This is a genomic window from Geofilum rubicundum JCM 15548 (assembly GCF_000974365.1).
GTDB lineage: Bacteria > Bacteroidota > Bacteroidia > Bacteroidales > Marinilabiliaceae > Geofilum > Geofilum rubicundum.
This window is the reverse complement of the sequence record NZ_BAZW01000030.1, coordinates 1-47,778: the sequence shown is the minus strand read 5'-3', so window position 1 is coordinate 47,778 and position 47,778 is coordinate 1. Positions and strand designations below refer to the sequence as shown.

Sequence of the window (47,778 nt, the reverse complement as noted above, 5' to 3'; positions counted from 1 at the left end):
TGCCATATTTATAGCAAATTTCGCCCACTGAAGAACATTCTTAACGGCCAGAAAGTATATTCCAAGAAGATTAGCCACGCACCATATCGCTGGACGTTGCCAACAATACAAGGACAAATTTGCAAGTGATTCAATTTTGGTGTAATTTTACATCAAAAGAAAAATTATGGCTAGACAAAGTATATCTTTTACGAAACCAAATGATGAGTGGTTAAAAGCACAAGTTAGTAGCGAGGAATATTCTAGCAAGAGCGAACTTGTGAATGATTTGATTAGACAGGCTCGCAAACATCAAGTACAAACTGATTGGATTAGAGAGAAATTAAATAAATCTGAAGCCAACGGATTTACTGATGAAACGAAAGAACAAATTTTAAAACAATCAAAGTCTTTGCTTGATGGCTAATTATAAGTTAAGTAATGAAGCAAAGAACGACTTGATAAGAATTCATCATTACGGAGTTGAAACGTTTGGAATGACCCAAGCGGATAAATACTATGATGCTTTTTTTGAGTATTTTGAGGTTATTGCTAAACGTCCATTTTCTTTTGAATCGGTTGATCATATTAAAAAAGGATATAGACGATGTGTTTGTGGGGTAGACAGTATTTATTTCAAAATTGAGAATGGCACAGTTGAAATAATGGCAATAATTGGAAGACAAGACCTAAATAGTATTCTTTAGTAGTTTCAACGAATGAAAAATCCCAATGAGAGAGAAATGACTCCGTAACAGAAGTCAATAAATCTCAAAGCTTGAGAGTGTTGTTTTTTTGGATTTATAGCTGACCGCAGTTCAACCGGAATGCCTTAAAAGTTAACTCTTGAGGAACGGGATGAAATAATTTTAGCGATTAAAATTGGGAAATGGATATGCCTATGCACCATTCTGGTGGATTTAAATGACTCTAAAAAACTGATTTAGATTTTCGAACTTGCTTATCTTGAATATTCACAATAACGAGATTGAAAAATTCGGACTAACATAAGTACTGTTGGCAATCGAGTAGACCGCCCCGCCAGTAAGCACTGACGGGGAGGGCCTCTCACACAACCCGACGTACGGGTCTCGTACCGGGCGGTTCCCTAAAACATGGGAAACTGGGGATTATTTGCAAGGGGAGCGGTTTTCTTTGCATACACTGCTTGAAGAGAAATATAGCCTCTTTGTTTGAAGCGATTTACGGTAATGGTGGTGTCTAATATTGGGCTTTGGGCTATTGCCCATCCACCCATGTTGCTCCTACTCCATGCATAGGCTTGACCAGCTTCAACTCCAAGACGTATAAGGTTTTTCCTTTTTCGTTCGGGCTTCTTTATTCACATGTATTGGTCTTTTAAGTGTTCATGATTTCCGCTACGCTCCAATTCAATGGTGCCAGATGCAATACCGTAACCGATTTCGCAACCACCTCCCGAAAACAAGATCGGGACAGGCTGTCCAGCTCGTTAAGTTTTGCTTTGATATTGGCATATTTTCGGCTTTCAATCCAGCCGTTTATGTAAGCGTTGAGCTCACATATGCGTTGGTCAAAGCTCTTTGGCTTGGTTTTTCGGGTAATCTCATTTAGTTTTGCTTTGAAAACTTTCCATTTATTTGCGGTAATAACCAACTGATACTTTCCTTTTACTCCTTTCTTGTAAACAGGTACAAAACCGAAGCCCAGAATTTGAAATTGGACCGGTCGACGTATGCCGCTCTTAGCCTTGTTGATGGGTAATTTGAGTTTATCCCTCAGAAAAATATAAATGTCGTTTCCCGCTTTTCGTGCTTCTGCTTTTGTTTTGCAGTAAATACTGAAATCATCGGCATACCGCACAAAGCGCAGGTTACGTTTCTCCATTTCTGCATCCAACTCGTGAAGTACGATATTGGCCAGTAGTGGACTTATAGGGCTCCCCTGTGGTATTCCGAGTCTCTGCGCTTGATGAGCTTTCCATCTTTCTCAAGTGGAGCCTTCAACCAGCGGCGAATCAGACACATATTAGCCTTGCATTTAATTTTCCTGTACAACAATTGCAAAAGCAGCTTGTGATCAACTTTGTCAAAGAATTGTTTCAGGTCTATCTCCACGATATGTTGATAGCCTGAATTTATGTAATTGAGCGATTTACTAGTTGCTTGTATTGTATTTCGCTTAGGCCGAAACCCATAACTATAGTTGGAGAAAGCCATTTCGTATTCTAGGGAGATAACTCGCAATACCGCTTGCTGCAACATCCTTTCAACAACCGTAGGGATTCCTAACAAGCGCAATTTTCCATTCCCTTTGGGAATTTCTTTGCCCCTTATAGGTTGTGCATGGTATCGGCAATTACGAATTTGTTGGCTGAGTCTTTGGCGGTGTTGGTCGAGGTACTTTTTAAGTTCATCTACCTGCATGCCATCAACTCCCCCTGCTCCCTTGTTACTTATGACTTCCTGACAAGCCATCGTTAGGTTAGCATTTCGCAAGATCTGCTCAATTAATTCTTCTTTCATTCTTCTGAATAAGAAATTCAAGTCTTTGTTTCCTGCTACCCTTTTCGTAATGGCTTGTATTAAACCCGAAGACTAATAGACCTCCATTATAAATCGGTAGCGTTAAAGGGTTCAGTCCTTCAGTGTCTACTTCTTGTGGTGGGAAACCCAGCTTGACACTTGCTAATGCTTCAAGGCGTTACCCTCGCGCATAAGGGACTTGCACCCTCTGGATAATAATGAACACTCGGTAAATTTCTTTTAACCGGTAAAATTTGTATTTTTCCGATTTGAAAAGAAACGTACACAATTGTGCACTGCTGCTCATGCAGGGCACACACAATGTATATACATAATAGCCGAGACAGTAGGAAATTCAAGGGTTGTAGCTCGCTTCAACTTTCTTGTAACTTGACAGGAAAGTGCCACGCACTCGGCTACTATTCTTATTCTTAACGTTACCTGCAAGAAAACAAAAGACCGGATTAATCGAAAAAACATAGATAATGGTAAAAATATTTTGCGTGTAGAAAAAAAACATCTATATTTTCAGAATGAACGTTCGGTCTAATAAAAAGCATAGAGTTTTTGAAACAACACTAAAGTTAATTGCTGAACATGGACTTCACAATACTCCCATGTCTTTAGTAAGCAAACGATCTGGAATATCTACCGGAGCAATTTATCATCATTTTGAGAGCAAAGAAGTTTTAATAAATGAGTTGTACTTGTTCGTTAAGCAGGAGATAATGAACAATATTTTTGATGATGTAACCGCAGAGCTTAATTATAAGGAAAGTTTCCACAAGATTTGGAGCAACTACTTTCACTATTTGATTAAAAATCAGGACATACTAAGCTTTGTTGAACAATGTTCCATTTCCCCTATTATCAAAGAGCAAACAAGAATGGAGGCCCAAAAATTGGCTATTCCGCTTATCGACTTTATTACAGAGGGTACTCAAAAAAACTTTTTAATAAATAATGAAATTGAATTGATATTAGCAATAATCAATGGAAATGTAATAACGGTCGCCAAATTACATATATCGAAACTATTACCGATAAACAAAGAGATTGAAAATAAGGCAATTCAAACCTCATGGAAGGGTTTGTCTCAATAATTTTTTTTCATATGTATAGAACGAACGTTCTATCTACATATGAATAGTTGATAAACAGTTAAAATTCAAGAAATGAAAATAAACAGAAGAGTATTAATCACTGGAGCAAGTAGCGGTACCGGTAGGGCTCTTGCCCACAAATTCGCAAGTGAAGGGTTCAATATTATAGCAGTTGCCCGTAGAAAAGAGAAGCTAGAAAGTCTTAAAGCGGAACTTAGCGCAGCTTACGGTACTGATTTTATTTGCATGCCCACCGATTTAGAAAAAATAGAAACAGTTTATGAACTATATGACCAAGCCAAAGAAATTGGCGTTGACATACTAATAAATAATGCAGGTCTGGGGGAATGGAACTTTGCATGGGATACCAGTTTAGAAAAGCTTAACACAATGATTGACTTAAATATAAGGGCACTCGCTGTTCTATCGACTTCCTTTGTCCGCGACAACCTAATCAAAGACGCTTGTTTGATAAATATTGCTTCCTTAGCAGGGTATTCTTTATTTAGTACGGCAATACCTTATAGTGCTACTAAGTATTTTGTCACATCGTTTACTGAAGGTTTAATACATGATACAAGCGCAGCAAAAAGCCCGTTCAGAATTAAATTAATGGCGCCGGGACCAATTGATACAGAATTTACGAAGATATCTCTGGAACAATCCAAACTTGGAGATTTAGACACGAGTCAGGTTCAATTTCACACACCTGAGCAAATCGCTGAATTTACCTACATACTATATGAAAGTGATAAACTGTTGGAATGGTAGATATGGCAAGCATGGAGTTTTTCCTAAGCGACACCATTCACAATTCGGCAAGCATATAAAAACCTATTTAAAATATAAAACTAAAATTTAATCAATGTGAACAAAGTTGAACAAAACAAACAAATCGTTAATAACGCTTTTGACCAGGCTGCAAAAGGCAATTTAGAAGGATTTATCAACGCTTTGTCAAAAGATTTTAAATGGACTACCATCGGATCGACCGCCGTTTCGGGAACTTACGACATAAAAGGTCTTTTAGAGGTTTATTTTCCAAAAATTGCAGTTTCATTTGAAAGTATGCCCATTATAGTACCCGACCATATAATTGCAGACGAAAACTATGTTATCAGATTAGGTCATGGCGAAGGAGGTGTTGCTAAAAACGGTTTGGAATATAACAATATCTATTGCTTAGTCATATGGGTAGAAGATGGCAAAATAAAAGGGATTACCGAGTATTACGATACTGACTTGGTTCAAAAAGTAAAATTAGGGCAATGTTGAAGCAGTTAAAGCAAGTATGAAATTCAAAACACAATATAATAACTTAAAGAAGAAACAAAATGGAATATTTACCCCTTGGAGATACCGGATTGTATGTTTCACGCTTATGTCTTGGAACAATGACTTTTGGAAAAAACACCACCTATAAAGCTATTGGTAGTCTGGAAATGAATGAGGTACAGGAAATTGTTGACCGTGCATTTGACGTCGGGATAAACTTCTTCGACACAGCTAACCTTTACGCAATGGGAGAGTCGGAAACGTTGCTTGGAAAAGCGATTGGTAAGCGACGTGAGGAAGCCGTAATTGCGACCAAACTATATAATCCATTCACAAATGATATGAATTCACTTGGAACCAGTCGAAAGGCGATCATGCGTGAAGTAGAGTCAAGTCTTAAAAGACTAGGGACTGATTATATCGATCTTTACCAAGTACATTCCTGGGATTCCACAACACCGCTCGAGGAAACCCTTTCAGCACTGGATGATCTGGTCAAATCCGGAAAGGTCAGATACATTGGCCTGTCAAATTTTTCAGGATGGCAGATAGCCAAAGCACATGGTATATCCGAAGCTAAGGGTTTCCATAAGTTTGTTTCATCCCAGTCATATTATTCACTCGTAGGCAGGGAAATTGAATATGAGGTTCTTCCTGCAGTTCGTAATCTTAATATGGGGGTAATGGTCTGGAGTCCTCTTGCAAGTGGGTTTCTTTCCGGGAAATATACAGGCGAAAATGTGGAACAGGGAAGACGAAGCCATTTTTCATTTCCACCCGTTGATCTTGAACAGGGCGACAAAATTGTGGAAGTACTCAAAGACATAGCATCTACCCATAAAGCAACACCTGCTCAGATTGCAATTGCCTGGCTTTTACATCAAAAAGGAATTACAAGTATAATTACTGGCGTAAGACGAATGGACCAGTTTGAAGACAACATTGCTTCAATAAAAATCAAGCTATCCCGTGAAGAATTGACACAATTGAATACAGTTAGTCAGCCCGGAACACCCTTTATGTATATGGATTTTGGACTACAGCGCGGACAAACACTACAGGATCGAGTTACCCAGTTAAAAAGCACATAGCAAGTTTTATCAAGACTGCTTAATTCAACTATCAAAAAAATTAGTACCTAAATGATGAAAGCCCGTTTCTGGGAAAAACACTTTGGGATTTTCTTATACAAAAACAATCAATTAACAATCAAACAATCTTAGCCCTTGAAGCTTTTTTTAAAAACTATAAAAAAATTAATGGTACTATCCTTAATACTTATAGCCACACTTTTGGTGATAACTGTGGTTTATCTTCAGCACCCTATGTTTGGGAAACTTCCTATAGGAGATAGGTTGGAAAAAATAAAATCCTCACCAAACTATAAAGATGGCGCCTTTAAAAATGTGAGCAACACCCCTGAATTACCGGAAGGTGTAAGCATGTGGGATGCATTGAGTAAATACTTATTTGGAAAAAAAAATGACTCTAAACCACAAAGAGAAGTCCCATCTATAAAAACAGATTTACTTAGTCTAGATCCTAATCAAAATATATTAATTTGGTTTGGGCACTCATCCTATTTTGTGCAGATTGATGGAATGACCATCTTGGTTGACCCTGTATTTAGTGGTTCTGCTTCACCTTTGCCCTTTGGAACAAAATCATTTAAAGGAACTGACATATACACTGCGGAAGAATTACCCGATATTGACCTGCTTTTTATATCGCACGACCATTACGACCACCTAGATTATGAAACAATAAAAAAACTTGAACCTAAGGTTGGCAAAGTTATTTGTGGACTAGGGGTTGGAGCACATTTTGAACATTGGGGATATGATAATAACAATATAATTGAAGGAGATTGGTATGAAAAAGTAGGACTCTCAAATAATTTTAATGTACACTTTACACCAGCTAGACATTTTTCTGGAAGAGGCTTTACTAGGAACAAGTCTCTATGGGTTTCTTTTGTATTGCAAACACCTACAAAACAAATTTATATTGGAGGTGATAGTGGTTATGACTCTCACTTTAAAGAAATTGGTGAAAAGTTTGGAGATTTTGATTTAGTAATATTGGAAAATGGACAGTACGATGAATATTGGCCGAACATACACTTGTTGCCAAATGAGATTCTGCAAACTGCCAAAGATTTGAATGCCAAACGTATTTTACCCGTACATTCATCAAAATTTGTATTGGGAAATCATCCTTGGTATGAGCCTTTGGAACTAATTACACAAAACAATGAGAAAGAAAACTTGAACATCATCACACCTCTCATTGGCGAATTAGTAGATTTGAATAATGCAAATCAAGCCTTTTCAACATGGTGGCGTAAATAGTTAGATCGATATTAAAGTAATTACTGCAGGTAATATATAGGAGTCTCGTTCAGAACAGCCTGTCCCGATCATCGCGAACCCAACGATTCCCCCAGGTTCAACTACATCCCGTTAGGACTGCAACCTTCTTTTTGGACTTGTGGTCGTTTTTTGATGTTTTTGGCAAGGCCACCTATGTAACCGTCCTGGCGTTTTTAAGCATTTGAACTTAAGGAATGGCTGGTCGTAGTGGCTCAGAAGTTGAAAATTTGTTCCTTTTTGGCTGAAAGCCTGCCGTTAAGGAATACAATGCCTAAGCTCATGTGAATGAAACTTTTTAAGGGGATATTTTTCAGGTATATTAGCTCGTAATTTAACCGAGCAGTAAAATAAACAATTGATCAAGACAAAAACATGAAAACCATACAGACCTTTGTTTATCCACTTGAGGCACATGTGGTTAAAACCTATTTAAAATCAGAAGGAATTAATTCTGAAATTCGGGATGAAATGACCGTCCAGGTCAATAACTTCTACTCTCATGCCATTGGTGGCGTTAAATTACTGGTAAAAGAAGAAGAACGGGGCCGTGGGATTGAAGTGCTAAAAAAAGGAGGGTTCATTAAAGAATCAAAAACGAATACCCAACCTATTGATTTGGTATACACAAATAAAGGATTTAATAAAGAAATTTGCCCATTTTGCCAGTCAGACAATATAAGTATCAAAAAGGTGCCGTCCATCTGGACCGTCTTAGTGATTTTTGTTTTTGTACTCAATGCGGTTTTTCCGGTGTTTTTTAAGAAAACATATAAGTGCTATAGTTGTGATAAAGAATGGCGATTAAGAAAAGCATGACAGGTTCTATTATGAAATATTTCAGGTTGATAAACCCTCTTTTCCCGCTCAATCTCTTGGTATAATTAACTTCTCAGAAGTTAATTTTACCCTTCTATCACACCATAAGCGATCAACGTTTACCGCACATCAGTCATCTTTACCCAATAAGAACCATCCAGCAATTCGAACAGGATTTGGATTATTTATGCCAGCATTACCAACCTGTTTCTATTCACGAGCTATTTGAAATTGTCCACAACAATCAAACCACTACCAAGCCCCTGTTTCATTTAACTTTTAACGATGGGTTAAAAGAATTAGACACCATTGTAGCCCCCATCCTGGAGAGAAGAAGAATACCTGCTTCCATATTCATCAACACCGAATTTGTAGACAATAAGGCACTTTTTTACAGATACAAAGTCAGTTTACTCATCGAAAAATTGATTACACAAAATGCCTCAAGGAAGGAGCTTTCCATGCACTTAGGCATGGATGAGAATGACGTTAAAGGTATGAAGGCCCGGTTACTTTCTTTGAATCACAGCGACCTGGCGGAGATTGATGCAATGGCTCGACTAATAAAATACGATTTTGAAGAATTTCTGGAGCCCCATCAACCTTATCTAACCAAAAATCAAATTAAAAACCTGATGAACAGGGGATTCAGCATTGGGTCCCACTCCTTGAATCATCCCTATTTCAAAGATATTGATCTCAGGAAAAAAAGCGACAGATATCAGAGAGCTTTCATTATCTCGAAAAGGAATTAAGAATAAAGGATTTCTATTTTTCCTATCCCTTTTCAGATGACGCTTTAGAAAGAGACTTCTTTAATTGGCTGCTGAATGTAGCCAATTGCAAGCTTTCATTTGGTATTTCCGGATAAAAACGCGATTTACAAAATACCACCTTCACAGAATTCCTTTAGAACAAGGTTCAACCAGTGATCAAGACATGGTAAAGGGTGAATATCTTTATTACATCGTTAAGGCTTTGTTTAACAAAAACAGAATTAATCGGCCATGATCAAAAAAATGATTAAAAGACTGCTTTCTGAGAAAAAACGAAAGATAGTGAGAGAGCAAGTACAAAGACTAACATCCCCCTTGTTCTATGGCCATCATTTTTATTGTAATTGCTGCGACAAGTCATTCAGGAAGTTCCTGACAAAGGGCTATGTCGCAAGGGTCAATGCCCATTGTCCATTTTGCGCATCCCTTGAACGGACGAGGGTTTTAGAGCTTTATATTCAAAAGGAGTTGAATTTATACGAGTCCGAAAATACTAAAATACGGCATTTTGCCGCTGAATACGGATTGTTCCGAAAACTTTCCAAAAATAAGAACATAACCTATATCGAGGCTGACCTTAATCCGGCCTATGCCCGAAATGTAATCGATATCACCAACATTCCCTTTCCCGGGCAATACTTTGATTACATCATTTGCTCCCACGTTCTAAGGCATGTACCGGATGAGACCCTGGCAGAGAAAGAACTGCACAGAGTATTAAAATCTGATGGTACAGCTCTCATATTAACCCTGCTAAGCGATAAGGACAAAACATTTGAGGACAACAGCATTCAATCTGTTGAGTCCAAAATAAAAAGCTACGGGGATCACGATTTATGTCGCCTGCATGGCAAAGACTTCGCCCAAAGATTGGAAAGCAACGGCTTCAAGGTGGAAGAAATCGATTATCGATTACAATTTTCAGAGGCTTTTCAAAAAAAGCATGCACTTGGAAACGGAGAAAGGGAAAAAATTTTCAAGTGCACCAAATAGATCCCTCTCCCCCATCTGCTTGACCTGTTTAGGAAGTATCACCACTTCTGACTTGATGCCTTTTGCGATTTTGCCTATATTTATAGCAACTACAGGCTAAATATAAAAAACCACTACCAAATATGGCATCCAATCAGGAAAATCAAAATAAGCAAAAATGGCACACCATGTCGGCCGAAGAAGTACTTGAATCCCTCAGTAGCGATATAGAAAAGGGCCTATCGGACAACGAAGTTCAGAAACGTACCGAAAAATACGGTCCCAACGAAATTCCAAAAGGGAAAAAACGCAGCTGGCTTTCACGGTTGTTGATGCAGTTTCACAATGTATTGATATATGTTTTGATGGGAGCTGCTGTAATTACGGCACTCATGGAGCACTGGATTGATACCTGGGTCATTGTAGCCGTGGTCATCATTAACGCGCTGATAGGATTTATTCAGGAAGGAAAGGCAGAGAAAGCGCTCGAGAGCATTCGAAAAATGCTCTCGCTGGAGACGGTAGTCATACGTGGTGGTGAAAAACAAACCATTGATGCAGACAAACTGGTGCCTGGCGATATCGTATTTCTGAAATCAGGCGATAAAGTCCCGGCAGATGTCAGACTGGTAAAATCCAAAGACTTTAGAGTAGAAGAGTCAGCACTCACCGGAGAATCCACTGCGGTGGAAAAAAACACCGATCCCGCTGATGAATCCGCCGTTCTGGGCGACCAGTTATCCATGGCCTTTTCGGGTACTGTGGTGGTTTATGGCAAGTCCACTGCTGTAGTTGTGAGGACAGGCGCTGAAACAGAGATTGGTCGCATCAACCAAATGATCTCCTCGGTTGAGGATAAAACGACGCCCCTTTTACGACAAATTGAAAAGTTTGGTAAGAAACTTTCCGTCGCTATTATGCTGCTTGCAGGGGCCTTTTTTGCCTTTGGGTATTTCGTCCGCGACTACGCACTATCAGAATTATTCCTGGCAGCCATAGGGATTATTGTGGCCTCCATACCGGAGGGACTTCCAGCCATCATGACCATTACCCTGGCAATTGGCGTACAACGTATGGCCCAAAGAAATGCCATCATTCGCAGATTACCTTCGGTGGAGACACTGGGTGCAGTCAATGTAATCTGTTCCGATAAAACGGGTACGCTTTCCCGCAACGAGATGACGGCTAAAACCATCATTACGGCAGACAAAACCTACAAAATAAGTGGCACAGGATACAATCCCGAGGGGAAATTTACCCAGGACGATTCAGACGTTAAACCGGAGGAGGATAAGGTACTTTTACAATTGCTCCGCGCTGCCAGAGTGTGTAACAATTCTGAAATCGGGAAGGACGAAAACGGGAATTGGAAACTAACCGGTGCGCCCACAGAGGGCGCCTTGCTTACCATGAGCTACAAGGCAGGATTGAAAGATTTTAAACCTGAAAGAATGGACACCATTCCTTTTGAGTCAGAACACAAGTACATGGCCTCGCTCAATAGAGTGGACGACGAAACAACCGTGTTCTTGTCAGGAGCCCCGGAAAAAATTCTGGAGTTGTGTGATAAACAATACACCGAAGCGGGTGATGAGCCTTTAGACGAAGGTTATTGGGAGGAGAAAATGCAGGAAGCGGCGGCGGACGGGCAACGCATGTTGGCTCTGGCTTTCAACATCACCGATAAAAACCGATCTGAAATAGAAAAGGAAGACCTGAAAAAGAAAAAAACGTTTCTTGGTCTGGTAGGAATCATTGACCCCCCAAGGAAGAAGCCATCAGGGCCATCGAAGAATGCCAGAGCGCCGGTGTTCAGGTAAAAATGATAACGGGCGATCATGCGGCTACCGCCAGAGCGATTGGTAAGCAAATAGGGATTGGTGATGGTGAAAAGTCCCTCGTCGGAAAAGATTTGGAGCAGATGAGCGACGAAGAACTTCGTCGACAGGTGCAGGAATACGATATATATGCCCGAACGAGTCCGGAACATAAATTAAGGCTCGTTAAAGCGCTTCAGGACAACGGATCCCTCTGTGCCATGACCGGCGATGGAGTCAATGATGCCCCGGCCTTGAAAAAGGCCGATATCGGCATCGCCATGGGGATTAAGGGAACTGAAGTATCCAAGGATGCCTCAGAAATGGTGTTGGCCGATGACAATTTTGCCACCATTGTTAAGGCCATTGAGGAAGGCCGAACCGTTTATGACAACATAAGAAAGGCGCTCTTCTTTATCATACCCACCAACGGAGCCGAAGCCCTCGTACTTATGTCGGCCATCTTATTGGGCATAGTAATGCCCATCACGCCAGCCCAAATCCTTTGGATAAACATGGTAACAGCAGTAACACTAGCTTTGGCGCTATCTTTTGAGCCCATGGAAAGCAATGTGATGGACCGTCCACCAAGGGATGCCGGTGAATCCATTCTTGGCCGGCTGTTTGTCTGGCGCATCACTTTCGTATCCTTTATTATTGGTGGCTTAACACTGGGTGTATTTAGTATGTTAAGAAGTAACGGACTGGCAGATGAAGCGGCGCGTACGGTGGCAGTTAACACCCTGGTTGCCGGACAACTCTTCTACCTGTTTAATTGTCGGAAAATAAAGCATCCTGCCATAGGCAAAGGTTTTTTCAATAATCCGTACGCTTTTATAGCGGTAGGGGCTTTGATTGTTTTGCAAATGGGCTTTGTTTATCTGCCCTTTATGAATACTTTTTTTGACACCCAGGCCATGGCTGTGGAATACTGGCTTTATCCTTTGGCAGCTGGTGCCATTGTTTTCTTGTTGGTAGAACTGGAGAAGTTCATCCTGAGAAAAATTAAGTCGGGATCCTAAATCATTCAAATGAATGAACAATGGAAGCGAAAAACCCTGACCAGAAACCATTGAGATAAATCCTGGTTTGGATAGAACACGGGTAACATATAGGTCAAGTAAAACAAAACCGTATATTTGCAAGAAAAAATGGTTGCTCTAATTTCCTATTTATTTCTGGCCCTATTTGTTTCCTTCATTTGTTCCATAATGGAGTCAGTTCTTCTTTCTACCCCACAATCTTATTTGATGGTAAAGCATGAAAGCGGCAATAGCTGGGCAAAACCGTTCATTAACCTGAAGACAAATATTGACAAGCCCTTATCAGCCATACTATCATTAAACACTGTGGCACACACAATTGGGGCTGCCGGAGTTGGCGCTCAAGCCGTTAAGGTTTTTGGTGAAGCCTATTTCGGCCTGGTATCGGCCATCCTTACCATTCTAATTCTGGTAATAACGGAAATAATTCCAAAAACGATGGGTGCCAGATACTGGAGAAAACTGACGGCCTTTTCCTATTACACCATTAAAATAATGATTGCCCTTACCTACCCGCTTGTGTTTTTGTCGGCCATAGTAACAAAAATGTTTTCAAAAAACGAAACAGAACAATCGACCAGCAGAGAGGAAATTGCTGCTTTGGCCAGCATTGGTGCAGAAGAGGGATTATTTACCGATAAAGAAAACAAAATCATCCAAAACATACTCAAGCTCAAAAATGTAAAGGTTACAGATATCATGACACCAAGAGTGGTGGTAGCTGTGGCCGATGAGAATGTATTCTTAAGAGATTTTTTAAACGACAAGGAATACCTTAAATTTTCAAGAATCCCTGTTTATTCAGGCAATGATGAGAACATAACCGGTTACGTTTTTAGACAAACCGTCTTCGAGAATTTGGCCGAAGAAAAACACCGATTGCGATTAAAAGATATCAAGCGTGAAATGTTGGTGGTTCCCGACTCTGTCACTTTATTTTTATTGTGGGAAAAGCTTCTGGATAAAAAAGAGCATATTGCCCTTATTGTAGATGAATATGGAGGTGTAGACGGAATTGTCACCATGGAAGACGTCATCGAAACACTTTTAGGTTTGGAGATTGTAGATGAAAAAGACACCATCACCGACATGCAAAAATTCGCCCGTGAGCGCTGGAAAACCAGACAGGCCAAATACAATCTGATTGATAAATTAAGTGAGAAAAACGATCAGGAGACCATCTAAAAGCTCCTTAAATTCTACTTTTCACCAAAAAAAAGACCTTTTCGGAGTATCCGAAAAGGTCTTTTTTTTTCTAAGCCCTCAAACTATAGAGAATTGATTTCTTTCACCAATTCCTCACGTGTTTTACCGGTCTTTTCCTGAAGTCTTCCAAGAAGTTCATCTGACTGGCCCTCGGCAAACATTAAATCATCGTCGGTCAAATCAGCATACTTTTGCTTGAGTTGACCCTTAATCTGATTCCAGTTTCCTTTTATTTCTAACTTATCCATAATACTTCCTTTTAAATTAATTAATTAATAAATTAAGTTTATACAAATGATGCCGTTCAGCATAATCACGCTATTTATAGGCCAATAATTATACCGAAAAAATGTCGGGATTTTTATTATTGAACATTTTGACACGCTGATTAAAACTCACACCTTTGACTATCAATACAAAACACAATTTTCAACATCAAATGAACAAAAACAGGAAAAGCGATGGATAGAGTAAACACTACGCAACTGCCTCAAAAAGTCGTCACATGTAGAAAGTTTTCCACATCTACTGTAGCTTAAAATTCAACCTTTGCGTCTCCCAACCAACAAGAAGGACAAAAAAACAGTCCCACCTGAATTCCATTGTCAAATATTCTTTTTTGATAAGAGCTTAATGAATTGGATGACCACCACTGGAAGCAGGCTGGTTACAGCGATAAGTCCCCATGCACGCAGCTCCAGTTTTTCAAATGACAACACCTCTGCAATATCCGGGATAGAATAGGCCGCAAACAGTGTAACGAAACAAAGAGCCAGGGCCATCCAGACATATTTGTTTCTGGTAACCTGATTCATAAAAACCTTCTCTGTGGCATCCCGCATATTAAACACATGTAACAATTGAGCAATGGCCAGACTAAAAAAGGCAATATTGTTGGTTACTTCGTCGGATTCTCCCCAGACGAAATGCGCATAGTAGTACCCTCCCGCTATGCTGATCATTAAAATAACTGCGTACAATCCTATTTGAATCCAACTCTTTTTATTCAGAATGGGTTCATCCGGATTTTTGGGCGGTTTGAGCATAATCTCCTTATCGCCCACTCCGATACCCAGAGCCAGTGCTGGAAATACATCAGACAGCAAATTGAGAAACAGCAGCTGTAAGGGCAACAACGGTAGCGTAAAAAGAGTAAAAGCTATCAGGGCAATGATCAATATTTCACTTAAATGGTAAGATAACTGATAGATAATAAATTTTCGGATGTTTCCAAAAATAATTCGTCCGTGTTCAATGGCCCCGACAATTGAGCCGAACGCATCATCTTTAAGCACCATATCGGATACCTCCTGGGCAATTTGCGTTCCTCTTTTACCCATGGCAATGCCAATGTTCGCTTTCTTAAGCGCAGGTGAATCATTGACGCCATCACCGGTCATGGCTGCAATTTCGCCCTTTCTCTGAAAATGCTCAATCAAACTCAATTTCTGGGACGGACTTACCCTGGAAAAAATAGAGGTATGAATGAGTTTCTCATCATCGTCACTATCCAGTGCTTGCTGCAATTCATCGCCAGAAAGTGTCGTGTTTTGATGGGCTTCCGAACCATCAAACAATTCAATCTCCTCCCCTACATTCCTGGCAGTTCCGGGATGGTCACCAGTCACCATGACCACTTTAATCCCGGCTTTTTTACAGATGGCAATGGCATCGGATACTTCCTTTCGCGGCGGATCAATAAATCCAACCAATCCCACAAAAATTAAGTCCTGCAAAAACTCCTCCTCCTCATTGTCAGCTGGCAACTCCTCTCTTTCCTTATAACCACATGCCAATACACGCAGGCCTTCTCCGGCCATATCATCGTTCTTCTTCATCCACGTCTCTTTCTCTTCATCGTCAAAATCCTTGACTTCTCCATCGATAAGAATTTTAGAAGATCGTTTCAATATGGCTTGCGCAGCACCTTTACCAGCAACATAGAATCCCTGATCAATGGCATATACCGCTCCCATAACCATGTCATCCGAATCAAAAGGGTCGTGGCGCTTTCTTTCCAATTGTTGAAATTCCTGATACCAATCACTGTTCACGTTTTTGACGTATTGGAGCAAGGCTATTTCCAGAGGATCGCCATCGTCCTTATCTTGTACCTCCCCCTTCTCTTTCTTCCCCTTGTCTTCCTCACCTTCATTTTCACTTTCGCCTAAGGTGGCATCATTGGCCAAAACAAAAATTTTCATAAAGTGCCGAAAATTACTCCCGTCGGAATAATCTGCATCATCATCCTCAGAAGTGGCTGAATCCTTCTTGTTGATTTCAACCTCTATTCTTTGATCGTTGGGAAACAAAAGAGATTTAACACTCAGCTTATTTCGGGTAAGCGTGCCTGTTTTATCGGTAAAAATCACCGTTGTTTCACCCAAGGTTTCTACCGCTTCCAACTTTTTTACAACAACATTTTTTCTGGCCAGCTTTATCATTCCTCTGGCAAGCGCGATACTGGCAACAATGGGAAGACCTTCCGGAATGGCGGCAATCGTCCAGGCAATAGAGGTTTGAATCAGTTGGTAGATATCTCTTCCGGCCAGAAGTCCAAAAAGCGTAAAGGCAACAGCCAGACCGAGCGTGACCCATATCAGATTATTTACAAGCCGGTTGAGTTTCCTGTTTAAGGGAATTTGGTCCTTCTCCTCTCCCCCTACCAAATCCGAGATACTTCCAAGTTCCGTATCCATTCCTGTTCCATATACAATGGCTTTTCCAAAGCCATTGGTGATAGCCGTTCCCTTGTACAAGATATTGGTCCGGTCACCTAAACTTTTTTCCTCATCCAGCGCATCCGTTGTTTTGTTAACAGGAATAGACTCGCCGGTAAGCGGCGATTCATCCACAGCCAATTCGGTCGAATGAAAAACTCTGGCGTCGGCAGGAATTAAATCACCGGAATCCAAAATAAGGATATCACCCGGGACTATTTCCTCTGCATCTACATCCTTCTCTTCCCCATTGCGCAACAACCGGCTCCTCACCTTATCCATTTGTTTAAGAGCATCCATCGACTTTTCAGCCTTGTATTCCATCCAAAACCCTATAAGGGTATTGATTAAAAGTACAATAACAATGGCAATCCCCTCGGCAATGTTGTCGAAAACAAAGGCGAGTACCGAAGCACCAGCCAACAAATAAATAACCGGATTTAAAATCTGAGATAGGAGAATTTGCCAAACTCCTCTTTTGTTATGCTCTTTAAGTTTGTTTCGGCCGAACTTATCGAGGCGGTCTTTGGCCTCCTCCTCCGAAAGACCTTGTTCCCTATTCGTTGCTAAACGCTCTGATAATTCCTCAAAAGAAATCAGGTAGGCATTCTTTATGATATCCGAGTCGGGGGCGGAAGTATTCATGGAGTTGTCGCTTCTTTCCATCTATTTATGGTTTTTGAATCATTATTGTTTTCAAGCCAACTTTCATGCGCTGGTACTACATTTTAAACCCTGCACCATACCTCAAACGGATTTCTTTGAGTTTCCAAATAAATATCCAACAGGTCTTAGCTCAGCTGTATGATTAGAAATAATACCAATCATGGCAAAAATGGGGACAAAAAGAATCATACCGGCCAGTCCCCAAATCGCACTCCCCAATACAATCGCAATGATGACTATAAGGGGATTCATTTTTACTTCGTGACCTATGATTAGCGGCTCCAATACATAGCTTTCAATCAATTGCTCAATTACAATGATGACGGAAAACAATAGGGCCATTTGCACATTATCCAAATAAATGAAAGAGAAAAGAATGGGAATCACACCACTGATAAATGGTCCCAAGTAAGGAATAATGGTCACCAGCGCACCAAAAATAGTCAGCATGAGTGCATAGGGAATATCAAAAATTAAAAACGTAATATAGTACATGACCGCCAAAATGCTCATAACCTTGATCCTTCCCCACAAGTAGTGGTAAACAACATGACTGATTCCCTTCAGCACCTCTTTAGCCTCCTCTTTGTTTTTCTTCTTTACATACATCAATATGGATTCAAAAATTTTATTTCTGTAATACAAGAGCAGGAAAACATAGACCAGAACCAGAAAGAAACCGGCCGTAGTATTAAGCGTGTTCTCCAGGAAACTGGTCAGCCCCGATTCCAGAGAACTTACAAAACCCTCCGACCTGCTGTGCCAGATATTCATTTGTTCCTCAAGAGAGAGACTGGTGGTCTCCGTGATTTTATTCTGCAGACTTTTAATCAAGGTCTGAACCTCATCATTAATGGCGGAAAGATCTGAAACAAAAAGTCGGATCTGGTGCACAAAAACAAACAGCAACGCCCCCACCACTACCAAAACCACCAAGGTTCCCAAAAAAGAAGAAATCACCCGTTTGTCCCATAACCTTTCTATCAAATTTGAAAGAGGGGTCAACAGCGTAGCGAAGAAAATACCAAAGACAAATGGAATCAAAAAATTGGACCCAAAATACAGAAGGGCCGCAACAATGACTATAAAGAAAAGAATCTGGTTTATATTTTTAAGGTTTTTCATACCTGAATGGGGCCAATTCTTGTGCCATGCAATCACTCTTAGTATCCGGGATGAGGCCACCAACACTTCAAATCACTTACAATGCATAGCTGCCTGCAAGCCATCTTAACTTTCCAATTCCTTAATTCAGGAACTGTCCCGTCTCCTTTTTGTGGAATAAATTACACAACCCGTTTTTTTCCTGTGGAGAAATGCAATCGGCCAAACTGTTGAAAAAAATCGCACCCCGTCCGGGTATCCTGGGGAATTAGCTGCCCACCATCCCCTCCTTAGGGGGTATTTCCCCGTCTATCCGCGATTGGCATGAATTTAGAATATAATGCCAGACAGGTAAGAATATATCTAACAAATAAAAAAATAAAGTTATGAGCAAACATCATGCACACGCCAAGTGGCAAGGAAACCTACCAGAAGGCAAAGGAGAATACTTACTAAAGACCAGCGGATTAAAAGGAAAACTTTCATTTTCTTCGCGCTTTGAAGACAACAAAGAGGCATCCAGTCCTGAAGAGCTCATAGCAGCCGCCCACGCCAGTTGTTTCTCCATGGCTCTGTCCCATGGTTTATCACAAGAAGGATTTGAACCTGATAAAATTGAAACAGACGCTGAAGTTACTCTGGTAAAAGCAGGAGATTCCTTTGAAATATCAGAAATCACCTTAAAAACCACCGGCAAGGTGCCTGGCGTTAAGGCAGAAAAATTTCAGGAGATAGCCAATGATGCCAAGGAAAATTGCCCTGTTTCAAAAGCCTTAAAGGCGGTAAAAATTAAGCTGGAAGCCAAACTGTTATAGTTACCAGGCGGGTGATTATTGGGGGACTGTAGCTGTTTTTGACGATCAGTCGCAAATAGTTACGGTCCTTGATTTTTTTAATTTATAAAGCATCCGAAAATTGCTTCGACAATTTAGGATGGTTGCAGATAAGCCCCCGACAAGCCTTTCACTCACAACTAGAAAATGGATAAACCACTCATCCTATGGATAAGAAGAAATTTTACGAAATTGAGAACCTGGAATGGCTCGATTCACTCGAATACATTATTCAAAATGAGGACAGTGAACGTGTCCGGGAGTTGTTGTCACTACTCCAGGCCAAAGCGCAGGAGCATGGCATCCATTCTGCTATTGCAGGTCACACCCCCGACATCAATTCCATACCAGTAGCAGACGAGATCCCCTTTGCCGGTAACATGGAAATAGAACAAAGGCTCAAAAGTCTGGTCCGCTGGAATGCCATGGCCATGGTCGTCCGGGCCAACTTGGAATCGGAAGGCATTGGGGGACACATTTCAACTTATGCCTCAGCAACCACGCTGTTTGAGGTGGGCTTCAATCACTTTTTTAAAGGAGAAAGCAATGGACAGGAAGCCGATATTATCTATTTCCAAGGTCATGCCGCACCCGGTATCTATGCCCGCTCCTTTCTTGAAGGTCGCATCACCGAAGAGGCCCTTAAAAACTTCAGACAGGAATTACGGGAAGGAGGCGGATTATCTTCCTATCCCCATCCAAGGTTGATGCCGGGATACTGGCAATTTCCAACGGTATCCATGGGACTGGCACCCATGCTGGCCATTTACCAGGCCCGCTTTAACAAGTACATGGAAGACCGCGGCTTAAAAAAGGAAAGCCATCAGAAAATATGGGCCTTTTTGGGTGACGGAGAAATGGATGAGCCCGAATCGATGGGAGCGCTGACAGTAGCGAGTCGGGAAGAACTCGACAACCTCATTTTTGTAGTCAACTGTAACCTCCAACGATTGGATGGTCCGGTAAGGGGCAACGGAAAAATTATTCAGGAATTGGAATCGGCCTTTCGTGGCGCAGGATGGAATGTCATCAAAGTCATTTGGGGAAAAGAATGGGACCCGCTGCTCAAAAAAGACCAATCGGGAGAACTGGTCAAGGCCATGAATGAAACGCCCGACGGGCAGTTTCAGAAATATGTGGTATCATCGGGCGATTACATCCGCAAAGATTTCTTTGGCAAAAGTAAAAAACTGCTCAAGCTTGTTCAGAACTATTCCGACGAGCAATTGCAAAACCTCAAAAGAGGCGGCCACGATCCCGTCAAGGTTTTCAATGCCTATAAAGCGGCTCTGGAAAGCAAAGGAAAACCAACCGTCATACTGGCGCAGACCATCAAAGGGTACGGACTGGGAGAAGCCGGTGAAGGCAGAAACATCACCCACCAACAAAAAAAACTCAACGAGGAAGAACTCCTGGATTTCAGAAACCGGTTTCACATTCCCCTGTCCGATAAAAAAGCCAAATCAGCGCCCTTTTATAAACCATCTGAGGACAGTGAAGAAATCAGGTACCTTAAAAAGCGGCGCGACGAACTAGGTGGCTTTTTGCCCATGCGCAACGAAGATGCCGAAGCATTGAAAGCGCCCGACAATAAAATTTACAAGGAATTACTCGAAGGGTCGGGCGACCGGGAATATGCCACCACCATGGCCATGGTGCAATTGATGAGCAAGTTGCTGGCCGACAAAAACATAGGCAAACACATTGTGCCCATTGTGCCGGATGAGTCACGAACCTTTGGGATGGATGCCCTTTTCCGGCAGGTGGGCATATACGCGCATACCGGTCAAAATTACGAGCCGGTCGACAGAGATAGTCTGCTCTATTACAAAGAAGCCAAAGACGGGGCCATTCTGGAAGAAGGCATTTCAGAAGCAGGTTGTATGTCGTCCTTTATTGCCGCAGGAACAGCCTATTCGGTGCTTAAAACCAACATGGTGCCCATCTACATCTTCTATTCCATGTTTGGCTTTCAGCGGGTGGGCGATTTCATATGGGCCGCAGCCGATGCCCGTGCACGCGGTTCCTGATCGGCGGAACTGCCGGCAGAACCACCCTTGCGGGTGAAGGCTTACAACACCAGGATGGCCATAGCCATCTGGCCGCCTTATCCATCCCAAGTCTGAGAGCTTATGATCCTGCCTTTGCCTATGAGTTGGCGGTCATCATGAAGGAAGGCATCCGCCGGATGTTTATTGAGCAGGAAGACCTGATGTACTACTTGACCGTATTGAATGAAAAATACACCATGCCCCAAATGCCCGAGAACGCTGAAGAAGGCATTCTCAAAGGCCTATATAAATTCCGCAAAACACGTAAACGTAAAGGCCCTAAAGTCCATTTACTAGGCAGCGGAGCCATCCTGAACGAAGCCTTGCATGCCGCTGACATCCTCGAAAAAAAATACGGTGTGCGGGCAGATGTCTGGAGCGTTACCAGCTACAAAGCCTTGTATGACGATGCCCGGGAAATTGAAAGGTGGAACCGCTTGAATGCGGAAGAAAAACCCAGACAAACATACATCCAGGAATGTTTTGAAGGCGATGAGGAATTGTGCATTGCCGCGCACGACTACGTCAAAGCCATTCCCATGACGGTGTGTCGCTGGTTTCCGGGAATACTGACGGTATTGGGAACGGATGGATTTGGTCGGAGCGATAACCGCAGGGCCTTACGCGATTATTTTGAGGTGGACGACCGGCACATCGCCTATGCCGCATTACACAGCTTATTTATTCATAAAAAGCTGAAAAAGGAAGTCCTTGCTCAGGCTGCCAGGCAATTAAAAATAAACAGCGAAAAGAGCAACCCAAGTAACCATTAAAAGCACTTGCGACATGATAAAGGAAATAAAATTACCCGAAATAGCAGACAACGTTGACTCTGCAGTTGTTTTAAACATCCACGTTTCTAAGGGAGATAAAATAAAAAAGGAGGATACCATTGCTGAGATGGAAAGCGACAAGGCCGCTTTTGATCTGCCTTCTGATGTGGCCGGTGAAGTTATGGAAATTAAAGTGAGCGAGGGAGACGAAGTCAAGGTGGGTCAGGTGGTGATCACTGTTGAAACAGAAGGAGGGGAAGACGAGGAAAGTCAGGACGAAAAGGATCAGGATCAGGAAAAAGATAAACCAAAAGCCAAAAAGAAAAGCGACCAGCAGGAGGAAGAAGAGCAGGAGGAGGAAGTCGCTGATGAAAAGGAGGAGGAGGAAGATCAAGAGAAAGAGAAAAAAGGTGAAGAGGTAGTTGGTGATGAGCAGGAAGAGGATGAACAAGACGATGCGCCCAAAAAGAAAAGTGCTGAAAAGAATAAGAAAAAGACCAGTAATAAGAAGGCCAGTGAAGAGGAAGGACAAACATTAACTGAGGAAGAGGAAGCGGAAGGTAAAGAGGCAGAAGAGGAGGAAGAAGTAGAGGCGGAAGATGATTCAGGTTCAACAGATCTGGATGATGATAAGGAGGTCACCAAAAGTGAGAATGTCGATGATGATGAATCGGATGCCAGAAAAGAAGCACAGGAACCAAAGCATGCTGAAGATACACCACAGAAAAAGGAAGTGGCCGCTGCCCCTTCCATCAGGCGCTTGGCACGTGAGCTCGGCATCGATATTTACAAAGTAGAAGGAACCGGTCCACACGATCGCATATCGGCCGAAGATGTCAAGTCCTATTCCAAAATGATTGCCCAAAAATCCAAAGATCCCTTATCCGCTCAGGCGGATGAGGCATTGCCCAACTTCAGCCAATATGGTAGTATTGAGCGCCAACCGCTTAACAGTATCCGCAAGCGGATAGCGAAGAATGTGCAGGCTTCCTGGCAAACCATTCCCCACGTATTTCAGTTTGATAAGGCAGATATCAGCCAGCTTGAAACCTTTCTCGATAAGTATGGCAAGGAGGGGGAAAAGGAAGGCGTCAAGCTGACCATCACCGCCATCCTGCTCAAAATTCTGGCGCAGGCACTCAAACGTTTTCCGAATTTTAACGCCAGTCTGGACATGAAAAATGAGGAGATCATCCTTAAAAAGTACTTTAATATTGGAGTAGCAGTGGATACCGACAGGGGGCTACTGGTGCCGGTGATAAAAGACGTGGATAAAAAATCCATACTGGAGTTATCCCAGGAATTGGGAGAAATGGCAGAACGAACCAGGAACAAAAAAATTAAACCCGATGAGCTGCAGGGAGGTAACATAGCCCTCTCCAATTTGGGAGGAATCGGCGGCACCAATTTTACCCCCATCGTATACAGTCCCAATGTTGCCATTCTGGGTGTTTCACAAGCACGTACCGAACCGGTATACATAGATGGAGCATTCCAACCCAGACAAATTTTGCCCTTATCCCTGTCCTACGACCACCGCGCCATTGATGGGGCTGAAGGTGCCCGTTTCTTAAGGTGGTTTTGTGAGGCTCTGGAGAACCCCTTACTGACATTATTATAAGGAGACCAACTATGACAGATAAAAAGAAAAAAACGCAATTAGCCATTATTGGTGCCGGCCCCGGAGGCTATGCAGCCGCATTTCATGCAGCCGATCTTGGCTTAAAAGTCACCTTAATAGACCCCAGAGAAAACCCGGGTGGGATTTGTTTATACGAAGGGTGTATCCCTACCAAAGCCTTGCTGCATTTTGCCGATGTTAAGGAAGAGTCCGAGAAGGCCAAAGAATTTGGGCTTCACTTTGACAATGCTTCTGTGGATATCAACCAACTCTCCAAATGGAAGGATCAAGTGGTGGGGAAACTGACCAAAGGACTGGGACAGTTGACAAAGGCACGCAAAATAAACTATGTGAGAGCCGTTGCCACCATTACCGACAGCCATACACTGGAACTCACCGATGCTGATAAAAACAAATCCAGTCTGACTTTCGACAAGGCCATCATTGCCACCGGGTCGCATGCCAATGAATTGCCTGAGGCCAAATTCGATCACAAAAAAATACTCGATGCCGGATCCGCCTTACAACTCAAAGAGGCCCCAAAACAGATGCTGGTAGTTGGTGCAGGATACATTGGTTTGGAAATGAGTGTTATTTATCAGGCTCTGGGCACCAAAATCACCATTGTAGAAGCCTCATCCGGCATATTACCCGGCATGTCCCGCGACCTGGCCAAAGTATTTCAAAAAGAAAGACAGACCTTATTGAAAAACGCCCATTTCAACACAAAAGTGGTTGAAGTCGGCAAGAAAGGCAAACGCCTCAAGGCCACCTATAAAAACAAAGAAGGCCAAAAAACCAGTAAAAACTTTGATAAAATACTGGTAGCAGTTGGCCAAACTCCCAACACGCAAAATCTGGGACTGGAAGCTGCAGGTATTGAATTGGGGCAGAAAGGCTTCATTCAGGTCAATGAATTCCGCCAAACCAACAGGGATCACATTTATGCTGTGGGCGACGTCACCGGTGCACCCTTGTTGGCCCATAAAGCCACCCATGAAGGCAGGGTCGCCGCGGAGCATGTGGCCGGACTAAAGACGGCCTATGAGCCCAAGGCCATTCCGGCTGTGGTGTATACGGGACTGGCATGGGTCGGACTGACAGAGGCCAAGGCCAAAGAGGAGAAACGCGAAGTTAAAATAGTGACTTTTCCCTGGAATGCTTCGGGCCGGGCCGCCACCCAAGGCATCAAACAGGGCCTGACCAAACTCATCATTGACCCGGAAAACGACCGCCTGCTCGGTGCTGAATTTGCCGGCAAAAGAGCGGGCACCCTGGTGGCCGAAGCCACCCTGGCCATAGAAATGGGGGCTACTGCCAAAGACCTGGAACTGACCATTCACCCCCACCCTACTTTTTCTGAAACGATTATGGAAGCCGCTGAACTGTATTACGGACCTGCCACCCACAGTATGAAGTCAGGGGCATAAAAACGCTTCAAGCGTGTGTTTTTTAATACCGTTAACCAAAATCAAGCCATTGCTTAATAATGGCGGCTCTTTTGCCATTGCGAAAGGTCATTTGATTTGTTCATTCCAAAAACATTCATCGATGAAAGCGCATCACAAAAAAGACAAAGCTGAGGACAACAGGCATCATGACGCAGATGCGCACAAAAAGGACCAAGAGAAGGCGCACAGTCAGGAACACGACCATGACCACGACCATGAAAATCATCACAGCCACATGGTGCAGGATTTCAAGCAGCGGTTTTTTATATCCCTGTTCATCACCCTACCTGTTTTGTTGCTCAGCAGTACCATACAAGGTTGGTTTGGGTATGAGTTGGATTTCACTGGTCGAAACTATGTGGTATTGGCACTGGCAACTGGCCTGTTTTTCTACGGTGGATGGCCCTTTTTAAAAGGTTTCACCAAAGAGATCGGGAAAAAGCAACCCGGGATGATGACCCTCATTGCGATGGCCATCACCGTAACCTTTCTCTATAGTTCAGCCATCGTATTTGGTTTATCCGGCCAACCGTTTTTCTGGGAGTTGGCCACTCTGATTGTGGTCATGCTGGCTGGCCATTGGCTGGAAATGAAATCGGTCATGCGCGCCTCAGGCGCCCTGGATAAACTGATGGCACTCATTCCTGACAACGCCCACCGCATCAATGATTCAGGCACAGAAGATATTAAAACCGACCAGATTCAAGAGGGGGACCAATTGCTGATAAAGCCCGGCGAAAAAATTCCAGCGGACGGGATTATCTACGAAGGAACATCCTCGGTGGACGAATCCGTTATAACTGGAGAATCAAAACCCGTTGAAAAGGCAACAGACGATGAAGTGGTGGCCGGGTCGGTGAATGGAAGCAGTTCCTTAAAAATAAAAGTCAAAAACACCCAGGAAAATTCCTATCTGTCGAAAGTGGTAGATATGGTGCAAAAAGCAAGTAAAGAAAAATCAAAAACACAGCATCTGGGCGACCGGGCTGCCTTTTGGCTGACCATCATTGCCATTACCACAGGTTTTATCACCCTAACGGTATGGCTCCTGGTAGGCCGGGAATTCAATTTTGCCCTCACACGCATGGTGACCGTCATGGTCATTGCCTGTCCGCATGCTCTGGGATTGGCCATTCCATTGGTCGTTGCGATATCAACGTCCGCCTCAGCCAATAACGGACTATTGATACGCAATCGCACCAGCTTCGAAAATTCCCGTAAAATCAATGCCGTCGTCTTTGATAAAACAGGGACCCTTACTCTGGGCAAATATGGCGTATCCCGTTATGACAACCTCCATTCTAAAAATGACAAAAAGGATATACTCCAGTGGGCCTCAGCTCTGGAAAAAGAATCCGAGCACCCCATTGCACAGGGAATTGTAGCGAAAGCCAACGATGAGGGAATAGAGATTCCCGACGCCAAAAACGTAGAAAATTTAACCGGTGAAGGAATTAAAGGCACCGTAAATGGAAAAGACATCAAGATTGTTAGTCCGGCCTACCTCGAAAAAAACAACATCAAAGTGGACCAACTTGAAAAACCCGATGAGACGGAAACCCTTGTTTACCTATTGGTGGATGACGAGGCTACCGGATTTATCGCACTTAGCGATACGCTGCGTGAATCAGCCAAAGAGGCCGTAGATAAATTGAAAGAAATGGAGATTCAATGCTACATCCTGACCGGCGACAATGAAACCGTTACCAAAAGCATCGCTTCAAAGCTGAATCTGGATGGCTATTTTGCCAATGTCATGCCCGACAAAAAGCAGGATAAAATCAAAGAATTGCAAAACAAAGGATTGTTTGTTGCCATGGTTGGCGATGGCATCAATGATGCCCCGGCTCTGGCACAAGCCAACGTGGGCATAGCCATTGGTTCCGGAACCGATGTAGCGGCAGAAACCGCAGACATTATTCTGGTTGACAGCGATCCGGCGGATGTCGTAAAACTGATCAATTTCGGAAAAGCCACCTACAAAAAGATGATCCAAAACCTTATTTACGCCACAGCTTATAACGTAGTGGCCTTGCCTTTGGGTGCCGGTGTCCTTTTCTGGGCAGGCATCATGATCAACCCGGCTGTCGGCGCCATACTCATGAGCCTTAGCACAGTGGCCGTTGCCATAAACGCACAACTTTTGAGAAAAAAGCTGACGCCATAAAAGGCTTCGTGATTGTGGACAAGACCATCCTTGGTTTCTTAATAACGGAAAACAACAGCGCCATGTAGAAGCTTTTCCCCACTGTGTTGCATAAACGGGTCAGCAAACTCAGACCCTTTGAAAAGAAAAACACAAACGGGAGAAAGCCCTTGGGGCCTTTACATGAGAAATCACCCAATGCGGCCAGAAGCGGAGGCCTTCAAAAGGCAGGGTCTAATTTTAAGAAAAAAACGATAAGCAGCTGGATTTTATGGCACGATTTTCACGCCATAAAGACTGAAATTGTTTCATTTAAAAAAGGAGATATTACTTATGAGAATGGTAAAAGTAATCGAAGTAATTGCTTCATCGGACAAAGGTTTTACAGAAGCTGCACAAAACGCAGTGAGCGAAGCAGCAAAGACTGTAAAAAACATCAAATCGATTTACATTGAGCACATGAATGCCAATGTGGAGAACAACAAAATTGTTTCCTATGCAGTCAATGCAAAAATCTCTTTTGAGATTGAAAGTTAAGGCATTCATACCTTAAAGGGGTTGTCCGAAGCGGGCAACCTCTTTCTCTATTGCTTTATATCAAAACGCTTGATCTTGTTATAGAGGGTTTTCCTGTCAATATTCAGAATTTTAGCCGCCAACGATTTGTTGTAATTGGCCTCCTTCAGCGCCTGTTCAACCACATTCATCTCGGCCACCTCGGCCGCATTTTTCAAGCTAAGCGAGTTATCTGGAGAGGTGTCATCTTCAACTTCCGCTATTTGATCTGATTTAAATTCTTGTGGCAGACAACCAATCGTTATATAATCGGTCTGCGCAACCAGCACACTTCGCTTCACCACATTGCGCATCTCGCGCAAATTCCCATGCCAGGGATACGCTTTAAAAGCATTTAAAACCTGATGATCAAAATCCTTCACATTTTTATTCAGATTTTGATTAGCCTCGGCCAAAAAGTGGCGGGCAAAAGTAATCACATCATCCCCTCGTTCACGAATGGGCGGCAATTCTATTTTAAATTCATTGATTCGATGATAAAGATCCTCACGAAAATTCCTTTCTTCCAGCGCCTTTAACATGTCGCTATTCGTAGCGGATATAATGCGCACATCCACCTTTATTTCTTTAGAGTCGCCCACTCGTGAAATAACCTTTTGCTGAATGGCCCGCAATAGTTTCACCTGCGTTTCATAATTAAGATTTCCAATCTCATCCAGAAAAACAGTTCCCCCATTGGCCTGTTCAAAAAAGCCTGACTTGTCGGCAATAGCCCCCGTAAAGGCCCCTTTTACATGCCCAAACATCTCACTTGATGCCAGTTCCCGGGGAATGGCACCGCAATCAATGGCCATAAACCTTTTATTCTTACGGGTACTGTTTTTATGTATTAAACGGGCAATGTATTCTTTTCCCGACCCGGTTTCACCCTGAATCAGGACGGACATGTCGGTCGGCGCCACTAACTTCGACTGCTCAATAACCTCCAGCATCTTATGGCTGTCACCGGCAATAAACTCGTCATCTGTCTGATCAGCCTGCCCCTGTCTTTTCACCACCGCCCGGCTAACCATATCACTGATTTCTTCAGGAAGAATTGGTTTGGTCACATATTCAAAGGCGCCCATTTGAATACTCTTAACAGCGGCCCTGATCTCACCGTAGGCGGTCATCATAATGGTTACGGATTCAGGACTTAGCTGACGGATACGTTGCAATAAATCAAGCCCCTCAAAATCCGGCAGTCGGATATCGCAGAGCACCACATCTATCTTCTCGCTAAGCAATAATTTCAGTGCCGATTGTCCTTTATAGGAAGTGAATATCTTATAACCTTCACGTTTAAAATAACTCTCGAGCAAAGTAACAATGTAGGGATCATCATCTATAATAAGAATCGATGCTTTCATTTATAAAAATTTGTTTAATTAATTTGGTCAGATAGGCTGCCTCTGCTTTTCAGAGAAACAAGCTGGCGGTCATCCTCCTTTGCTATATACTTAATAACCTAAATATAAGCATAAAAAAATTCCGGCGAAAATCTATTTTATGGCCTCCATGCTTTCTTTGACAGAGGCGATGCACTTGGCTATTTCACCAATGGCCTTTTCGACCAATTGAGGATCCTTTTTAAAAGATTCCTTTCTCAGATACCTCCTCTCGATGCTTTTTAAAAGTTTATTGGTGTTATGAAAACCCAACTGTTCCATAGATGGAAGAAGCCGGTGAGCCGATTCGCCAATGGAAGGATAATCATTTCTTTCAAAATCAAATTTAATTTGACGCAACAAATTGGAGCTATTGTCCATAAAGGTCGTCAACATCAATAGGGTAAAATCCTTATCGCCCTTCGTAAATTTCAAAAGCCCCTCCAAATCTTCTCCTTCCGTCGCAGAACTGCCTGCTTCGTCATAAAAGTCATGATTCCCGTCATCTTTGGTGCCACTGGCATGCAAGGCAATCTTCTGATAGAGATTTTCTTCCGTAAAAGGCTTAAGAATAAAATCATCCATGCCCGATTGAATGTATTTTTTTATATGCCTTTGCAATGCGTTGGCGGTCATAGCAATTATTGTTGCTGGCTGCCTGCACTTCGAATGTCCCTCCATTTCTCTTAATTGTTTGGCCACCTCAATGCCATTCAATTCAGGCATATTAATGTCGAGCAACACTATTTGAAAATTTCCGGGTTTGTATCGCCTGATCGCTTCTTGTCCCGTCTTGGCAAAAACAACCTTGGCCTTATACTTTTTGAGAATAATTTCCCCCAGCATTCGATTAATGGGGTCATCATCAACAAAAAGAATATTGAGGTTTTTGAAAAAATCTTTATGGACCTTGGAACTTAAACTCCGATGCTCCATATAGGGTTTTTGGGATTTTTCAAACGAAAGGGTAAACGAGAAGGTCGAACCCTTTTTCAAGGTACTTGAGACACTAATCTCGCCTCCCAGGGATCGGACCAACTCTTTGCAAATGGTCAACCCCAGCCCAGACCCGAAATAACTCCTGCTTAATGAGTTATCAATCTGATGAAAGGGTTCAAAGATAAACTTCAACTCCTTCCGGGAAATACCAATGCCCGAGTCGGAAACATCAAAACGAATGGTACGTCTCTTGGCCGTATTATGGATGGTTGAGCAAGACAGCACTATTCTCCCTTGGTGTGTAAACTTGATGGAATTACTCATCAGGTTTATCAGGATTTGTCGCAATTTTGCCACATCACCCAATAGGACCTCATCTTCAGGAATATCCGATTGCCTTTTAAAGGCCAGATCCTTTTTTAAAATCCGGTGTCCCAGGATATCATGAACCGTTTTCAGTACAATACCAACCTTAAAAGGCTCAGGTTCCACCTGAATCTGACCGGACTCCACCTTTGAAAGGACAAGAATATCTTCAACTATTGACAATAGATGTTGGGATGAATTATTTACAATATCCAAATAATCAGACTGTTTATTGGTCAGCCGGGTTCTTTTGAGCTGGTCGGAAAAACCAATAATGGCGTTCAGAGGCGTTCTAATCTCATGGGACATCTTGGCCACAAAATCACTCTTGGCCTCATTGGCATCTTCCGCCTCCTCTTTTGAGAGCATCAGTTTCTTTTCCACCAACTTGGTTTCAGTAATGTTTTGCACCACCACCACACACAAAAATTGTCCATTCTCATCCATAAGCGGATCCAGGGTAATGGTAAAAAAATCATCTCTATATGAAAACTCTCTGCTTACCGAAGTCCCCTCCCGGGCAATTTTAAACAGAGGTTGCAAAACAGCCTTGAATTCAGGTGGAAGCAAGCCCATAAAGCTCTTGTTCCCGCAGTCCTGTGACGCCCTAAAAAAATCGGCATTTTTCTGGCCAAAACTGCACTCCATATCCAGATCTTTATTGACGAGCACAACCGTTAAACCCGGCACATTATCAGCTAACAGGTTCCAGTAATCCAGCCTCTTTTGTTGCTCACTGGCGACCTCTTGCAGCAATTCATCCAGACAAAATCCAGATTCATAATAAAAGAAGTGTCCCGGGTTTTCATCATCCGCCACCTTCTTAAATTGAGCCAAAAACCTCAGGCATTTCCCATCTTTTGACAAATGTTCCATTTCAATACCCGGACCTGCGGACAGGGAGGAATCGCTATTAAGTCTGCTTGGCAGATCTTCTCCAGGAAAAGCAGAACGGTTCGATAATATATGCTGAACAGGCATTCCTAAAAGTTCCCCAACTTCTGAATAGCCCAATAAAGCCAGTGCCGTTTGGTTGATGCGGTTAATTTTCCAGGAAGCATCATAGATGATCACTGGATTTGGCATTCCGTTTAAAATACAATCTTTCATGTGGCACCCCCTATTTCAACAGTTTTTATTCGGGTAATCAATTTCACTTAAAATTAATAAACAATATCAGAATTGTTGAATTTTTTCCCCAGCTAAAACCGACCTGAACGAACACTCACCTGTTAAATATCACTCAATCAGACAAATAACAAGACGACATAAAATATGAAGCATGTGTGGTATGGATTTAGCATTAATGAAGGGCAGAAAAGATGAAAACCGTAAAATGGAAGAAAATGGCAACACAAAAGATATTGGTCTCCACGGAACTCGATGAACTATCGGCCAAAATTACCGAATTTGCAGTTGGCCTGTCCGCTCAATTGGGTGCGTCTGAGTTAATTTTATTGAATGTAATTATTCCGGCCAGGGTTCACACCTTTTCAACCACCGGAGATATTTCTACCTATGACACCCATAACGTCAATTTGTTCAATACAGAACTGATGAAAAAACATCAATTACTGGTGAACGAAGAAGCCATGAAATACTCATCGGCCCAAATAAATGTGAAGCCCGTTGTGCGATTTAACGAAAGTAAAACAAATCTCAACAGCCTTATCGAATCCTTTAAAGCCAGCTTAGTGGTTATTGGGAGTCGGGATGAGGACAGCCTTTTGAGTCAAATATTTGGCAGCCATTCAGATGAAATTGTCAAAAAAACAGACTATCCGGCCATTGTTCTAAAAGAAGACACCAAGGTAAGTGAGATTCACAAAATTGTCGTTCCCCTCGACGTGAATGAAAAAGACCAGAGTGGTCTTGAAAAAATTGCTGATTTTGCCCAAGCCCTGCAAGCTAGAGTTAACCTTCTCTATGTGGATATGGATGGAGAAACACCCCCTGATTTAGCCATCGAAAAAATGCGGGATTTAGCCAAAGAATATCATTTAGCTAACTACGCCATCAGCGTAGTTAGCAGCCATACACTAGAGGAGGGCATACAAGGCTTTGTCAGAAAAAACAATCCCGACATGATCGCTGTTCTTTCACAGGGCAAGGGAAAAATAAAGAAACTTATTTTTGGAAGTAGCACACAGGACATCATCAAAGAAGCGGACATTCCGGTTTTTATCACCAAAATTCATTAAGTTTTTAAACCAAACCAACACCGATATGAGTCAACCCATATATGAAAGTGACCAATTGGTCATGCACCATGACAAAAAGCTGCAAACCATACAGATTACCTGGAAAAAAGAATGCGGCAACATTCTGGACGAAATCCATGCAGCGGATATAGAGCAAATAAGAACGCACATTAAAGAAGTCGCACCTCCAAAAATACTCGCCAATATGGGCAATTGCCAATACCTGATCACTTCTGAAACAGGTCCGGGGTATGAAAATCCCTTGTACAAAATATTTTCAGACCTGCCCCCATCCCGCATCGCTCTGGTTATTCCAAACAATCTTTTTGTCAATGCCTCCTTTGATGCCACCCGTGCGGCAGAGAAAGCGAGTCCGGGAACTGATTTAAAGTATTTTTACGACCCCGAAAAAGCATGGGAATGGCTCTCTAATTATTAATTATATTAACTTTATAGTCGAAAACAAGAGCCACCGTGCCATTTATGGCATTAAAAATCAGAAAGATGTCATCAAATCACATCCCTGTAACAAAATCGACTTTAAAGAACAAATTTAGTTTATGGACGCTTGCTGCAGCGCTGATGCTAATGAGTTGCGGCTCCCCGGCCTCCGAGCAAAACTGGGTGGGCACCTGGGCCACATCGCCCCAACTGGTTGAGCCACACAACATGCCACCCGAACCGGGATTGACCAACAACACACTTCGGCAAATTGTTCGTGTTTCGATTGGCGGAGATTCCCTCCGCGTCAAATTCTCCAATGAATTCAGTAACAGTCCGGTCACCCTCCAGGAAGTAAGAATCGCCGTTTCTAAGGGTGGCAGTACTATTGACGCTTCCACCGATCAGCAGCTAACCTTCAACCAATCTCCAGAAGCCACTATAGCAGCCGGATCCACATTACTATCCGACCCCATCGCCTTTAACCTCCAAGCCAGAATGGATTTGGCCATCACCATCTATTTTGGAAAGACCCCCGAGGAGGTAACCGGTCACCCCGGGTCCCGAACCACCTCCTTCATTGCTGAAGGCAACAAATCATCAGACCCTCAACTTCCTCAGGCCGCTGAAGCGGACCGCTGGTACGTCATCAATGGTATAGATGTCAAAAGTCCCGAAACAGCAGGTGCCGTTGCCATTCTGGGCAATTCCATAACCGATGGCAGAGGGTCCGGCACCAATCAACAAAATCGCTGGCCCGACGTGCTGGCTGAACGCTTAATAAATAATCCGGGCACACAAAAGGTGGCCGTTTTGAATCACGGTATTGGCGGCAATTGTGTTTTAAAAGCCTGTCTGGGCCCTGCTGCCATTGACCGTTTCGAGAGAGATGTGTTGAACCAGCAAGGTGTTAAATGGCTCATCCTACTCATAGGCGTGAACGATCTGGGACAAACCCCCGATAGTGCCGCCGCCCATTTGGTAGCCGACCAGCTGATAGATGCCTATAAACTGATGATTGAGAAGGCGCATAATAAAGACATCAAAGTCTATGGCGCCACCATCCTCCCCTTTGGGGAATCCTTCTATTATGCGTCATTTAGAGAGCCGGCGCGACAAAAAATCAATGATTGGATCCGAAACAGTGGTCATTTTGATGCTGTCATTGATTTTGATCAAGGCATGCAGAACCCCTTCAATCCGGGTAGCCTGATGCCAGACTTACACACTGGCGATTTTCTGCACCCCAATGAATTGGGCTACAAAGCCATGGGAGCGTACATAGATTTATCACTTTTTAAATAAGCAGATTTAGAATCATGCGTGCAAAATACCACTACCAACTGGAAATGAAGGTGCGAGATTACGAATGCGACCTTCAGGGAATTGTTAACAACAGTGTTTATCAGAATTATTTGGAGCATGCCCGCCACGAGTTTTTACTCAGCGTGGGTGTGGACTTTGCCGATCTGTTTAGTCGCGGCATCGCAGCAGTCGTTGCCAGAGTTGAACTGGCCTACAAAAACTCACTAAAGAGTGGCGACCGCTTTGTTGTACGCTTAAGAGCAGAACAGCAAGGCGTTAAATACATTTTCCATCAGGATGTTTACCGTTTACCGGATGAGAAATTATGCCTGAAGGGCACCATTACCTCTACCAGTCTGATCAACGGCCGTCTGGCCGTTTCCGATGAAATCGTTCAGGCACTCAACAACCTTCCGTACATATAATCCGGGAGTTCACCAGGAACGCAGCAGCATAGCCAGTAAAAATCCCAGATAGTTACCAATGGCATAACCCACTATGCCTATGGTTAACCCGGGGACTACCAGACTGCGGTTGCGCAGGGCGGCGGCAACTACGGGGACAAAGGGGGGACTGCAAACCAGGGCCGTTGATGTGATGATCATGGTGTCGGTATCCACCCTGAAAAGGCGCGACATCAAAAGTTGCAGTATTAAAGAGCCAAATACCACCCAGGCCACATAATACAGAACATCCAGGGCAGCCGCCATCAGAGTGGCCACATTGGCCATGGAAGCCACCACCACGCTAAAGACCAGCACAAAGTACATCCCAAGTTCGAAGGTCTTGGGTATGCGTCGTACGGGTGACAGGAATGACAGGCTCAGCGACAAGGAGGTGATCATCAACATAATGACGGCCATTTGAGCCTCCTCAGGTACCAAAAAAGAAATGGCCACTGATATCCCCACCACCAAAACAGATAACACAAAACCTTTGGAAAGGGGCACCAAAAAACGACGTTTTAAAATACCATAATAAGGATCTTGCCCGTCCAGCGAGTGAGTGAGCCTATCAGATTCAGCAACAACAGATTTGGGAAGAAATTTTGAAAAAAAGCGTTGACCCATTGCCAACAAAAAGAACAAATAAAAAACGCCCATCACCAGATCCGCCGAATGCGTCACCAGATAAACCGTTTCATCCACATCCAGCATCAACTTGAGCGCGGCCAGATTAGGCGTTCCACCGGTGTAGAGACCAATGAGCAGTCCACCCATTTTCCAGGGCTCTGTCATGTCGTCCGTAAATAAAAAATAGCCCGAAACAACCATGATGACCACACTTACCAGACCAATGAGCAGACTCACAAAAGTCACCCTGGCCAGCTTAAATACATCGGCCAGACTGGTAGAGAAAAGCATCAGCGGAATGGCCAGCGGAATGGTAAGGGACGTCATGGCCTCCTGAACCCCTGCACTTCCATCCGGCAAAATTCCCACATTCCCAACAACCACCCCGATAATATAAGCCACCACCACGGCTCCCAGCTTATTCACATAGCGGAAGCGGTGACACAAATGCAGCACCAGAAAGGGAATACCCAAAAAAAACAAAACAAGAAGGATCAACATAGCGTTTGAATTAGCCTGCAAGGATCAAGCCTGCAAAAGAACAAAAATTTAACCATATGCAGAAATTTATATCAATCGCAACAAACCCATTTACCATCCCATTAGAAGTGAGATGACAAGCCCATCGATGTGGATTTGCATTCACATAACTTAACACCCCACACTGGGAATCCCTCTTTTTTATCCTTAACTTTGCATCCCAAAATAATCGAATAAAACAGGTGTGACGGACTCAATTAATTCACTGATTAAATGAAACTTGCACAATACCACTTTCAAAAACAAACACATACACATCTTTATACATGATTACAGTATCCAATCTCGCCATTCAATTTGGCAAAAAATTTCTTTTTCAGGACGTCAACCTTAAGTTCACGCCGGGCAACTGCTACGGCATTATTGGCGCCAATGGCGCAGGAAAATCGACTTTTTTGCGCCTGATCAGTGGTGATCTTGACTCCACCCGTGGCAAAGTAGACCTGGCACCCGGCGAGCGCTTGTCCGTTTTAAGGCAGGACCACAATGCGTTTGACGAGCATTTGGTATTAGACACCGTTTTGATGGGGCACGAAAAGCTCTGGGCGATAAGCAAAGAAAAAGACCTGCTGTATGCCAAAGCCGACTTTTCAGAAGCTGACGGTTTAAGAGCTTCTGAACTGGAAGAGCAGTTTGCCGAGATGGATGGCTGGAATGCGGAGAGTGATGCCGCTATGTTATTGAGTGGCCTGGGTGTCAAAGAAGCGCTACATACCAAGAAGATGATCGACCTGAATGGTAAAGAAAAGGTGAAAGTCTTGCTGGCGCAAGCCCTTTTTGGCAAGCCCGACAACCTTTTATTGGATGAGCCGACCAACGACCTGGATTTGGAGACTGTCCGCTGGTTAGAGAACTACCTGGCCAATTTTGACAATACCCTTTTGGTGGTTTCTCACGACCGTCACTTCCTCGATTCCATTTGTACGCACATCGTAGATATTGACTTTGGTAAAGTCCAGCTCTTTGCCGGAAACTACACCTTCTGGTACCAGAGTAGCCAGCTGGCTTTGCGCCAGCAGTCGTCACAAAACAAAAAAGCCGAGGAGAAGAAAAAAGAGCTACTCGAATTCATTCAGCGCTTCAGCGCCAACGTCGCCAAATCGCGACAGGCTACCAGTCGCCGAAAAATGCTGGAAAAACTCAATGTGGAAGAAATTCAGCCTTCCACCCGCCGCTACCCGGGTATCATTTTCACCCCTGAGAGGGAGACGGGCAACACCATTCTCAATGTCAGCGGCCTCAGCAAGACCGGTGATGACGGAACGCAACTCCTGAAAGATGTCAGTTTCACCATCGAAAAGGATGAGAAAGTCGTCTTTCTTTCCCGCAACCCCCTGGTCACCACCGCCCTGTTCGAAATCATCAGCGGCGATGTCAAACCAGATGAAGGGCATTACAATTGGGGAGTCACCATTACCACCGCCTATTTACCCATGGAAAACAGTCGCTTTTTCGAAAGCAAACAGACGCTGGTGGAATGGCTCAGCATGTTCTCATCCGACACCAGCGAATCCTTCCTGCGCGGCTATTTGGGAAAGATGCTGTTCTCAGGCGAAGACATTTACAAACGTGTGAATGTACTATCCGGAGGTGAGAAAATGCGCTGTATGATTTCACGCATGATGTTGCGAAATGCCAACGTGATGTTGCTGGACAACCCCACCAACCACCTGGACTTGGAAACCATTCAAGCCTTTAACAATACCCTCACCAATTTCCCGGGTAATATTCTGATGAGCTCGCATGACCACGAATTCATCGATACCATTTGTAACCGTGTGATTGAAATCACGCCCAACGGCCTTATCGACAAACTGATTAAGTACGACGATTATGTCAACGATGACGGCATTCAGGCATTGAGAAGTGAGATGTATGGTGAATAAGGAAAAATACTGCACCACGTCAAACATAATAAAAAGCCATGGTCTCCTGAATATTGGAGACCATGGCTTTTTGCAAACTAACGAACAGTGAAAAAAGCTAAACCGGATTTTGATCCAGACGCCCGGAATTCAGGGTACGCCAAACATTCATTAATTGCTGGCTAATGGCACCCTCAGGGGCAAACTCCACAATGGTCTTTCCCGCCACCATAGAATGAACCATATCAACGTCAAAGGGCAGACGGCCGATAACAGGAATGCCCTTTGCCTGAAAGGCCAACTCCATTTGGGCCGACATGTCCGGATTAATATCGTGCTTATTAATAATTGCCCATACCGGCAATTCAAACTTTTTGGCCAATTGAATCAAGCGCTCAGCGTCGTGCCATCCCGACTTGGAAGGCTCGGTCACCAAAAGCACGGCATCCACACCCGAAAGTGAAGAAATGGTGGCGCAACCCACACCCGGAGGACCGTCGTTAATGACCCAGTCGGCATGGCCAGCACGGGCTACTTCGCGTGCCTTCTTGCGAATTTTAGTCACCAATTTACCGGAGTTTTCCTCCCCTGGCCCCATTCGGGCATGTATCATCTTGCCAAAGCGACTGTCAGAGACAAACCATTGGTTGTTTTTACTCTGAAAACAAGTAATAGCGGTGACCGGACAAATACGTTCGCACAGGCGACACCCCTCGCATTGATAGGGATTAATAGTGTACTTGCCATCATCGGTTAAATGAATGGCATCAAAATGGCAGTTTTCCATGCAAAGACCGCATCCGGCGCAAAACTCCTCATCAATGTTGGCCTGCCATCCTCAAAAAAGGGTATTCTTCCAATATAACAGGCTGAGCCAGTAAATGAAGGTTCGCCGCATCCACATCATTGTCGCACAAAACTATATGGGTAGCCATTGAAGCCAGTGCCGCGGTAACCGATGTCTTTCCGGTACCCCCTTTACCACTCAACACGGTCAACTCCTTCATAAGCCAGCATCCTCCTTTCTATATTTTGTATAATGGCCTTGTACCATTTTTCCATACGGCCTTGTTCACCACCTGTCAACTGACCAATGGCATACCCTTTGGCATAATTTTTATCAAAAGGGATGGTGCCGAACAACTCCGAAGAATAATCCGTCAAAACCTGGTAAACAGCATCGGTTCCCAGACCGGCTTTATTGACCACAACTCCGTAGGGCTTGTCCATGTCCTCCACCAACTGAATGGTCAGTTCCATATCATGCACCCCAAAAGGCGTTGGTTCGGCCACAACCACCACCAAATCCACATCCGAAATGGTCTCCACCACCGAGCAGGAAGTGCCTGGCGGGGCATCAAAGATGATAATACCATCAGATGCAGGGAGCGATTTTTTCAGGGCTTTTATCAGCATGGTTTGCATGGCCGACCCCACTTTTAACTCTCCTTCCGACAATAACAACTTATCTCCCAGCGAATAGTGATTAACCGTACCCACCAACTCCTGTCGCAAAGTAATGGCATCATCCTTACAGGCCACAGAACAAGCACCACAAGAGTGGCATAGGGTCGGTTCAACCTGCGCAAACTTCACCGTAGGAATAACAACAATGGCATTATAGGCACAATAGTCGCTACATTGCCGGCAAAAAGAACAATGATCGGTATTAATTTCAGGTATATCCTGATAAATCGGCTTGCTTGCTTCAAGCACCTTGTCAGAGAAAAACAAGGCATCATTGGGTTCTTCCACATCACAATCAACCAGATGCACCGAAGCCTTTAGCATTCGGCGCATATAATGCATCAGCGAAACAGAAACAGTCGTCTTGCCCGTTCCTCCCTTTCCGCTGACAACCGCTATTTTAAAACACATTTACTTACCTTCTAATGGTCACAGTAATTGGCCGAAAAAGTCAATTCATGACTCAAATATTTCTCAACCAGCTCCATATCCTTAATGGCCGGGGCCCCGACAAACACATTGATACCGTTTTGCTTAAACAGTTCAATGGCCTTTTGTCCCATGCCTCCTGCAATAATATCAGTCACCCCATGTCCGGCCAGCCAACGCGGCAGTAAGCCCGGCTCATGTGGCGGTGGCTGTACCTTGGCACTGGCTACAACCTTATCGTATTCAACGTTCATTATTGAAAAAAACTGACAATGCCCAAAATGGGCATCCAAAACCCCGTTGCCATCAACAGGAATGGCGATCTTCTTTTGCATATCTGATTGAATTAAAATTAATTTTAGGGATGCGCTAGGCCTTAAGTTTTTCAAGCAAAAGTTCCACCGTCAAATCGTCCTGCACCACCACCATTTGAATGTCAAATTTCTCTAACAAATCTTTAGCCTTTGGGCCAAAGTCGCCCGAAACTACTTTTTGCACCCCAATTCCACCATCTTTTCTGCCACCTTAGTACCTGCTCCCCCATTGGCATTGGCATATTCATTTTCTATAAATTCAATTTGCCCTGAGGCATCGTCTAAAAGACAAAACCATGCGGCTCGTCCAAAACGTTTATCAAAGGCACTTGCAGGCGTCTTTCCTGTAGCTGTAATAACTGTTTTCATAGGATTATTTTATTTATTTGGGCTCCATGGAAGTCTCACCAACCAAAGCACATTCAACTTCATAAGCCAGCTTGTTTTCTTTAAACTTTTGAGCATCGTAACAACCTTACCCGACCGGACCAATTGGTTCAATATGGGGCGACTTACATAAAGCACATTTGCTCCCATCAACGGTTTTTGGCACAGAAAACCGGGCCTGGCAGTTGTTACACATGAACCAGCTTTTATCCATCCAGGCATTGCCATAAATGGTACTAATCTCCCGAATCTCGACCAGGCACAAGCTATTTTACGGCGGGCACTCTCATATATTCGGGCAAAAGTGGCCCGGGAAACGCCCATTAATTGAGAGGCCGCCTGATGATCCAAAAAATCGTAATCGGCCAGCTTCAAGGCTTCATATTCTTCGTACAGTAAATCAACCGCCTCCCTATTTTCTGCTGTATGCCCATAAGGCTTATACTTTAAATCCGGGTGGTGCAACTACTTTTCTCAATCGTGGTGTACGCGCCATAAAAATTACTTTGCACAAATATAATGAGAATATTCTCACAATCAATTATGACAGCCCAAAAAATGTTGCATTTTAACATTCGCTTTTAAAATCCCCTTTTTTTTCTAATTTTGCATTCCCACATCCCTTTCAACCAAGCGGGCAGAAAATTCAGAACAAGCCCCATGGAATTCAGAATACATATCCAGATGGCCTGATCTGATTATCCTGGTGGGTGAAAAGTCACCTAAAAACACTACCTGGCATCCATAAAGGCGTTTAATAAAAACATAAATGGCACCAAAAAACGGACTTGTATGACAACAGCTACCAAGAAGAAAAAAAGCTTTTTTGACTATTTCCTCAACTTTCTGGAAAAAGGCGGGAATGCCCTGCCCCATCCGGCTACCCTTTTTGCCATGTTTGCACTGGGTGTACTCCTCTTATCGGTGGTAGGCGCCTGGCTGGGCTGGCAAGCCACCCATCCGGCCACAGGAGAAGTCATAACCACTGTCAACCTGCTGTCTAAAGAAGGCCTGAATCGGGTGCTCAATGAAATGGTGACCAATTTCACCAGCTTTGCCCCTCTGGGGATTGTACTTGTGGCCATGTTGGGGATCGGCCTCGCCGAGACCAGCGGACTGATTGGTGCTTTTATACGAATTCTTGTAATAAAATCGCCCAAGCGCATACTGACCTTTGTTGTTGTCTTTGCGGGGATTCTTTCGAACGCGGCCAGTGACATTGGCTATGTGCTTCTGATTCCGCTGGCAGGTATCATCTTTCAGGCCATGGGCCGCCACCCTTTTGTTGGAATGGCAGCCGCCTTCGCAGGCGTTTCAGGTGGCTTCAGTGCCAATCTCATCATTGGCACCATCGACCCCTTGCTGGCTGGTCTGTCTGAAGAGGCCGCCCACATCCTCGACCCCTCCTACAGTGTCAATCCCACTGCCAACTACTATTTCATGGTGGTCTCCACCTTTTTGATTGCCCTGTTGGGCACCTGGGTGACCGAGAAAATTATTCAGCCCCGTTTTGGCAAATACGAAGGTGAAGTGCAGCAGGAAAGCATCGAACGTTTATCCAAACAAGAAAAAAAAGGCGTGCTATGGAGTCTGGCGGTTTTCGCCGGCTGGATGATTCTCATTTTTTCAGGCTTGTTTCCATCTGACGGTATTTTGCGGGGTGAAAATGGCGGTTTGCTATCCTCTCCCGTCATCAAAGGCATCATCACCTTTCTGTTTTTAATTGCCGGAAGCATGGGTATCGTTTATGGTGTTATCAACGGGAAATTTAAAAACGACACCGACGTGGCCAACGGCATGGCGCAAAGTTTAAAGACCTTGTCGCATTACATCGTACTGGTCTTTTTCGCTGCACAATTTGTGGCCTACTTTAAATGGAGTAATTTGGGGGTTATACTGGCCATTACCGGTGCCGAAGGACTTATTCAAGCCAATCTGGGCGTTATCCCCCTCATGTTGCTCTTCATCCTTCTGGCTTCTACCGTAAATATGCTGATGGGCAGCGCATCGGCCAAGTGGGCCATTATGGCACCGATATTTGTACCCATATTCATGCTTTTGGGATACTCCCCCGAACTGTCGCAGGCCGTTTACCGCATCGGCGATTCGGTCACCAATGTCATATCGCCCATGATGAGTTTCTTTGCCCTCATCATCGCCTATTTTCAAAAATATGAGAAGAATGCTGGTCTGGGAACCATCATTGCGACCATGATTCCTTATTCCATCGCCTTCTTTATAGGATGGAGTATTTTGCTGATCGGATGGATCATGCTGAAAGCACCGCTTGGTCCGGGTGCAGGTCTGTTCTACCAGTTACCAGGCTAGGTAGTCTTTGCACTAAAACGCCAAACACTGTCCCGAAAAATCGGGATAGACTGTTATTCTCGTTTTTGAAACAGTTATTTACGAAATAACATAGTAATCGCTTAATGTCTGAAAAGAACTCAATCAGCTTTTGATCAAACTCAAAAGCCTGATTAAGTTCTTTTCCGTTAAGCCAATTCTCAAAGTTGTCCCGATCGGTCAAAAACTGTTCGAGCAACCACTCCAACGGAGCTTCATTCGATATCAATTCCTTTTCGAGTAGCCCACTCACAAAGCCATAATTCATGAACTGGCCCGCATCCATCATAAAGGCAAAAAGCGCTGGTTTGGCATCTTTGTGCCCGGGACGATTATACTTATCTATGCAGGTTTTCACATCCGAAGAAAGATAAATACGGCAAGCCATTGGTCGAACCGGATACACCATGCATACCCCGTTTTTAAGCAGGGGACAAGCCCCTTGCATCTTCAACAAGTCTTTATTGGAAACCTTCTTTGTCCGACCCACCTTTTTAGCCGCAGCCAGTTTTACACCTTCCAGTACCTCACTTGAGAAATGCGTGGTCAAATAATCCTCAATTACCAATACTTCATGGGTGGAGGCAAAAACGGACTGGTGACAACACCATGAGCAGCCCATGCGACAATCCATGGAACGTCCATGGCGCTGGCTATAATCCATAAACGAATCGGTTAACAAATCAATCTGATGGTACAATTCCCGGATTTTGGCAATCACCTCCGCTTTGGACGACTGCCTGGATAACTCAGCGGCCAATAAAAAGCCGTCATTGATAAAAGTCTGCTCCATCTCCTTTTGTTGATCCTTGGCCATAACGCAATAATAAAACGCACCGTTAAAAATGGTCTGAGCTAAATAAATCAGGGTGGAAAGATAAACAAATTGGTCAAAAAAAGTCGTTTCATTCGAAAACGAATGAAACGACTCCCCTCTAAAACTCATAAGGCTCAATCAATACGCATGAAAAACAATGGTGACATCTTCCTCCACAGCCGCACACAAATTCTCTCTCACTTCAGATATTTTAAGGAAACACTCATGCTTACTGCTAAAGGGCGAACTCATGGCCAGCAAGCGACCATCATGGCTTCGCAAATGAAACAAATACCGTCCGCTATCGGTTTGCCATTGATCCACTTCAATGTTCCCCGACAAATTCTGGCACAAATGCTCAATTCCTCTGCGACATTCACCTTTAGTAGCATAACGGGGACTCCACAGAATCTGCTTACCCTGTGTATCTTTCAGTGCAAACTGATAAGCCCCTTCCGGTTTTTGTGAAATAACAAATTTCATAGGAAATATAATTAAGGGTTACGAACCAAAACTGGCGAATAACAAAAGCACATTACACTTTTGTAATTGGTGGCGATGCATATGTAATTTACGAATAATCAGAACATTTGTCAATAAGTGGCAGCCAATTTAAAGAGCCGGACTGAAATATATTCAAACATTATTTGTGGCGACTTGTTATTAATCATATATTTGTCTATATAAAAATCAAACCTCACATAATCCTCTGTATATATGTTTTTTGCACACAATCTTAAAATATTGCGAAAGCGCAAAAACCTGACGCAGGATGATCTATCCGTCCTCACCCAAACCAAGCGCTCCACCATCAACAACTATGAAAATCAGATCGCCTTGCCGCCCATAGACATGCTGATTAAGTTTTCAGATTACTTCAATATTTCCATCGACACCCTTATCAAAGTAGATTTTCAAAAACTCTCTGCTTCGCAGTTAAGAGAATTGGAAAATGGACACGATGTTTATGTTAAAGGCGCCAAACTGCGCATTCTGACCTCCACCGTAGGGCCCGACAATGAAGAAAACATAGAATTGGTACCTGAAAAAGCCAAAGCCGGTTATTTGACCGGCTTTGCCGATCCGGAATACATCGTCTCTCTGCCCGTTTTCCGACTTCCTTTTCTGGATAAAAGCAAGAAATACCGCACCTTTCAAATCAGCGGCGATTCCATGTGGCCCATTCCACAAGGCGCCTATGTCACCGGGGAGTTTATAACGGACTGGACCAGCATCAAAAATGGTCAGGCCTGCATTCTTTTCACCATGAATGACGGGCTCTCGTTCAAAATCATCGAGAACCAGATAACAGAGCAGGGCAGCTTGCGTTGCATTTCCCTCAATCCCCTCTTCGAGCCCTATTCTGTAGCTATTTCTGAAATCAAAGAAATTTGGAAATTCGTACATTACATCAGTCCCGAATTACCTTCCGAACATCTGGAAATGAATCAGATGATTCGCACACTGGCCGACATACGCAAGGATGTGGGCGATTTAAAAGATAAATTACTCTAGCCTGAATTTAGGAATAAAACAGGCTAGAATTGCTATTTTCGCAGGACTAAAAAAAGAATCAGCATGAGCAACCTAAAAGCATGGGTCATTTCCCTTCGTTTAAGAACCCTGCCTCTGGCACTTTCAACCATATTGATGGGCAGTATTGTAGCCGCCTGGCAAAACATGTTCAACGATCAGGTTTTACTCTGGGCCGCTCTTACCACCCTGTTTCTGCAAATCCTTTCCAATTTGGCCAACGATTATGGCGATGCGGTGTCCGGTGCCGACAATGACACGCGTGTGGGCCCGCAGCGCATGATTCAAAGCGGAGTAATCAGTCTCAGCCAGATGAAAACGGCCATTATCATCAGCATCCTGCTGGCGCTCATTTCTGGCATCACCTTACTCTTTGTCGCCTTTGACGGCTTTCAATGGAAACAACTGCTGTTTCTAATTCTGGGCTTTGCGGCCATTGCAGCAGCCATCCGCTACACCATTGGTAAAAACCCCTATGGTTACAGGGGGTTGGGCGATTTGTACGTCTTTATCTTTTTCGGACTCTTAGGGGTGGCCGGCACCTGGTTTTTACATACCAACCACTGGCAATGGGAGGTATTACTGCCCGCCGCCACCATCGGCTTTTTCAGTGCCGGCGTACTCAATTTAAACAACATACGGGATATCGAGTCGGACCGCGCCAGTCAAAAAATCACACTGGTGGTCCGCATGGGGCGACAAGCAGCAGCCTGGTACCACCTCGCCTTGTTGGGGAGTGGCTGGCTGACCTTCATTGCCTATGTCCTGTTAAAGGCAGAACTGGCCCACCTTTGGCCCATTATGCTTTCCCTGCCCCTGTTTATCCGGAACATTTGGGTCACCTTCACCAACAGGAAAGCCCACCAACTAGACAACGAATTGCGTAATCTGGCTCTTAGCACCCTCTTTTTTGTCCTGCTCAGCGCCGTAACGGTATTTCTGTAAAACCATGTACAAAGCCACGCTTCATCCCCACCAGCTCATTTTTCACCATCCGGGTGGCACCTCCCGCGGGGTACTAAGCACCAAAATGAGTTATTACCTGCATATCTCGAAGGAGGCAGCCCCTGAAGTTACAGGAAGAGGTGAGTGCTCCATATTACCCGGTCTGAGTCCGGACGACCGGCCCGACCTCGAAGAAAAGCTCCAATGGTGCTGCCAGAACATCGATGCCTTGATCCCGGACTTCCACAAGCATTTAAAAGATTGGCCCGCCATACGCTTTGCCGTTGAGATGGCGCTGGCCGACCTGCACCATGGTGGTCGGGGTATCTACTACCCTTCCGACTTTACAATGGGCCAAAAGGAAATACCTATCAACGGTTTGATATGGATGGGGAATACAGATGAGATGAAACGGCGCATTGAAGAAAAACTGGAGGAAGGCTTCAACTGCCTGAAGCTAAAAATCGGCGCTTTGGATTTCGACAGCGAAATCCAACTCATAAAATCCCTGCGAAAGCGTTTCAATCCGCAGACCCTCGAATTGCGCGTTGATGCCAATGGTGCCTTTTCACCCCGGAAAGCACCTGGGGTGCTTGATCAACTGGCCCGCTTATCCATCCATAGCATTGAGCAACCCCTCAAAGCGGGACAATGGAAAGAAATGGCTCAGTTGTGTGCCACCACCCCCATCCCCATTGCACTGGACGAGGAACTCATCGGTTTGCAGGATGAAAATACCCGAAAAGAAATGATCACCTCCATCCGTCCCCAGTACATCATCCTAAAACCCAGTCTCACCGGCGGCTTCAGCTCCTCAGAAAAGTGGATAAAGCAGGCTGAATCGGTCGATGCCGGTTGGTGGATTACCTCCGCACTGGAGGCCAACATCGGCCTCAATGCCATTGCGCAATGGACCGCCACACTCAACAACCCCATGCCCCAAGGTCTGGGCACCGGTCAGGTTTTTACCAACAATCTGGACAGTCCCCTGGTGGTTGAGCACGGAAAATTAAGACACCGAACACCCTCGGCTTAACGTCCACTCAGATGGCAGATTGACAAACCCCCATCATTGAAAGGCCAACTCGACGATAAAGGAATCAGGTTGGAACTTGTTGTATGCGTTTTGCCACGGCTTATTCCCACTTGATTTTAGTCTGTAAATTTGAAACCACCGGTCGGTTGGCCTCCAAAATCGACTGCACTTTAGGCCGGCATCGCCCGCAGGATGCACCGGCACCGGACAAAATGATCAGCGACCTCAACTCTACTACTTGCCGTTTAGCAATCACCCGCTTAATCTCCTGCTCCGACACCCCGTTGCAACTGCAAATATAAGATGGACTCATTTTCTATCTTCTGTTTGAGTATTCATATCCCTAACAAATAAGGCCGGCAAAGGGTTGCGTAAAACTACCGGCCAATCGCTAAAACCCTGTTTTTGTTGTTGAGCACGTCAAAAATCATCAATTGACCAGCCAGCACCTCCCCTTGTCCCGTAATTACTTTAATGACCTCCAGGGCTTGTCGCGTACCAATAAAACCAGGCATGGGCCCCATCACACCCGGCGGTTCCGATGAAGCTTCAGGCATTTCCGGGTACAAGTCGCTATAACTGCCCGCCCCCTTATAGTGAAAA

General features: G+C 43.9%; 47 protein-coding genes and 1 pseudogene. 29 read left to right on the top strand and 19 right to left on the bottom strand.

Annotated elements, in window-relative coordinates; all coding sequences use genetic code 11:
- Positions 1 to 166: 166 nt before the first annotated feature.
- A complete protein-coding gene (locus JCM15548_RS13185; protein ID WP_062126214.1) occupies positions 167 to 406 on the top strand; it encodes a hypothetical protein in 240 nt (79 codons plus the stop codon).
- Positions 399 to 686, top strand: a complete 288-nt coding sequence (locus tag JCM15548_RS13180; protein WP_062126210.1) for a type II toxin-antitoxin system RelE/ParE family toxin — start codon at positions 399 to 401, stop codon at positions 684 to 686. Before JCM15548_RS13185 ends, JCM15548_RS13180 begins: the two co-directional genes overlap by 8 nt.
- A gap of 652 nt (positions 687 to 1,338) precedes the next feature.
- Here JCM15548_RS13180 and JCM15548_RS25605 read toward each other — a convergent pair.
- Both JCM15548_RS25605 and JCM15548_RS24105 read right to left on the bottom strand, forming a co-directional pair.
- Entirely contained in the window at positions 1,339 to 1,881 is a 543-nt protein-coding gene (locus tag JCM15548_RS25605) for a reverse transcriptase domain-containing protein (protein ID WP_305047392.1), read from the bottom strand.
- An 8-nt stretch (positions 1,882 to 1,889) separates the two neighbouring features.
- Positions 1,890 to 2,483 carry a reverse transcriptase domain-containing protein gene (locus tag JCM15548_RS24105; RefSeq protein ID WP_262487053.1) on the bottom strand — a complete coding sequence of 198 codons (594 nt, stop codon included), beginning with the start codon at positions 2,481 to 2,483 and terminating at the stop codon, positions 1,890 to 1,892.
- Positions 2,484 to 3,016: 533 nt separating this feature from the next.
- Between JCM15548_RS24105 and JCM15548_RS13170 the strand changes: the two genes are divergently transcribed.
- From JCM15548_RS13170 to JCM15548_RS13125, 11 genes are all read left to right on the top strand, one after another.
- On the top strand, positions 3,017 to 3,586 hold the full coding sequence (locus JCM15548_RS13170; protein ID WP_062126207.1) for a TetR/AcrR family transcriptional regulator: 570 nt from the start codon (positions 3,017 to 3,019) through the stop codon (positions 3,584 to 3,586).
- A 72-nt stretch (positions 3,587 to 3,658) separates the two neighbouring features.
- Entirely contained in the window at positions 3,659 to 4,357 is a 699-nt protein-coding gene (locus JCM15548_RS13165; protein WP_062126203.1) for an SDR family NAD(P)-dependent oxidoreductase, read from the top strand.
- 96 nt (positions 4,358 to 4,453) lie between these two features.
- Entirely contained in the window at positions 4,454 to 4,861 is a 408-nt protein-coding gene (locus tag JCM15548_RS13160; protein ID WP_062126201.1) for a nuclear transport factor 2 family protein, read from the top strand.
- Positions 4,862 to 4,920: 59 nt separating this feature from the next.
- Positions 4,921 to 5,952, top strand: coding sequence for an aldo/keto reductase (locus JCM15548_RS13155; protein WP_062126200.1), 1,032 nt, complete (start codon positions 4,921 to 4,923; stop codon positions 5,950 to 5,952).
- Between the two features lie 135 nt (positions 5,953 to 6,087).
- Positions 6,088 to 7,212, top strand: coding sequence for an MBL fold metallo-hydrolase (locus tag JCM15548_RS13150; protein ID WP_083985139.1), 1,125 nt, complete (start codon positions 6,088 to 6,090; stop codon positions 7,210 to 7,212).
- Between the two features lie 393 nt (positions 7,213 to 7,605).
- Positions 7,606 to 8,049 carry a putative signal transducing protein gene (locus tag JCM15548_RS13145; protein WP_062126195.1) on the top strand — a complete coding sequence of 148 codons (444 nt, stop codon included), beginning with the start codon at positions 7,606 to 7,608 and terminating at the stop codon, positions 8,047 to 8,049.
- A gap of 176 nt (positions 8,050 to 8,225) precedes the next feature.
- Positions 8,226 to 8,804, top strand: coding sequence for a polysaccharide deacetylase family protein (locus JCM15548_RS13140; protein WP_062126192.1), 579 nt, complete (start codon positions 8,226 to 8,228; stop codon positions 8,802 to 8,804).
- 303 nt (positions 8,805 to 9,107) lie between these two features.
- Positions 9,108 to 9,818, top strand: coding sequence for a class I SAM-dependent methyltransferase (locus JCM15548_RS13135; protein WP_162198240.1), 711 nt, complete (start codon positions 9,108 to 9,110; stop codon positions 9,816 to 9,818).
- 122 nt (positions 9,819 to 9,940) lie between these two features.
- Positions 9,941 to 11,617, top strand: a complete 1,677-nt coding sequence (locus JCM15548_RS24100; RefSeq protein ID WP_227625798.1) for a cation-translocating P-type ATPase — start codon at positions 9,941 to 9,943, stop codon at positions 11,615 to 11,617.
- Between the two features lie 2 nt (positions 11,618 to 11,619).
- The gene (locus JCM15548_RS24095; protein WP_262487051.1) at positions 11,620 to 12,636 is read left to right on the top strand and encodes an HAD-IC family P-type ATPase; all 1,017 of its coding nucleotides are present in this window, start codon (positions 11,620 to 11,622) and stop codon (positions 12,634 to 12,636) included.
- 129 nt (positions 12,637 to 12,765) lie between these two features.
- On the top strand, positions 12,766 to 13,842 hold the full coding sequence (locus JCM15548_RS13125; protein ID WP_062126217.1) for a CNNM domain-containing protein: 1,077 nt from the start codon (positions 12,766 to 12,768) through the stop codon (positions 13,840 to 13,842).
- A gap of 83 nt (positions 13,843 to 13,925) precedes the next feature.
- On the opposite strand, the gene JCM15548_RS13120 is transcribed toward JCM15548_RS13125, so the two are convergent.
- The 3 genes from JCM15548_RS13120 to JCM15548_RS13110 all read right to left on the bottom strand — a co-directional run bounded on the left by JCM15548_RS13120 (position 13,926) and on the right by JCM15548_RS13110 (position 18,374).
- Entirely contained in the window at positions 13,926 to 14,111 is a 186-nt protein-coding gene (locus JCM15548_RS13120) for a CsbD family protein (protein WP_062126187.1), read from the bottom strand.
- 357 nt (positions 14,112 to 14,468) lie between these two features.
- Positions 14,469 to 17,249, bottom strand: coding sequence for a cation-translocating P-type ATPase (locus JCM15548_RS13115; protein WP_062126184.1), 2,781 nt, complete (start codon positions 17,247 to 17,249; stop codon positions 14,469 to 14,471).
- A gap of 81 nt (positions 17,250 to 17,330) precedes the next feature.
- The gene (locus JCM15548_RS13110) at positions 17,331 to 18,374 is read right to left on the bottom strand and encodes an AI-2E family transporter (protein WP_062126182.1); all 1,044 of its coding nucleotides are present in this window, start codon (positions 18,372 to 18,374) and stop codon (positions 17,331 to 17,333) included.
- Between the two features lie 365 nt (positions 18,375 to 18,739).
- Here JCM15548_RS13110 and JCM15548_RS13105 point away from each other — a divergent pair, with 365 nt between their 5' ends.
- From JCM15548_RS13105 to JCM15548_RS13080, 7 genes and pseudogenes are all read left to right on the top strand, one after another.
- Positions 18,740 to 19,168, top strand: a complete 429-nt coding sequence (locus tag JCM15548_RS13105) for an OsmC family protein (RefSeq protein WP_062126179.1) — start codon at positions 18,740 to 18,742, stop codon at positions 19,166 to 19,168.
- A gap of 185 nt (positions 19,169 to 19,353) precedes the next feature.
- A pseudogene (gene aceE / locus JCM15548_RS13100) lies at positions 19,354 to 21,380 on the top strand (pyruvate dehydrogenase (acetyl-transferring), homodimeric type); the annotation flags it as partial.
- Positions 21,354 to 22,010 (top strand): transketolase-like TK C-terminal-containing protein, encoded by a 657-nt coding sequence (locus JCM15548_RS26375; protein ID WP_369403704.1) that lies wholly within the window; start codon positions 21,354 to 21,356, stop codon positions 22,008 to 22,010. The pseudogene aceE and the gene JCM15548_RS26375, both read left to right, overlap by 27 nt.
- A 13-nt stretch (positions 22,011 to 22,023) precedes the next feature.
- Positions 22,024 to 23,631 carry a dihydrolipoamide acetyltransferase family protein gene (locus JCM15548_RS13095; protein ID WP_062126175.1) on the top strand — a complete coding sequence of 536 codons (1,608 nt, stop codon included), beginning with the start codon at positions 22,024 to 22,026 and terminating at the stop codon, positions 23,629 to 23,631.
- Positions 23,632 to 23,642: 11 nt separating this feature from the next.
- A complete protein-coding gene (lpdA, locus tag JCM15548_RS13090; RefSeq protein ID WP_062126170.1) occupies positions 23,643 to 25,061 on the top strand; it encodes a dihydrolipoyl dehydrogenase in 1,419 nt (472 codons plus the stop codon).
- Between the two features lie 121 nt (positions 25,062 to 25,182).
- Positions 25,183 to 27,249 carry a copper-translocating P-type ATPase gene (locus JCM15548_RS13085; protein WP_062126167.1) on the top strand — a complete coding sequence of 689 codons (2,067 nt, stop codon included), beginning with the start codon at positions 25,183 to 25,185 and terminating at the stop codon, positions 27,247 to 27,249.
- 312 nt (positions 27,250 to 27,561) lie between these two features.
- Positions 27,562 to 27,765, top strand: a complete 204-nt coding sequence (locus JCM15548_RS13080) for a dodecin family protein (RefSeq protein ID WP_062126164.1) — start codon at positions 27,562 to 27,564, stop codon at positions 27,763 to 27,765.
- Positions 27,766 to 27,812: 47 nt separating this feature from the next.
- Here JCM15548_RS13080 and JCM15548_RS13075 read toward each other — a convergent pair whose 3' ends face one another.
- Positions 27,813 to 29,153: a sigma-54-dependent transcriptional regulator gene (locus JCM15548_RS13075; RefSeq protein WP_062126161.1), complete on the bottom strand. Its 1,341-nt coding sequence runs from the start codon at positions 29,151 to 29,153 to the stop codon at positions 27,813 to 27,815.
- A 132-nt stretch (positions 29,154 to 29,285) separates the two neighbouring features.
- A complete protein-coding gene (locus tag JCM15548_RS13070; RefSeq protein ID WP_162198239.1) occupies positions 29,286 to 31,562 on the bottom strand; it encodes an ATP-binding protein in 2,277 nt (758 codons plus the stop codon).
- Between the two features lie 260 nt (positions 31,563 to 31,822).
- Here JCM15548_RS13070 and JCM15548_RS13065 point away from each other — a divergent pair, with 260 nt between their 5' ends.
- The 4 genes from JCM15548_RS13065 (at position 31,823) to JCM15548_RS13050 (ending at position 34,848) form a co-directional block, all read left to right on the top strand.
- Positions 31,823 to 32,677, top strand: a complete 855-nt coding sequence (locus tag JCM15548_RS13065; RefSeq protein WP_162198238.1) for a universal stress protein — start codon at positions 31,823 to 31,825, stop codon at positions 32,675 to 32,677.
- 25 nt (positions 32,678 to 32,702) lie between these two features.
- On the top strand, positions 32,703 to 33,116 hold the full coding sequence (locus tag JCM15548_RS13060) for a hypothetical protein (protein WP_062126151.1): 414 nt from the start codon (positions 32,703 to 32,705) through the stop codon (positions 33,114 to 33,116).
- 65 nt (positions 33,117 to 33,181) lie between these two features.
- A complete protein-coding gene (locus JCM15548_RS13055; protein ID WP_062126149.1) occupies positions 33,182 to 34,423 on the top strand; it encodes an SGNH/GDSL hydrolase family protein in 1,242 nt (413 codons plus the stop codon).
- A 14-nt stretch (positions 34,424 to 34,437) separates the two neighbouring features.
- The gene (locus JCM15548_RS13050; protein WP_062126146.1) at positions 34,438 to 34,848 is read left to right on the top strand and encodes an acyl-CoA thioesterase; all 411 of its coding nucleotides are present in this window, start codon (positions 34,438 to 34,440) and stop codon (positions 34,846 to 34,848) included.
- A gap of 9 nt (positions 34,849 to 34,857) precedes the next feature.
- On the opposite strand, the gene JCM15548_RS13045 is transcribed toward JCM15548_RS13050, so the two are convergent.
- Positions 34,858 to 35,997: a DUF819 family protein gene (locus JCM15548_RS13045; RefSeq protein WP_062126143.1), complete on the bottom strand. Its 1,140-nt coding sequence runs from the start codon at positions 35,995 to 35,997 to the stop codon at positions 34,858 to 34,860.
- A gap of 305 nt (positions 35,998 to 36,302) precedes the next feature.
- Between JCM15548_RS13045 and JCM15548_RS13040 the strand changes: the two genes are divergently transcribed.
- Positions 36,303 to 37,922 carry an ABC-F family ATP-binding cassette domain-containing protein gene (locus JCM15548_RS13040; protein ID WP_062126140.1) on the top strand — a complete coding sequence of 540 codons (1,620 nt, stop codon included), beginning with the start codon at positions 36,303 to 36,305 and terminating at the stop codon, positions 37,920 to 37,922.
- Between the two features lie 97 nt (positions 37,923 to 38,019).
- On the opposite strand, the gene JCM15548_RS13035 is transcribed toward JCM15548_RS13040, so the two are convergent.
- The 7 genes from JCM15548_RS13035 to JCM15548_RS13015 are packed head-to-tail and all read right to left on the bottom strand — an operon-like array spanning position 38,020 to position 40,963.
- Complete coding sequence (locus JCM15548_RS13035) at positions 38,020 to 38,688, bottom strand: P-loop NTPase (RefSeq protein ID WP_262487050.1); 669 nt, start codon at positions 38,686 to 38,688, stop codon at positions 38,020 to 38,022.
- Between the two features lie 31 nt (positions 38,689 to 38,719).
- Positions 38,720 to 38,908: a nucleotide-binding protein gene (locus JCM15548_RS24090; RefSeq protein ID WP_227625797.1), complete on the bottom strand. Its 189-nt coding sequence runs from the start codon at positions 38,906 to 38,908 to the stop codon at positions 38,720 to 38,722.
- On the bottom strand, positions 38,880 to 39,779 hold the full coding sequence (locus JCM15548_RS13030) for a nucleotide-binding protein (protein ID WP_062126137.1): 900 nt from the start codon (positions 39,777 to 39,779) through the stop codon (positions 38,880 to 38,882). The genes JCM15548_RS24090 and JCM15548_RS13030 overlap by 29 nt, the downstream gene beginning before the upstream one ends.
- Positions 39,780 to 39,790: 11 nt before the next feature.
- A complete protein-coding gene (locus JCM15548_RS13025) occupies positions 39,791 to 40,132 on the bottom strand; it encodes a NifB/NifX family molybdenum-iron cluster-binding protein (RefSeq protein WP_062126133.1) in 342 nt (113 codons plus the stop codon).
- 34 nt (positions 40,133 to 40,166) lie between these two features.
- Positions 40,167 to 40,295, bottom strand: coding sequence for a hypothetical protein (locus JCM15548_RS25600; RefSeq protein WP_262487049.1), 129 nt, complete (start codon positions 40,293 to 40,295; stop codon positions 40,167 to 40,169).
- Complete coding sequence (locus tag JCM15548_RS24085) at positions 40,283 to 40,480, bottom strand: NifB/NifX family molybdenum-iron cluster-binding protein (RefSeq protein WP_227625796.1); 198 nt, start codon at positions 40,478 to 40,480, stop codon at positions 40,283 to 40,285. Before JCM15548_RS24085 ends, JCM15548_RS25600 begins: the two co-directional genes overlap by 13 nt.
- A gap of 9 nt (positions 40,481 to 40,489) precedes the next feature.
- Positions 40,490 to 40,963: a DUF134 domain-containing protein gene (locus JCM15548_RS13015; protein WP_227625795.1), complete on the bottom strand. Its 474-nt coding sequence runs from the start codon at positions 40,961 to 40,963 to the stop codon at positions 40,490 to 40,492.
- 327 nt (positions 40,964 to 41,290) lie between these two features.
- On the opposite strand from JCM15548_RS13015, the gene JCM15548_RS13010 reads away from it, so the two are divergent.
- Complete coding sequence (locus JCM15548_RS13010; RefSeq protein WP_062126130.1) at positions 41,291 to 42,826, top strand: AbgT family transporter; 1,536 nt, start codon at positions 41,291 to 41,293, stop codon at positions 42,824 to 42,826.
- Here JCM15548_RS13010 and JCM15548_RS13005 read toward each other — a convergent pair.
- The gene (locus JCM15548_RS13005) at positions 42,768 to 43,661 is read right to left on the bottom strand and encodes a YkgJ family cysteine cluster protein (protein WP_162198237.1); all 894 of its coding nucleotides are present in this window, start codon (positions 43,659 to 43,661) and stop codon (positions 42,768 to 42,770) included. The two genes, JCM15548_RS13010 and JCM15548_RS13005, sit on opposite strands and share 59 nt — an antisense overlap.
- A 138-nt stretch (positions 43,662 to 43,799) precedes the next feature.
- Entirely contained in the window at positions 43,800 to 44,144 is a 345-nt protein-coding gene (locus JCM15548_RS13000) for a YegP family protein (RefSeq protein ID WP_062126123.1), read from the bottom strand.
- Between the two features lie 234 nt (positions 44,145 to 44,378).
- Here JCM15548_RS13000 and JCM15548_RS12995 point away from each other — a divergent pair, with 234 nt between their 5' ends.
- The 3 genes from JCM15548_RS12995 to menC all read left to right on the top strand — a co-directional run bounded on the left by JCM15548_RS12995 (position 44,379) and on the right by menC (position 47,175).
- Complete coding sequence (locus tag JCM15548_RS12995) at positions 44,379 to 45,176, top strand: XRE family transcriptional regulator (protein ID WP_062126120.1); 798 nt, start codon at positions 44,379 to 44,381, stop codon at positions 45,174 to 45,176.
- A 63-nt stretch (positions 45,177 to 45,239) separates the two neighbouring features.
- Positions 45,240 to 46,139: a 1,4-dihydroxy-2-naphthoate polyprenyltransferase gene (locus tag JCM15548_RS12990; protein WP_062126117.1), complete on the top strand. Its 900-nt coding sequence runs from the start codon at positions 45,240 to 45,242 to the stop codon at positions 46,137 to 46,139.
- 4 nt (positions 46,140 to 46,143) lie between these two features.
- Positions 46,144 to 47,175, top strand: a complete 1,032-nt coding sequence (menC, locus tag JCM15548_RS12985) for an o-succinylbenzoate synthase (protein WP_062126114.1) — start codon at positions 46,144 to 46,146, stop codon at positions 47,173 to 47,175.
- 100 nt (positions 47,176 to 47,275) lie between these two features.
- Here menC and JCM15548_RS12980 read toward each other — a convergent pair whose 3' ends face one another.
- Both JCM15548_RS12980 and JCM15548_RS21965 read right to left on the bottom strand, forming a co-directional pair.
- On the bottom strand, positions 47,276 to 47,488 hold the full coding sequence (locus JCM15548_RS12980) for a (2Fe-2S)-binding protein (RefSeq protein ID WP_062126111.1): 213 nt from the start codon (positions 47,486 to 47,488) through the stop codon (positions 47,276 to 47,278).
- A gap of 64 nt (positions 47,489 to 47,552) precedes the next feature.
- The coding region (locus JCM15548_RS21965; RefSeq protein WP_369403703.1) for a HesA/MoeB/ThiF family protein at positions 47,553 to 47,778 on the bottom strand (226 nt) is incomplete at its 5' end.

Coding starts and splice junctions, on each gene's coding strand:
- JCM15548_RS13185 (WP_062126214.1), top strand. CDS start 167: ATGGCTAGACAAAGTATATCTTTTACGAAACCAAATGATGAGTGGTTA.
- JCM15548_RS13180 (WP_062126210.1), top strand. CDS start 399: ATGGCTAATTATAAGTTAAGTAATGAAGCAAAGAACGACTTGATAAGA.
- JCM15548_RS24105 (WP_262487053.1), bottom strand. CDS start 2,483: ATGAAAGAAGAATTAATTGAGCAGATCTTGCGAAATGCTAACCTAACG.
- JCM15548_RS13170 (WP_062126207.1), top strand. CDS start 3,017: ATGAACGTTCGGTCTAATAAAAAGCATAGAGTTTTTGAAACAACACTA.
- JCM15548_RS13165 (WP_062126203.1), top strand. CDS start 3,659: ATGAAAATAAACAGAAGAGTATTAATCACTGGAGCAAGTAGCGGTACC.
- JCM15548_RS13155 (WP_062126200.1), top strand. CDS start 4,921: ATGGAATATTTACCCCTTGGAGATACCGGATTGTATGTTTCACGCTTA.
- JCM15548_RS13145 (WP_062126195.1), top strand. CDS start 7,606: ATGAAAACCATACAGACCTTTGTTTATCCACTTGAGGCACATGTGGTT.
- JCM15548_RS24100 (WP_227625798.1), top strand. CDS start 9,941: ATGGCATCCAATCAGGAAAATCAAAATAAGCAAAAATGGCACACCATG.
- JCM15548_RS24095 (WP_262487051.1), top strand. CDS start 11,620: ATGATAACGGGCGATCATGCGGCTACCGCCAGAGCGATTGGTAAGCAA.
- JCM15548_RS13125 (WP_062126217.1), top strand. CDS start 12,766: ATGGTTGCTCTAATTTCCTATTTATTTCTGGCCCTATTTGTTTCCTTC.
- JCM15548_RS13120 (WP_062126187.1), bottom strand. CDS start 14,111: ATGGATAAGTTAGAAATAAAAGGAAACTGGAATCAGATTAAGGGTCAA.
- JCM15548_RS13115 (WP_062126184.1), bottom strand. CDS start 17,249: ATGGAAAGAAGCGACAACTCCATGAATACTTCCGCCCCCGACTCGGAT.
- JCM15548_RS13110 (WP_062126182.1), bottom strand. CDS start 18,374: ATGAAAAACCTTAAAAATATAAACCAGATTCTTTTCTTTATAGTCATT.
- JCM15548_RS13105 (WP_062126179.1), top strand. CDS start 18,740: ATGAGCAAACATCATGCACACGCCAAGTGGCAAGGAAACCTACCAGAA.
- JCM15548_RS26375 (WP_369403704.1), top strand. CDS start 21,354: ATGAAGGAAGGCATCCGCCGGATGTTTATTGAGCAGGAAGACCTGATG.
- JCM15548_RS13095 (WP_062126175.1), top strand. CDS start 22,024: ATGATAAAGGAAATAAAATTACCCGAAATAGCAGACAACGTTGACTCT.
- lpdA (WP_062126170.1), top strand. CDS start 23,643: ATGACAGATAAAAAGAAAAAAACGCAATTAGCCATTATTGGTGCCGGC.
- JCM15548_RS13085 (WP_062126167.1), top strand. CDS start 25,183: ATGAAAGCGCATCACAAAAAAGACAAAGCTGAGGACAACAGGCATCAT.
- JCM15548_RS13080 (WP_062126164.1), top strand. CDS start 27,562: ATGAGAATGGTAAAAGTAATCGAAGTAATTGCTTCATCGGACAAAGGT.
- JCM15548_RS13075 (WP_062126161.1), bottom strand. CDS start 29,153: ATGAAAGCATCGATTCTTATTATAGATGATGATCCCTACATTGTTACT.
- JCM15548_RS13070 (WP_162198239.1), bottom strand. CDS start 31,562: ATGCCAAATCCAGTGATCATCTATGATGCTTCCTGGAAAATTAACCGC.
- JCM15548_RS13065 (WP_162198238.1), top strand. CDS start 31,823: ATGGCAACACAAAAGATATTGGTCTCCACGGAACTCGATGAACTATCG.
- JCM15548_RS13060 (WP_062126151.1), top strand. CDS start 32,703: ATGAGTCAACCCATATATGAAAGTGACCAATTGGTCATGCACCATGAC.
- JCM15548_RS13055 (WP_062126149.1), top strand. CDS start 33,182: ATGTCATCAAATCACATCCCTGTAACAAAATCGACTTTAAAGAACAAA.
- JCM15548_RS13050 (WP_062126146.1), top strand. CDS start 34,438: ATGCGTGCAAAATACCACTACCAACTGGAAATGAAGGTGCGAGATTAC.
- JCM15548_RS13045 (WP_062126143.1), bottom strand. CDS start 35,997: ATGTTGATCCTTCTTGTTTTGTTTTTTTTGGGTATTCCCTTTCTGGTG.
- JCM15548_RS13040 (WP_062126140.1), top strand. CDS start 36,303: ATGATTACAGTATCCAATCTCGCCATTCAATTTGGCAAAAAATTTCTT.
- JCM15548_RS13035 (WP_262487050.1), bottom strand. CDS start 38,688: ATGGAAAACTGCCATTTTGATGCCATTCATTTAACCGATGATGGCAAG.
- JCM15548_RS24090 (WP_227625797.1), bottom strand. CDS start 38,908: ATGAAGGAGTTGACCGTGTTGAGTGGTAAAGGGGGTACCGGAAAGACA.
- JCM15548_RS13030 (WP_062126137.1), bottom strand. CDS start 39,779: ATGTGTTTTAAAATAGCGGTTGTCAGCGGAAAGGGAGGAACGGGCAAG.
- JCM15548_RS13025 (WP_062126133.1), bottom strand. CDS start 40,132: ATGCAAAAGAAGATCGCCATTCCTGTTGATGGCAACGGGGTTTTGGAT.
- JCM15548_RS24085 (WP_227625796.1), bottom strand. CDS start 40,480: ATGAAAACAGTTATTACAGCTACAGGAAAGACGCCTGCAAGTGCCTTT.
- JCM15548_RS13010 (WP_062126130.1), top strand. CDS start 41,291: ATGACAACAGCTACCAAGAAGAAAAAAAGCTTTTTTGACTATTTCCTC.
- JCM15548_RS13005 (WP_162198237.1), bottom strand. CDS start 43,661: ATGGCCAAGGATCAACAAAAGGAGATGGAGCAGACTTTTATCAATGAC.
- JCM15548_RS13000 (WP_062126123.1), bottom strand. CDS start 44,144: ATGAAATTTGTTATTTCACAAAAACCGGAAGGGGCTTATCAGTTTGCA.
- JCM15548_RS12995 (WP_062126120.1), top strand. CDS start 44,379: ATGTTTTTTGCACACAATCTTAAAATATTGCGAAAGCGCAAAAACCTG.
- JCM15548_RS12990 (WP_062126117.1), top strand. CDS start 45,240: ATGAGCAACCTAAAAGCATGGGTCATTTCCCTTCGTTTAAGAACCCTG.
- menC (WP_062126114.1), top strand. CDS start 46,144: ATGTACAAAGCCACGCTTCATCCCCACCAGCTCATTTTTCACCATCCG.
- JCM15548_RS12980 (WP_062126111.1), bottom strand. CDS start 47,488: ATGAGTCCATCTTATATTTGCAGTTGCAACGGGGTGTCGGAGCAGGAG.